56 protein-coding genes (1 of these 56 cut by a window edge) are annotated in these 56,038 nt (G+C 65.2%); 29 read left to right on the top strand and 27 right to left on the bottom strand.

Translation table 11 applies throughout. The features are described from left to right. The 3 genes in view from I6F24_RS00275 to I6F24_RS00265 are tightly spaced (at most 4 nt apart) and all read right to left on the bottom strand, a layout consistent with a single transcriptional unit that may run on beyond the window. Positions 1-774 carry the 5' portion of an amidohydrolase family protein gene (locus tag I6F24_RS00275; protein ID WP_225149771.1) on the bottom strand. The gene continues 591 nt to the left of window position 1, outside the view, so only the first 774 of its 1,365 coding nucleotides appear in the window; the start codon lies at positions 772-774; its stop codon lies off the left edge, out of view. A 4-nt stretch (positions 775-778) separates the two neighbouring features. Continuing rightward, the gene (locus tag I6F24_RS00270) at positions 779-1,858 is read right to left on the bottom strand and encodes a maleylacetate reductase (protein ID WP_036034833.1); all 1,080 of its coding nucleotides are present in this window, start codon (positions 1,856-1,858) and stop codon (positions 779-781) included. Next, on the bottom strand, positions 1,855-2,178 hold the full coding sequence (locus tag I6F24_RS00265) for a Dabb family protein (protein ID WP_036034831.1): 324 nt from the start codon (positions 2,176-2,178) through the stop codon (positions 1,855-1,857). Before I6F24_RS00265 ends, I6F24_RS00270 begins: the two co-directional genes overlap by 4 nt. 107 nt (positions 2,179-2,285) lie before the next feature. On the opposite strand from I6F24_RS00265, the gene I6F24_RS00260 reads away from it, so the two are divergent. From I6F24_RS00260 to I6F24_RS00230, 7 genes are all read left to right on the top strand, one after another. Next, positions 2,286-3,209 carry a LysR family transcriptional regulator gene (locus I6F24_RS00260; RefSeq protein ID WP_036005170.1) on the top strand — a complete coding sequence of 308 codons (924 nt, stop codon included), beginning with the start codon at positions 2,286-2,288 and terminating at the stop codon, positions 3,207-3,209. An 11-nt stretch (positions 3,210-3,220) separates the two neighbouring features. Further along, a complete protein-coding gene (gene xylB, locus I6F24_RS00255; protein WP_109144263.1) occupies positions 3,221-4,666 on the top strand; it encodes a xylulokinase in 1,446 nt (481 codons plus the stop codon). Positions 4,667-4,804: 138 nt separating this feature from the next. Beyond that, positions 4,805-6,328 (top strand): sugar ABC transporter ATP-binding protein, encoded by a 1,524-nt coding sequence (locus I6F24_RS00250; RefSeq protein ID WP_225141424.1) that lies wholly within the window; start codon positions 4,805-4,807, stop codon positions 6,326-6,328. Beyond that, a complete protein-coding gene (locus tag I6F24_RS00245) occupies positions 6,321-7,361 on the top strand; it encodes a ribose ABC transporter permease (protein ID WP_036005162.1) in 1,041 nt (346 codons plus the stop codon). The genes I6F24_RS00250 and I6F24_RS00245 overlap by 8 nt, the downstream gene beginning before the upstream one ends. A 100-nt stretch (positions 7,362-7,461) precedes the next feature. Then, entirely contained in the window at positions 7,462-8,409 is a 948-nt protein-coding gene (locus tag I6F24_RS00240) for an ABC transporter substrate-binding protein (protein WP_036023609.1), read from the top strand. A gap of 150 nt (positions 8,410-8,559) precedes the next feature. Next, entirely contained in the window at positions 8,560-9,027 is a 468-nt protein-coding gene (locus I6F24_RS00235; protein ID WP_036005156.1) for a MarR family transcriptional regulator, read from the top strand. Positions 9,028-9,094: 67 nt separating this feature from the next. After that, positions 9,095-10,801 carry an FAD-dependent oxidoreductase gene (locus I6F24_RS00230; RefSeq protein WP_225149770.1) on the top strand — a complete coding sequence of 569 codons (1,707 nt, stop codon included), beginning with the start codon at positions 9,095-9,097 and terminating at the stop codon, positions 10,799-10,801. Here the strand turns inward: I6F24_RS00230 and I6F24_RS00225 are convergent. The 3 genes from I6F24_RS00225 to I6F24_RS00215 form a co-directional block, all read right to left on the bottom strand. Next, entirely contained in the window at positions 10,766-12,301 is a 1,536-nt protein-coding gene (locus tag I6F24_RS00225) for a hypothetical protein (RefSeq protein WP_225149769.1), read from the bottom strand. The genes I6F24_RS00230 and I6F24_RS00225 overlap by 36 nt on opposite strands. Before the next feature lie 29 nt (positions 12,302-12,330). Further along, positions 12,331-13,506 carry a glycosyltransferase family 4 protein gene (locus I6F24_RS00220; RefSeq protein ID WP_225149768.1) on the bottom strand — a complete coding sequence of 392 codons (1,176 nt, stop codon included), beginning with the start codon at positions 13,504-13,506 and terminating at the stop codon, positions 12,331-12,333. A 207-nt stretch (positions 13,507-13,713) separates the two neighbouring features. Beyond that, positions 13,714-15,060, bottom strand: a complete 1,347-nt coding sequence (locus I6F24_RS00215) for a polysaccharide biosynthesis C-terminal domain-containing protein (RefSeq protein WP_225141429.1) — start codon at positions 15,058-15,060, stop codon at positions 13,714-13,716. Positions 15,061-15,469: 409 nt separating this feature from the next. Here I6F24_RS00215 and I6F24_RS00210 point away from each other — a divergent pair, with 409 nt between their 5' ends. Continuing rightward, positions 15,470-16,687, top strand: coding sequence for an NAD(P)/FAD-dependent oxidoreductase (locus I6F24_RS00210; RefSeq protein WP_036023619.1), 1,218 nt, complete (start codon positions 15,470-15,472; stop codon positions 16,685-16,687). Positions 16,688-16,707: 20 nt separating this feature from the next. Here the strand turns inward: I6F24_RS00210 and I6F24_RS00205 are convergent, their stop codons facing one another. Next, positions 16,708-17,844, bottom strand: a complete 1,137-nt coding sequence (locus I6F24_RS00205; protein ID WP_036023621.1) for a GNAT family N-acetyltransferase — start codon at positions 17,842-17,844, stop codon at positions 16,708-16,710. A gap of 162 nt (positions 17,845-18,006) precedes the next feature. Between I6F24_RS00205 and I6F24_RS00200 the strand changes: the two genes are divergently transcribed. Further along, the gene (locus I6F24_RS00200) at positions 18,007-18,150 is read left to right on the top strand and encodes a hypothetical protein (RefSeq protein ID WP_157785990.1); all 144 of its coding nucleotides are present in this window, start codon (positions 18,007-18,009) and stop codon (positions 18,148-18,150) included. A 6-nt stretch (positions 18,151-18,156) separates the two neighbouring features. Here I6F24_RS00200 and I6F24_RS37525 read toward each other — a convergent pair whose 3' ends face one another. Next, complete coding sequence (locus I6F24_RS37525) at positions 18,157-18,279, bottom strand: hypothetical protein (protein ID WP_260346694.1); 123 nt, start codon at positions 18,277-18,279, stop codon at positions 18,157-18,159. Positions 18,280-18,515: 236 nt separating this feature from the next. Between I6F24_RS37525 and I6F24_RS00195 the strand changes: the two genes are divergently transcribed. Then, entirely contained in the window at positions 18,516-18,776 is a 261-nt protein-coding gene (locus I6F24_RS00195; RefSeq protein ID WP_128262436.1) for a hypothetical protein, read from the top strand. A gap of 166 nt (positions 18,777-18,942) precedes the next feature. Continuing rightward, on the top strand, positions 18,943-20,154 hold the full coding sequence (locus I6F24_RS00190; RefSeq protein WP_162130838.1) for a c-type cytochrome: 1,212 nt from the start codon (positions 18,943-18,945) through the stop codon (positions 20,152-20,154). A 30-nt stretch (positions 20,155-20,184) separates the two neighbouring features. On the opposite strand, the gene I6F24_RS00185 is transcribed toward I6F24_RS00190, so the two are convergent. After that, complete coding sequence (locus tag I6F24_RS00185) at positions 20,185-22,155, bottom strand: 4Fe-4S binding protein (RefSeq protein WP_225149767.1); 1,971 nt, start codon at positions 22,153-22,155, stop codon at positions 20,185-20,187. Positions 22,156-22,319: 164 nt separating this feature from the next. On the opposite strand from I6F24_RS00185, the gene I6F24_RS00180 reads away from it, so the two are divergent. From I6F24_RS00180 to I6F24_RS00135, 10 genes are all read left to right on the top strand, one after another. Beyond that, positions 22,320-23,060, top strand: a complete 741-nt coding sequence (locus I6F24_RS00180; protein WP_036023628.1) for a biotin/lipoate--protein ligase family protein — start codon at positions 22,320-22,322, stop codon at positions 23,058-23,060. Continuing rightward, on the top strand, positions 23,057-23,596 hold the full coding sequence (locus tag I6F24_RS00175; RefSeq protein WP_036005125.1) for a DUF6505 family protein: 540 nt from the start codon (positions 23,057-23,059) through the stop codon (positions 23,594-23,596). The genes I6F24_RS00180 and I6F24_RS00175 overlap by 4 nt, the downstream gene beginning before the upstream one ends. Continuing rightward, positions 23,593-24,600 (top strand): DUF6352 family protein, encoded by a 1,008-nt coding sequence (locus I6F24_RS00170; RefSeq protein ID WP_036023630.1) that lies wholly within the window; start codon positions 23,593-23,595, stop codon positions 24,598-24,600. Before I6F24_RS00175 ends, I6F24_RS00170 begins: the two co-directional genes overlap by 4 nt. Continuing rightward, positions 24,597-25,112 (top strand): DUF3305 domain-containing protein, encoded by a 516-nt coding sequence (locus I6F24_RS00165; protein WP_036023633.1) that lies wholly within the window; start codon positions 24,597-24,599, stop codon positions 25,110-25,112. Before I6F24_RS00170 ends, I6F24_RS00165 begins: the two co-directional genes overlap by 4 nt. Beyond that, a complete protein-coding gene (locus I6F24_RS00160) occupies positions 25,109-25,720 on the top strand; it encodes a DUF3306 domain-containing protein (RefSeq protein WP_036023636.1) in 612 nt (203 codons plus the stop codon). Before I6F24_RS00165 ends, I6F24_RS00160 begins: the two co-directional genes overlap by 4 nt. A gap of 129 nt (positions 25,721-25,849) precedes the next feature. Further along, positions 25,850-26,629: a molecular chaperone TorD family protein gene (locus tag I6F24_RS00155; protein ID WP_225149766.1), complete on the top strand. Its 780-nt coding sequence runs from the start codon at positions 25,850-25,852 to the stop codon at positions 26,627-26,629. A 29-nt stretch (positions 26,630-26,658) separates the two neighbouring features. Next, positions 26,659-26,868: a twin-arginine translocation signal domain-containing protein gene (locus tag I6F24_RS00150; RefSeq protein WP_036023641.1), complete on the top strand. Its 210-nt coding sequence runs from the start codon at positions 26,659-26,661 to the stop codon at positions 26,866-26,868. Between the two features lie 14 nt (positions 26,869-26,882). Next, the gene (locus tag I6F24_RS00145) at positions 26,883-29,825 is read left to right on the top strand and encodes a formate dehydrogenase subunit alpha (RefSeq protein WP_036005108.1); all 2,943 of its coding nucleotides are present in this window, start codon (positions 26,883-26,885) and stop codon (positions 29,823-29,825) included. Between the two features lie 13 nt (positions 29,826-29,838). Then, the gene (gene fdh3B, locus I6F24_RS00140) at positions 29,839-30,435 is read left to right on the top strand and encodes a formate dehydrogenase FDH3 subunit beta (protein ID WP_036005105.1); all 597 of its coding nucleotides are present in this window, start codon (positions 29,839-29,841) and stop codon (positions 30,433-30,435) included. 40 nt (positions 30,436-30,475) lie between these two features. Next, a complete protein-coding gene (locus I6F24_RS00135; RefSeq protein WP_225149765.1) occupies positions 30,476-31,477 on the top strand; it encodes a formate dehydrogenase subunit gamma in 1,002 nt (333 codons plus the stop codon). 15 nt (positions 31,478-31,492) lie between these two features. Here I6F24_RS00135 and I6F24_RS00130 read toward each other — a convergent pair whose 3' ends face one another. Next, positions 31,493-31,693: a hypothetical protein gene (locus tag I6F24_RS00130; RefSeq protein ID WP_036023649.1), complete on the bottom strand. Its 201-nt coding sequence runs from the start codon at positions 31,691-31,693 to the stop codon at positions 31,493-31,495. A 72-nt stretch (positions 31,694-31,765) separates the two neighbouring features. Then, positions 31,766-31,918, bottom strand: a complete 153-nt coding sequence (locus I6F24_RS00125) for a hypothetical protein (protein ID WP_156447252.1) — start codon at positions 31,916-31,918, stop codon at positions 31,766-31,768. A gap of 108 nt (positions 31,919-32,026) precedes the next feature. Here I6F24_RS00125 and I6F24_RS00120 point away from each other — a divergent pair, with 108 nt between their 5' ends. Beyond that, positions 32,027-33,106, top strand: coding sequence for a HoxN/HupN/NixA family nickel/cobalt transporter (locus tag I6F24_RS00120; protein WP_050995897.1), 1,080 nt, complete (start codon positions 32,027-32,029; stop codon positions 33,104-33,106). After that, on the top strand, positions 33,087-35,390 hold the full coding sequence (locus I6F24_RS00115; RefSeq protein ID WP_036023651.1) for a TonB-dependent receptor: 2,304 nt from the start codon (positions 33,087-33,089) through the stop codon (positions 35,388-35,390). Before I6F24_RS00120 ends, I6F24_RS00115 begins: the two co-directional genes overlap by 20 nt. Positions 35,391-35,429: 39 nt before the next feature. Here the strand turns inward: I6F24_RS00115 and I6F24_RS00110 are convergent, their stop codons facing one another. The 15 genes from I6F24_RS00110 to I6F24_RS00040 all read right to left on the bottom strand — a co-directional run bounded on the left by I6F24_RS00110 (position 35,430) and on the right by I6F24_RS00040 (position 51,117). Continuing rightward, positions 35,430-36,494, bottom strand: coding sequence for a UDP-glucuronic acid decarboxylase family protein (locus I6F24_RS00110; RefSeq protein ID WP_036023654.1), 1,065 nt, complete (start codon positions 36,492-36,494; stop codon positions 35,430-35,432). 11 nt (positions 36,495-36,505) lie between these two features. Next, positions 36,506-37,630 (bottom strand): glycosyltransferase, encoded by a 1,125-nt coding sequence (locus I6F24_RS00105; protein WP_036023657.1) that lies wholly within the window; start codon positions 37,628-37,630, stop codon positions 36,506-36,508. Continuing rightward, a complete protein-coding gene (locus I6F24_RS00100) occupies positions 37,627-38,715 on the bottom strand; it encodes a glycosyltransferase (RefSeq protein WP_225149764.1) in 1,089 nt (362 codons plus the stop codon). The genes I6F24_RS00105 and I6F24_RS00100 overlap by 4 nt, the downstream gene beginning before the upstream one ends. Then, complete coding sequence (locus I6F24_RS00095; protein ID WP_225149763.1) at positions 38,712-39,842, bottom strand: glycosyltransferase; 1,131 nt, start codon at positions 39,840-39,842, stop codon at positions 38,712-38,714. The genes I6F24_RS00100 and I6F24_RS00095 overlap by 4 nt, the downstream gene beginning before the upstream one ends. Beyond that, entirely contained in the window at positions 39,839-40,951 is a 1,113-nt protein-coding gene (locus I6F24_RS00090; RefSeq protein WP_225149762.1) for a glycosyltransferase family 4 protein, read from the bottom strand. Before I6F24_RS00090 ends, I6F24_RS00095 begins: the two co-directional genes overlap by 4 nt. Continuing rightward, complete coding sequence (locus I6F24_RS00085) at positions 40,948-42,234, bottom strand: TIGR04295 family B12-binding domain-containing radical SAM protein (protein ID WP_225149761.1); 1,287 nt, start codon at positions 42,232-42,234, stop codon at positions 40,948-40,950. Before I6F24_RS00085 ends, I6F24_RS00090 begins: the two co-directional genes overlap by 4 nt. Beyond that, complete coding sequence (locus I6F24_RS00080) at positions 42,231-43,292, bottom strand: SDR family NAD(P)-dependent oxidoreductase (protein ID WP_057029932.1); 1,062 nt, start codon at positions 43,290-43,292, stop codon at positions 42,231-42,233. Before I6F24_RS00080 ends, I6F24_RS00085 begins: the two co-directional genes overlap by 4 nt. Then, positions 43,292-44,404: an NAD-dependent epimerase/dehydratase family protein gene (locus I6F24_RS00075; protein WP_036023669.1), complete on the bottom strand. Its 1,113-nt coding sequence runs from the start codon at positions 44,402-44,404 to the stop codon at positions 43,292-43,294. Before I6F24_RS00075 ends, I6F24_RS00080 begins: the two co-directional genes overlap by 1 nt. Positions 44,405-44,613: 209 nt before the next feature. After that, entirely contained in the window at positions 44,614-45,819 is a 1,206-nt protein-coding gene (locus I6F24_RS00070; protein ID WP_225128989.1) for a phosphopentomutase, read from the bottom strand. After that, positions 45,807-46,757: a beta-xylosidase gene (locus tag I6F24_RS00065; protein WP_225149760.1), complete on the bottom strand. Its 951-nt coding sequence runs from the start codon at positions 46,755-46,757 to the stop codon at positions 45,807-45,809. The genes I6F24_RS00070 and I6F24_RS00065 overlap by 13 nt, the downstream gene beginning before the upstream one ends. After that, entirely contained in the window at positions 46,754-47,521 is a 768-nt protein-coding gene (locus I6F24_RS00060) for a TIGR04290 family methyltransferase (protein WP_074448197.1), read from the bottom strand. The genes I6F24_RS00065 and I6F24_RS00060 overlap by 4 nt, the downstream gene beginning before the upstream one ends. Further along, entirely contained in the window at positions 47,518-48,318 is an 801-nt protein-coding gene (locus I6F24_RS00055) for a nucleotidyltransferase family protein (RefSeq protein WP_036023674.1), read from the bottom strand. The genes I6F24_RS00060 and I6F24_RS00055 overlap by 4 nt, the downstream gene beginning before the upstream one ends. A 2-nt stretch (positions 48,319-48,320) precedes the next feature. Continuing rightward, a complete protein-coding gene (locus tag I6F24_RS00050) occupies positions 48,321-49,424 on the bottom strand; it encodes a glycosyltransferase (RefSeq protein WP_225149759.1) in 1,104 nt (367 codons plus the stop codon). Next, positions 49,421-50,017, bottom strand: a complete 597-nt coding sequence (locus I6F24_RS00045) for a histidine phosphatase family protein (protein WP_225149758.1) — start codon at positions 50,015-50,017, stop codon at positions 49,421-49,423. Before I6F24_RS00045 ends, I6F24_RS00050 begins: the two co-directional genes overlap by 4 nt. Then, the gene (locus I6F24_RS00040) at positions 50,017-51,117 is read right to left on the bottom strand and encodes an inositol-3-phosphate synthase (protein WP_225149757.1); all 1,101 of its coding nucleotides are present in this window, start codon (positions 51,115-51,117) and stop codon (positions 50,017-50,019) included. The genes I6F24_RS00045 and I6F24_RS00040 overlap by 1 nt, the downstream gene beginning before the upstream one ends. Before the next feature lie 340 nt (positions 51,118-51,457). Between I6F24_RS00040 and I6F24_RS00035 the strand changes: the two genes are divergently transcribed. The 5 genes from I6F24_RS00035 (at position 51,458) to I6F24_RS00015 (ending at position 55,374) form a co-directional block, all read left to right on the top strand. Beyond that, positions 51,458-51,745 (top strand): hypothetical protein, encoded by a 288-nt coding sequence (locus tag I6F24_RS00035; RefSeq protein WP_057029924.1) that lies wholly within the window; start codon positions 51,458-51,460, stop codon positions 51,743-51,745. 12 nt (positions 51,746-51,757) lie between these two features. Beyond that, positions 51,758-52,678, top strand: a complete 921-nt coding sequence (locus I6F24_RS00030) for a hypothetical protein (RefSeq protein ID WP_225149756.1) — start codon at positions 51,758-51,760, stop codon at positions 52,676-52,678. Between the two features lie 87 nt (positions 52,679-52,765). Then, positions 52,766-54,532 carry an SDR family oxidoreductase gene (locus tag I6F24_RS00025; protein ID WP_225149755.1) on the top strand — a complete coding sequence of 589 codons (1,767 nt, stop codon included), beginning with the start codon at positions 52,766-52,768 and terminating at the stop codon, positions 54,530-54,532. A 123-nt stretch (positions 54,533-54,655) separates the two neighbouring features. After that, complete coding sequence (locus I6F24_RS00020; RefSeq protein ID WP_057029921.1) at positions 54,656-54,874, top strand: hypothetical protein; 219 nt, start codon at positions 54,656-54,658, stop codon at positions 54,872-54,874. A gap of 14 nt (positions 54,875-54,888) precedes the next feature. Continuing rightward, positions 54,889-55,374 (top strand): metallophosphoesterase family protein, encoded by a 486-nt coding sequence (locus I6F24_RS00015; protein WP_225149754.1) that lies wholly within the window; start codon positions 54,889-54,891, stop codon positions 55,372-55,374. On the opposite strand, the gene I6F24_RS00010 is transcribed toward I6F24_RS00015, so the two are convergent. Next, a complete protein-coding gene (locus I6F24_RS00010) occupies positions 55,371-55,559 on the bottom strand; it encodes a hypothetical protein (RefSeq protein ID WP_036005037.1) in 189 nt (62 codons plus the stop codon). The genes I6F24_RS00015 and I6F24_RS00010 overlap by 4 nt on opposite strands. Positions 55,560-55,743: 184 nt before the next feature. Here I6F24_RS00010 and I6F24_RS00005 point away from each other — a divergent pair, with 184 nt between their 5' ends. Then, a complete protein-coding gene (locus tag I6F24_RS00005) occupies positions 55,744-55,917 on the top strand; it encodes a hypothetical protein (protein WP_192893250.1) in 174 nt (57 codons plus the stop codon). Positions 55,918-56,038 lie beyond the last annotated feature (121 nt).

Below are 56,038 nucleotides of genomic sequence, written 5' to 3'. Positions count from 1 at the left end.
GGGCAGATCGTTGCCGTGGACGATGTTGATGCCGGGGCCGACGAGGCCGGCCTCGAGCAGCTTCTCCCAGCCGCCTTGCGTCTTGGCCGGACCGCCGCCCTGATGCATCGAGGCGATCAGGTTCAGCTCCCGCGCCAGGCGGAAATCGTGCATGGCGACGTCGAGCGTCGAGTAATGCGGGCCGAGAATGGCGAGCCCGAGCGTGACGAGGCCGTCGCGGTCGGCGAGGGGGCCCGCCAGCAGCCGCTCGACCTCGCGGCGCGGATGCGGCACTTCCGAGAAATGCGGCTCGCCCGGCTTCGGCTCGGGCTTGGGCGAGCCGTGGAAGAACGCGGCGCGGATGCCGCTTTCGATCAGGCCGCGCAAGGCGGCGTCGGTATGGTCCGACGTCGGGTTGTTGTGGCACCAATCGACCAGCGTGGTGACGCCGTGATTGATCTGGTTCAGCGCGCCGACGAGGGTTGCGATGTAGATATCGTCGGGCCGGAACACGGTGGCGAGGCCCGCATGCATGCGGCGGAAATATTCCAGCAGCGTCCAGTTCGCGGCAAAGCCGCGCAAGCCGGTCTGCCAAGTGTGCATATGTGCGTTGATCAGGCCGGGAATGACGATGCGGCCCGTGCCGTCGACGACCGCCGTGTCGGCCGCAGCGTCGATCGACGGGCGCACCTCGGCGATCCGGCTGCCCTCGACCAGCACATCGCCGGTCGAGAGATCGCCGATCGCGTCATCCATGCTGATGACGGTGGCGGATCTGATCAGGGTGCGCCGCATCGCTTCAAGCTGCCGCTTTGATGGCGCCGGGTGGCTCGCCGGTCCAGGCGCGCGCGATCAACTCGCGAATGGCGCCACGCTCGAGCGGGCGCGGATTCCAGTAGGCATTCGTGACTGCGAGGTCAGCCGCCTTGTCGATGCCGCCCTCGGGCATGCCGACATCGCGTAGCGCGACCTTCGCACCCAGCCGCTTCGCAAGTTCGAAAAGCCCCCGAGCTGCATCGGCTGCCCCGATCGCGCGCGCGATCCGCACCATCGCGTCGGGCACGGCCGGCGCGTTGTAGGCCAGCGCATGCGGCAGCACGATGGTGTGCGTTTCGGCGTGCGGCAGGTCGAAAGTGCCGCCGAGCGTGTGACAGAGCTTGTGATGCAGCGCCATGCCGACAGTGCCGAGGCAGACACCGCACAGCCAGGCGCCATAGAGCGCCTCAGTGCGGGCCTCCCGATCGTCGTTCCTGGCGACAATGGCGGGCAGGGCGCGCGCCAGCGCGCGGATGCCTTCTTCGGCCATCAGCGAGGTGACAGGGTTGGCGTCGCGCGCGTAAAGCGCCTCGACGGCATGGGCGATCGCGTTGATGCCGGAGGTTGCGGCGAGGCTCGCCGGCAGCGTCAGCGTCAGGTCGACGTCGTAGATCACGGTCTCCGGCAGCACGGCTGCATCGCGCACCGTGGTCTTCAGCCCGTTCTCGGTCTGGCCGACGATCGGCGTCATCTCCGATCCGGCATAGGTGGTGGGAATGCAGAGCTGGTTTACACCGGTGCGCAAGGCCAAAGCCTTGCCGAGCCCGGTGGTCGAGCCGCCGCCGAGCGAAACGACGCAATCGGCTTCGCATGCCTTCATTGCCGCGAGCGCGCGTTCCGTGACCTCGACCGGCGTGTGCATGGTGGCGCCGGAAAAGATGCCGGCATAGAGCGGGCCGAGCGCGGCTCCCAAGCTCTTGCCTTGTGCCTCCTGCTGCGGCGTCGTCAGCACCAGCGCACGCTTGCCGCCGAGCCGCTCGACCTCGGCCTTGGCTGAGGCAAGCGTGCCGCTGCCGAACACGACGCGGCAGGGCAGGTTTTCGAAGGTGAACGAACCGATCATGCGCCGGTCTCTTTGATGGGATAATCGACCTGGAAGCGCCCGATCCGCAAGTCGCCCAGCGCCTCGCGCACGCGCAGATGCTCCGGGTGGTTGGCATAGGCGGCGAGCGCCGCCTGGTCGGTGAATTCGGAGAACAGCACCACGTCGCAGGCGTAATCGACCGCGCTGACGTCCATGCCGACTTCGATATGCGTGAGGCCGTCGATCCGGCCTTTGAGGCCCTCGAACAGGGTCTTGACCTTGAGCCGGGCGGCGGAGCGCTCCGCGGGCGTCTCCCCGCGCAGTCGCCACATCACGATGTGCCTGATCGGGCCCGACATTTCCTGATTTCCTCGCCTGCAATGGTGCTTTGTTGGCGCCATTTTGCCTTGCAGAAAACGGAAATAAAGGTCAAAATTTGTAAGTCTCTTTTCCTGTTTATGCAAAAATGGACCGGCTGCTTCAACTCGAGGTCTTCTCCAAAACCGCTGAGCTCGGCAGCCTTTCCAAGGCCGCCGAAATCCTGCGGATGTCGAACGCCGCTGCGAGCCGCCATCTCAGCGCGCTGGAGGAGCGGCTTGCGGTCCGGCTGATCGAGCGCAACACGCGCCGGCAATGGCTGACCGAAGCGGGACAGGAACTGCTGCAGCGGTGCAGCACGCTTCTGAACGAGCTCGCCGAAGCCGAGGACGCCGTCTCCGACCGCGCGCTGTCGCCGAAGGGCATGCTGCGCGTGACGAGCTCGCTGTCCTTTGCGATGATCTACCTCGCGCCGATGCTGCCCGCCTTCCGCGCGCTCTATCCCGATCTCAGCGTGCAGATCATCAGCGCGAACCGCTACCTCGACTTCATCGAAGCCGGCATTGACGTTGCGATCCGCACCCGCGAGCACGAGCCGGATTCAAACATCGTCGTCCGCCGCATCGGTCAGATGCACCGCGTGCTCGCGGCCGCTCCGTCCTATCTGGAGAAGCACGGCCGGCCCGAGCATCCCGCCGATCTCGCCCGCCACAACATGCTGATCTACAACCTCGCCAATGATCCCTATTCGCTGCGGCTGAGCCAGGGCAGCACGACGCAGACGATCCGGATCGCGCCGACGCTCGACAGCAACGACGGCCAGATCATCTGTGGTGCGGCGCGCGCGGGGCTCGGCATCCTGATCCAGCCGCTCTATATCGTGCAGGGCGATATCGCGGCTGGCCGGCTGGTGCCTGTCCTGAGTGATTGGCAGCTGCCGTTGCTCACCATGAACATCGCCTATCAGAACCGAGTCAGGCTGCCCGCCAAGATCAGGGTGTTCTCCGACTTCCTCGTCAGCTACATCCGGGAGCATTCAGAGCCGGGGATCTGGATCGACGCGGCGAAGTGAGCGGAAGCAGCATGTATCTCGGCATCGATCTCGGCACGTCGGCGGTCAAGACGGTTCTCGTCGACGATGCCCAGCGCGTGATCGCAAGCGAGAGCCGGTCGCTCGCGACCGTCTCGCCGCAACCGGGCTATTCCGAGCAGGATCCGGCGCAGTGGATCGATGCGACCTTCGCCACGCTGGATGCCCTCAAGGCGTCGCATGCCGATGCGTTGGCGGCGGTCGCAGGCATCGGGCTGTCCGGCCAGATGCATGGCGCCACGCTGCTCGATGCGAGCTCTAGGCCGCTGCGGCCCTGCATCCTCTGGAACGACGGACGCTCTGCGACTGAGTGCCGTGTCCTGGAGCAACGCTGGCCCGCCTTGCGCGAGGTGACGGGCAACAAGGCGATGCCGGGCTTCACCGCGCCAAAACTGCTCTGGATCGCCGCGCACGAGCCCGAGATCTTTGCGGCGACGAAACTCGTTCTTCTGCCAAAGGCCTATCTGCGACTGGTGCTATCGGGCGAGGCCGTCGAGGATGTCTCGGATGCCTCGGGATCCCTGTGGCTCGACGTCGCGCGCCGCGACTGGTCGGACGCAGCGCTGGCAGCGAGCGGCTTGTCGCGCGAGCACATGCCGCGCCTGGTCGAGGGATGCGCGCCCGCAACCACGCTGCGCAGCGAACTCGCGCGGCGCTGGGGGATGATCAGGCAGCCGGTGATCGCGGGTGGGGCCGGCGACAATCCCGCGGGCGCCATCGGCATCGGCGCGATCCGGCCGGGAGCCGCTTTCGTGTCGCTGGGAACCTCGGGTGCGCTCATGGTCCCGACCGACCGGATCGCCGCCAATCCCGACCGTGTCGTGCACACGTTCTGCCACGCCATTCCAGGGATGTGGATTCAGGCCGGCGCGATCCTCTCGGCCGCTTCCTGCCTTGCCTGGCTCGCGCGCCTGTTCGGCGCCGCCGAGGCCGAGCTGCTGGCGCCGCTTGGAGCACGACCGCAGGCGCCGTCGCCCGTGAGCTTCCTGCCTTATCTCGCCGGTGAGCGGACGCCGCACGACGATCCCGTTGTGCGCGGCATGCTGGATGGCCTGAGCCATGGCACCGATCGCGCGGCGATCGTGCGGGCGGTGCTCGAAGGCGTTGCCTTCGCGCTTGCCGATTGCCGCGATGCGCTCGCGGATGCCGGCATCGGGATTGCGGAGGCCGACGTAATTGGCGGCGGTTCACGCTCTACCTTCTGGCTCTCGGTGCTGGCGAACGTGCTGAGCATTCCGATCCATCGCTTTGCCGGAGGTGAAACCGGCGCCGCGTTCGGTGCGGCGAGATTGGGGCGGCTTGCTGTCACGGGTGAGGCAATCGGTGACGTATGCATGCAGCCGCAGCGCATCGAAACATTCGAGCCCGACGCTGCACTGGTCGATGCCTACGCTGAACGGCTTCCCGCCTGGCGCGACCTGTATCGGCCGCGCCACTAGCTGGCCCAATCTGGTTTGCATACTTCGGTATATTCGCCTTCGGTATTGCCCTGCGTCACCCGCTTTTGTTTAATGACCAAACCGCGTTGCCGAGAAACGAGACGCGGGTGGGAAACGCATTGTGCGCCGGGAGGCACGATGAACGATCCGATCCTCGAGATGCGCGGGGTCTCGAAGACCTTCTTCGGCATCAAGGCGCTGCGGGCCGTCGATCTCACCGTCTATCCCGGCGAAATTCACGCCCTGATGGGTGAGAACGGCGCCGGCAAGTCGACGCTGATGAAGATCCTGTCCGGCGCCTACCGGCCCGACCCGGGCGGCGAGATCCGCATCGAGGGCAGGGCGGTGCGGATCGAAGGCCCGCTCGGCGGCCGCGCGGCGGGCATCTCCATCATCTACCAGGAGCTGTCGCTCGCTCCCAATCTCAGCGTTGCCGAGAACATCTATCTGGGACGGGAGATATCGCGGTCAGGCTTGCTGGCGCGCGGCACAATGCGCGAGGGCGTCGGCCCGATCCTGAAGCGCCTGGGCGCGGACTTCCTGCCCTCGACGCTGGTGGCGCATCTGTCCATGGGGCAGCGGCAGCTGGTCGAGATCGCCCGTGCGCTGCACGTCAGATCGAAAATCCTCATCATGGACGAGCCGACCACCTCGTTGTCGGCCGCCGAAAGTGAGCGGCTGTTCGCGTTGATCCGCCAGCTTCGCGCCGAGGGCCTTGCCATCATCTACATCTCGCATCGCATGGACGAGGTCTATGCGCTCGGCGATCGCGTCACCGTGCTGCGCGACGGCCGCCTCGTCGGCTCGCTCGACAAGCCCGAGATCCGCGCCGACACCATCGTGCGCTTGATGGTCGGTCGCGACGTCTCCTCGTTCTACAAGAAGGACCATGATCCGGAGGCGGGGCGGGGGCATCCCGTGCTCGCGGCGATCGACATGGCCGATGGCGGGCGCGTCAAGGGCTGCTCCCTCACCGTGCATGCGGGTGAGGTGGTCGGCCTCGCCGGCCTGATCGGCGCCGGTCGCACCGAGCTTGCGCATCTCATCATCGGCGCGTCGCCAAAAACCTCCGGCCGGCTCGAGCTGGAGGGGCGTCCGGTCGAGATCCGCACGCCGGGCGAGGCGCTCGAGGCCGGCATTGCCTATCTGACCGAAGACAGGAAGGCGCTCGGCCTGTTTCTCGACATGTCGTGCCTGGACAACATCAACCTCGCCGTGCTCGGCCGCGACGCGAAGCTCGGTTGGTTTCTCGACCGCGACAAGGCACGCGAGCGCGCCGACCGCGCCTTTGCCGGCCTCAGCATCCGCGCCGCCAATCCCGGCGTTCCCGCCGGCGGCCTGTCAGGGGGCAACCAGCAGAAGGTGCTGCTGTCGCGACTGCTCGCCATCGCGCCGAAGGTCCTCATTCTCGACGAGCCGACGCGCGGCGTCGATGTCGGTGCCAAGTCGGAAATCTATTCGATCATCGACAATCTCGCCAAGGCCGGCACCGCGATCCTCGTCATCTCGTCCGATCTGCCCGAGATCATCGGCATCTGCGACCGCGTCATCGTGATGCGTGCCGGGCACATTGCCGGCGAGGTCAGCCGCGGTCCGAATTCGCCGCTGGCGCAGGAAGATATCATGGGGCTTGCCACGGGGATGGAGCATCTCGATGCCTGACAATGGTGCTGCGGAAGCAAAGCCGGCATCGACGACGACCAATGGCGCTGCCGCGGAGACAAGACGCCAGCGGATGAGGATGCTGATCAGCGCGCTCGGCATGTTGCCGGTGCTGCTGATCCTCTGCATCGGCTTCAACGTGCTGTCGGAAGGCCGCTTCTTCACCGGACAAAATCTCGGCATCGTATTGCAGCAGGCCGCGGTGAACACCGTGCTCGCCGCCGGCATGACCTTCGTCATCCTCACCGGCGGCATCGACCTGTCGGTCGGCTCGATCCTGGCGGCCTCCGCGATGGCGGGTTTGACGCTCTCCAAGATGCCGGAGCTCGGCTTGCTGTGGCTGCCGGCCGCACTGCTCACCGGCCTCGTCTTCGGCATCGTCAACGGCGCGCTGATTGCGCTGCTGCGCCTGCCGCCCTTCATCGTCACGCTCGGCTCGCTCACCGCAGTGCGCGGCCTGGCGCGGCTGCTCGGGGCTGACACCACCGTGTTCAATCCCTCCATTCCCTATGCCTTCATCGGCAACGGCTCGTTGACGCTCATTCCCGGAGTCGCGTCGATCCCATGGCTCTCGGTAATCGCCTTGCTCGTCATTCTCGTCTCCTGGCTGGTGCTGCGCCGGACCGTGCTCGGCGTGCATATCTATGCCGTGGGCGGAAACGAGAGCGCAGCGCGGCTTGCCGGCATCAAGGTCTGGGCCGTCCTGATCTTCGTCTACGGCATCTCCGGACTTTTCGCCGGGCTCGGCGGCGCCATGCAGGCGGCGCGGCTCTACGCAGCCAACGGACTCCAGCTCGGCCAGTCCTACGAGCTCGATGCAATCACCGCGGTGATCCTCGGCGGTACCTCGTTCGTCGGCGGCATCGGCTCGATCTGGGGCACGCTGGTCGGTGCGCTCATCATCGCCGTGCTCTCGAACGGGCTCATCCTGATCGGTGTCTCCGACATCTGGCAATATGTGATCAAGGGCCTGGTGATCATCGGTGCCGTGGCGCTGGACCGCTACCGGCTGCAAGGCTCCGCGAGAACGTGAAAGGTCTGGCGCGCAGCGGGTGCGCATGGCTTGAGACGAGATTCCGTTGCGGCAACTGGTCTGCCGCGCCGGGGACGAAGACAGACCAGGGAGGAAGTCCATGTTGAAGACGATCATGCTCGCCGGCGCCGCCATGGCGCTTGCCCTCACCACCGCACCATCCTTCGCCAAGGAGCTCAAGTCGATCGGCGTCTCGCTGGGATCGATGGGCAATCCGTTCTTCGTCGCGCTGTCGAAGGGCGCCGAGTTCGAGGCCAAGAAGACCAATCCCAACGTGAAGATCACGACGGTCGGCTTCGAATACGACCTCGGCAAGCAGGTCACCCAGATCGACAATTTCATCGCCGCTGGCGTCGACCTGATCCTGCTCAATCCCGGCGATCCCAAGGCGATCGGGCCGGCCATCAAGAAGGCGCAAGCCGCAGGCATCGTCGTCGTTGCGGTCGACACCGCGGCCGAGGGCGCCGATGCCACCGTGACCACGAACAACGTGCAGGCCGGCGAGATCTCCTGCCAGTACATCGTCGACAAATTGGGCGGCAAGGGTGACGTCATCATCGAGAACGGGCCGCAGGTCTCCGCCGTGATCGACCGTGTGGTCGGCTGCAAGAACGTGTTCGCGAAGAATCCCGGCATCAAGGTGTTGTCGAGCGACCAGGACGGCAAGGGCTCGCGCGAGGGCGGCCTCACCGTCGCGCAGGGCTATCTGACCCGCTTCCCCAAGATCGACGCCATCTTCGCCATCAACGATCCGCAGGCGATCGGCACCGACCTTGCGGCACGCCAGCAGAACCGAACCGGCATGATCATCACCGCCGTCGACGGCGCGCCCGATATCGAGGCCGCGCTGAAAGATCCGCAGTCGCCGCAGATTCAGGCGTCCGCGTCGCAGGATCCGTTCTTCATGGCGCGGCGGGCCGTGCAGGTCGGCGTCGGCATTCTCAACGGCCAGAAGCCGGCTTCGACCGTCGAGCTGCTGCCGTCCAAGCTGGTGACCAGGGACAACGTTGCCGCGTACAAGGGCTGGACCTCGGATCGCTCGCAGTAAGGCATCGGGGCGTTCGAAGCACGAGAGATGGCGGGTGGCGGTTCGATCGCGCCGCCCGCCGCCGATACCTCGCGTGCTCACCAGTAGCACGCAGCAATGCCTGTGCTAGCTTTCCACGATCTCGTTCGGTCGATTCGGAAAGCAGATCCGGTGAAATCCACGACGTCAGGCACCGCGTGGCGGCATGCCAATATCGGCCGCCTGCTCAATAACGCGGTGCGGCGCTTCGAAGGCCGTGTGCTCGAATTGATGACCGAGCGGGGCCACGACGAGACGCGCATCGCCCATGTCAGCCTCACGCGCAATCTCGACGTGGAGGGGACGCGGCTCACCGAGCTCGCCCGCCGCGCCTCCATGAGCAAGCAGGCGATGGGCGAGCTGGTCGACCAATGCGCCGCGCTCGGCCTCGTCGATCGCATCGCCGATCCGACCGACCGGCGCGCGCGCATCGTCGTGTTCACGCCCACGGGGCGCAAATGGCTCGATGCGTTCCGTGATGCCGTCGACATCGCCGAGCGGGAGATGCGGGTCGAGCTCGGCAAGGCCACGATGGATGCAATCCTGAAGGGGCTCGCGGTGTATGGCACGGAATTCGACACGCTCGATGACCCGGATTAGTCAGGCAGCTTGACGAAATAGTCAGGTGTCCTTACCATGTAGGTTGGTGTTGGTAGGGAGAAGCATCTTGGAAATTCGTCTGACGGCCGCGGTGCTCATCGTTGGCGGGGGCCCTTGCGGGCTGATGCTGGCCAACGAGCTCGGCCGCCGCGGCGTGTCCGCGATCCTGGTCGACGAAAAGCCGGGCACGGCCTTCAACCCGCAAGCCAATGCGACGCAGGCGCGCTCGATGGAGCATTATCGGCGGCTGGGCTTTGCCGACGAGATCAGGCGCGAAGGTCTGCCCGCGGACTACCCGACCGATGTCGCATATTTCACGCGCTATACCGGATACGAGCTGGCGCGGTTCGCGCTGCCGTCAGCGTCGCGGGCGGGTGAGCTGATGAAGGGCATGTCAGGCTCCTGGAGCGCGGCGGAGCTGCCGCATCGGGTCTCGCAGAAATTTGTCGAGGCGGTGCTACGCCGCCACGCCGAACGGCTGCCCGGAATCCAGCTCAACTACAGTCACCGGCTGATCGGCTACACGGAAAGTGATGACGGTATCGCCGGCAATATCGAATGTCTCGACGATGGCAGCCGCTTTCGGGTCCGCGCCGACTTCCTGGTCGGGGCCGACGGGCCGCGCTCGATGGTCCGGCAATCGCTCGGGATCGTCTATGGCGGCGAGAGCGGGACGCAGCGCGACTTCATGGGCGGCCGCATGCTGGCGGTCTATCTCCGCTCGCCCGATTTCTACGCGCGCGTTCCCCACGCGAAAGCGTGGATGTACAATTGCTTCAACGGCGACCGCCGCGCCTTCATGGCCTCGGTGAACGGTCGTGATGAGTTTGCATTCCACACCCAGTTGCGACCGGGCGAGGACGAAACTGCGATCACGATCAACCAGGCCAAAGCCGCGTTCCAGCGCGCCTGCGGTGCGCCGATGGATTGCGAAGTTCTGTCCTTCCTGACCTGGACCGCCGGTCACGCATTGGTGGCAAGCGGGATGCAGCGGGGCAGGGTCTTCCTCGGCGGCGACGCGGCGCATCTGTTCACGCCGACCGGCGGGCTCGGCTACAACACCGCCATCGAGGATGCGGTCAATCTCGGCTGGAAGCTCGCAAGCGTCGTCAAGGGCGTGAGCCCGGCGGCACTGCTCAATAGTTACGAGGTCGAGCGGCGTCCGGTGGCGCTCCGCAACACCGATCATGCGCGCCGCTTCGCCGATTCGCTTGGCCTCTTCGCGCCGGCGCCGGAGATCGAGGATGCCACGGAGGCCGGCCACAAGGCGCGGCGAATCGCGGGTGCCTATCTCAATCAGCACGTCCGTGCCGAGTTCAACATCCCCGGCGTCACCTTCGGCGGACGCTACGACGGCTCCCCAATCATCGTCCCCGATGGTAGCGAGCCGCCGCCGGATGCTGCCAACGTCTACGTTCCCACCGCCTCTCCCGGTGGCCGCCCACCGCATGCGTGGCTGGAGGACGGCATGTCGCTGTACGACCAGTTCGGATTCGAATGGACCTTGCTTCAGTTTGGGGACGTCATGTCGGCCCATGCGTCATTCGCTGACACCATTCGCGCGATCGGGGCCGACGTAAAGCTCGTCACGCTACCCAGATCGTTGCGCGATCTCTATGAGGCGGATCTCGCCCTGATACGTCCCGACCAGATCGTGGCTTGGCGCGGCAACGCATCGCAGGCCGGAACGATCGCACGCGTTCTTAGCCGCGTACTCGGGCGCGAAGACGCGCGGCTGCTAGCCGGCGGTGGAGGGATTGGTTCGCGCAGGTGACACGGCCGATGGAATTGCGCTCGTAAAGAGACTGGTCTTGGGCTGGACGCGCGATCCGTCGATCAGCTCGAGCCGCCCGCAGCGATTCAAGGTGTGCAGCTTCCTGCCCGGCCATGCCGGTCCGGGTTTCAGAGTGTGGCGGACGACCTGCTTGAATACCGTCGGCGACAGCTCGACCACTTCCGCCAGGGCAAGCGCTGCGCCGTATCCGTCGGTGCAATCCTGGACCGGTCGCCACAGTTTGTCATCGAGCGTGACGAAGTTTCCTGCCGGCCGCGTGCTGGCGCGGTCGATCAAGACGGGATTGCTGGCGTGGGGAAGCCAAGGCCCCAAGAGCCGATCGGCGTAATAGATTGCCAGCGAATCCGAATAGCCACCCGTTCCGTCGCGCCAGGCGCCAAACAGATAATACAGGCCGTTGTGGCGCGTGATCGTGACGTCGGCCAGCTCGAGGCCGGAAAGGAGCGTTGCGTATCGCTCCCATTTGTCCGGAAACCGAGTGCATTTGTAGAGAGCGACGTCCCCGCGGGTCGAGCTCTCCGGGATCATCCACAGCTCGCCATCGTCCTCGATCAGGAACGGATAGGAGAGGTGACAGGGCTCCTCCAGCACCGGCATCACCTCGCCGATCGGCCCCGCGTCGTTGAACGCGATCGCGGAAATGATACCTTTTCCGACACGGTGATCGAGATCCTCGAAGAAGGCGAAGGTCCGTCCCTGCCACGTGACGGCAAAGGGATCGGCGTAGAAGTGGTTTCCAGGATCTCCCAGAACGTTCCAGCTTGGACCTGACAGGTCTCCGGTCTGCCAGACGCCCGGGCCGTCGTTGAAGCGCCATCCGATATGCCAATGCGGGGCATAGCAGCAGAGGCGATAGATCTCCTTGGCGATCGATACGGCAAGGCCGCGCGCCACGTAGCCAACGGGTCCGCGGTGCGGGACAGTTGAAGCGGGGCGCGGCAGGTGCGGCACGATGCGCGGCCTTCCCGACAGGATCGCCGCCAGCATGGTGAGGGTCCGCGCCATGATCGTTTCGAGCGCACCACTGAGGCCCGCAGCAATCTCACCGGACGGATGGCCGCGGTCGAGGACCGAACCGTCGATCTCGTTGACGATCTCGATCACGGGCAGGTCGCCGGCGAGGATGGCGGCGAGCGCGGCATTTTCGCCTGCGACGCCGTTGAACAGCGGCCGCAGATACAGCCGGGCCGGGCTCGCCGGATCGCGCGGGGCATTCGTGAAATCGACGATTACGTCGGCGGTGCCGATGCTGACCCGTGCTGGTTCGGAGCTGATCGTCAGCCTGTCGGCGGCGCTGTGCTTGCCCTTGTGCAACACGATGCGTTCGAGCTCGAACAGCGCATCGAGACCTGCCGGCCGCGGCTCCGCCGTTGCCGTCCATGCAACTTGCACCGACATGTCCCGGCCGTCGACCGACAGCGTCCTGCGGTCCATCCAGCGCCGCGCATAGTCACGTTCACAGCGAAACTCGATGATCATGTCGAGCCAATCTGTTCCGACGTATCAGGTCAAACGACCCGGTCGAGAATCCGGACGTATTCCTCGACCATGGCATCTACCGAATAGCGCAGCCGCAGGCCTTTGGCGTTTTGTCGCAGCTCGTCACGTAATTGCTTGTCGGTTACCAGCCTGGAGACCGCCGCGGAGAGCTTCGCATGATCGGAGGCATCGACGAAGAGCGCCGTCGGTCTGCCCTCGTAGGACAATACCTCGCGCAGGACGGGAAGATTGGTCACGACGGAGGGAACACCGGCGTTGGCGGCCTCGACCGCGGCCAGACCGAAGGTCTCGGCCTGGGTCGGAAAGACGAACACGTCGAGACAAGCAAGGAAGTCCGCCATCCGGCCAGGAGGAATCTCTCCCAGCAAATGCAGACGGTCCGCGACGTTCAAGTGGTTCGCGAGCTGCCTCAGCCGGGCCTCGTCGGCTCCCTGGCCGGCCAGCGCAAGATGCCAGGACGGTTGATCCGGCAGCAGACCGATCGCCAGATCGAGCCGCTTATGCGGATGCAGCCGTGCCGCGCAACCGAGCAGGACGCGGTCCGGTGGCAGGTTGAATTGACCTCGTGCCGCCTCCTTCGACAGGGTAAGGGCCTTGTCGTCGAAGCCGTGCGGCACATGCACCATGCGCGACCGGTAGGCCGCGGGGTAGCGCGAATATTCGCGCTCCATGTCCTGCGAATTGAGCGTGATGCAGTCGAAGAAGCCGAGGCTGCCCATGGCGATGTCGGCGGTGCGGACCGGCCAGCTCATCGCCAGCGCGGATGAAACCTGATTGGCGACGACGGGTGCACGGCTGACGAGGCGCGTGACGCCGGCGCCGATGACGTTGCCGAAATGCTGGAAGGTCAGGACGGCGTCGGGCCTGGTGGTTCTGATGTGGCGGCCGAGCGTCCACAGCATCCGCAGCAGCGCCAGCGGATTGCCCGGCCGGCTCGGCGCGCAGTAAAGCGTGGCGGGCGGTTCGTCAAAGGAGTCCGATTTGCGGAAGAAGAACAGATTGGTGACCCGGTGACCGCGCGCGGTCAGCCCGGCGCCGAGCAGCCGCGAGATCTCCTGTGCACCGGCGTTCTCGGCCTGGGTTTGCGCAAGAAGCACGTGGAGTTTTCGCCCACTGCCGTTCGGCCGCGCAGGTGCCGTCGCGCTCGTCTCGTCCAGGTCTTTGTTCGGCTGATAATGGAGCACGGATCCCGACCCGCTAAAGCAACGAAATCTTCACCTTCTTAACTCCGTACCTATCATGCGGGCATCCCGCGGACACCGGCTAGCAACAAACGGAGTTAATGCGGCGCGGATGGCGACGGTGTCGTTGGCGCAGCATTTCCGCTGGTTCCCCGCTGGCGCGTTAACCAATCGGTCCTGCGCGTTCACCCCGGCGGCGCGTGCTGACACCTAGTCACGCGAGTCCGCGCTGCGAACGGCATAATTGCCGCGCCTCGATGCTGGGAAGCGCAAGAGCACCAGAACGGAAGGATCCACCCCGCTGCGCCGGCGGCAGAGGACGTTCAGGGCGATGGTCGCGAGCGCGAGCGACACGGTCGTCGAAATCGCCGCGCCAAGCACGCCGAGGAAGGGGACCAGGACGAGAAATCCGACGAGCCGCAGCCCGACGTTGGCAGCGACCACCGGCACATAGATTCGTTCATGACCGGTCAGCTGCAGGATCGCAGCAGCCGGGCCGCCCGCCGCCTGAATGGCGGTTCCGATTGCAAGCACGATCAGGACCGAATGCTGCTCGGCGAAATGAGGTCCGAACAGGTTGAGGAGATAGGGGCCGCCGATCCAGATCGTGGCGAGACCGGCGACGACGCAGAGCCCAGTCACTTCCGCCATCAAGCGCGAGGTCCGCTCGAACTCCCCGTGGTTCTTGCTGAAATAGAGCGACGGGAGCCGGCGCGCACCGAACGTGTAAAGCGCCGCGGACACCATGGCGAAAATGTTGGCGAGGCGCGAGGCGGCAAAGTAGATTCCCGCGGTCGTCGGATCCAGCATCCAGTAGACCAGAATGACGTCGAGATACTGATTGGCGACTTCGAGGATCGATGCGAGCCAGAAGTGCAGGGCACTTGATCGCCAGCGTGACGTCTCCGAGCGCGCCGGCGTACTGCGCAGATCCGGCAGCACGCGCGCGACGGATACGATCTGCGCAACAAGGCCAACCGACATGGCGACCGTCATCGCCGCGAACAGCTCGGCCGGATCGAGTTGGCGATGGGCGAGCAGCATGACGAGCAGGAACACGACGACGAGGGCCCGCCAAAGGAACTCGCGGTTTCCTTCGCCCATGAGAATGCTGACCAGCGAGCGCGCGATTTGGCTGCCGAGCATCAATCCGGCATTGACGGCCGTGTAGGCCGACACCGCAAGGATCAGCAGCCACCAGTCGCCTCTCATGCTCGCGACGATCGCGATCCCGCCGATCACGATCAGCATTGCGACCGAGGCGATCTTCAAGCTCGATTGCAGCACGCCTTTGGTAAGGTCCGGCCTTTCGCCGACCTGATATTCGTTCAGGAATCGCACCAGCAGGGATTCCTGGCCGACCAGTCCCACGACGGCTGCGATCTGCGCGACCGACAGCCAGGTCGCAAAGATGCCGAAGCCGTCAGGCGACATCGTCCGCGCAGCCAGCGAGAACAACGCGAACGCGAGCACGCCGCTGCCGACCTTGAGCAGGATGGTCCCGGCAACGCCGCGCGTGACGTCGCGCCGCATGAACTGGAGAATGGATGCGATCATGGAAGGGTTAAGGGAGCCGCGCTCCCCTGACGAGACATGTTCCGATACCGGCGAGAACCTAGCATGTCGAGCAATCGCGAGTGTTAATGGACGAGTTGGAGGATTTCGGCGATCGCGGTGATACGGGTTGCTTCGTTCTGGAACATCGCTGTCTCCATTGTCCAACATCTGCGAGTTTCAACTCGCGCGACGGACGGCATAACGCCGCATCGACGACTGAGAAGGCGAGATCCGGGGCTCGCGTGCAGAATGGTTTCGGGACAGCAAGACGCGTGCCGCGGCGAGTCGGCGAACTGGGCACCTGCGGTCATTAACCTCAATCTCAGGAAATGTTCGCACCCGGCCCTGCGATGCGACATCAGGCGAGAGAATTGCACTGCAGACGCTGTTAACCGTGGGAGCCGGAGCCATGACGAGAACCGTGACCGAGCCGGTCGACGGGGACGAGACCGCAACCATCGACTCGGACGTCGCCATCGTCGGTGGCGGTCTTGCGGGATCGCTTGCGGCGGCCGTGCTGGCGCGGGCAGGGCGTCGCGTCGCTCTGATCGACAAGCGGGCAGTCCATCCGGATGAGTTTCGGGTCGAGAAGATCGGCGGCCATCAGCTGGAGCTGTTCGGCAAGCTCGGCTTTCTCGATGCGCTCGAAGATGTCGCGTGCCGATATGATCAAGTGCTCAACATCCGTGAGGGCAAGGTGGTCGATGTCAGCGTCGGCAGGGCTTACGGATTTGCCTATGCCGATCTCGTCGCAATGGCGCGTCGCCAGCTTCCGGATCCTTCCAACCTGATCGTCGACGAGGTCACAGCGATTGGCAGCAGCGGCGATGTCCAGCATCTCGAGCTCGCCTCCGGACGGCGCGTGGCGGCGCGCCTCGTCGTTCTGGCCACCGGCATGGCGGGAGCCCTGGGCTACAAGCTCGGCATCAGGCGGCGCGTGCTTGCCGAGCGCCATTCGGTGTCGTTCGGTTTCACGATCGCTCGCCAGGATGGCACCCCGTTCGATTTCGAGGCGTTGACCTGTTACGGCGAACGCACCGCCGATGGCATCGACTATCTCAGCCTGTTTCCCGTCCACGCCGGAATGCGTGCCAATCTCTTCATGTTCCGCGATCCGACCGATCCTGTTATGCGCGAGTTGCGCCGCGAACCGGAGGCGACAATCTTGCGCCTGCTGCCGGGATTGCGGAGCTACCTCGGCGATTTCCGCGTGACCGATCGCGTCCAGAACTGGGTGATGGATCTGACCGTCGTCGAGGGGCATCTCCGGCCCGGAATCGTGCTCATCGGCGATGCGTTCCAGACCAATTGTCCTGCGGCCGGAACGGGTGTCGCCCGCCTGCTCGTGGACGTCGACCGTCTCTGCACCGAATATGTGCCGCGATGGCTCATGACTGCAGGCATGGGCCTGGAGAAGATCTCGCAATTCTATGCCGATCGCGACAAGATCGCGGCGGATCAGCAATCGCTGAAGATGGCACGCTTCCGCCAGGCGCTGACCTCGCGCAACGATATCGGCTGGGACGTGCGGCGACGGTTGCACTTCCTGCGGCGCAGTCTTGCACACCGCGTCGATCAGATGCATCCGGGCTGGCTTGGCCGCGTCCGCGGCGTATTGCGCGCCTGATCTCTGCGACCCCCCGCCGGTCAGCGCGTGGGCCTCGCGGTGTGGGCGGGCTGAACCTTCAAATCGGAGAGCCGCTTGGCCGCCAGCTTGAGCCAGGGCGCCTGCTTCAGCGCGAAGAGGGCGATCGCGCCTACGGCGCTGCCGACCTGCGTGACCTCCCACATCGGTGAAGCCTGTGCGCCGAACGATTTCTTGTATGGCTCGTCGCCGATGGTGAAGTCGAGCATCTGATCTCCGCGCTCAATACAATCTCGCGCCACTTGTTCGAACATCAGCGCGCCGATGGACTGGCTCTTGTAGCCGGCGATGTCGAAGGCGCTCATGATGACGAGGAAGCTGTCGCGGTGGCACAATCCGAGCACGGCGGCGATCACTTCGCCGTCCATCTTCATGGCATAGAGGCGAACGAAGGACCCGAGGCCCCGAAGGGCGACGTCGGAATAGAAGCCGTAATATTCGGGCCGCTGCAGCAGGTCTCCGTCGCCTTGTGCGTGAAAGCGCGGGCCGCGAAACTTCCTCATCACCTCCATCGTCTCGAGCACGGCGGCGCTGTCGCTGCAGCATGAGAAGCTCAGCGCGCCCTTCTTCTGCAGCTGACGATATTTCTTGGCGAGTTCCTTCTGGTAGGAGCGATCCATCGCACTGGCCCGCCATTGCTCGTAAGGCGCGACCAGAACCGTGGCATAAGCATTGGTGTTCATCGAGACACGGCGGGATGTGGCCAGGAGGTCCTCGATCGGAAGCCGTCCGTCGGGCAGCTTGGCCATCCGGAGCAGATCGAAGGGGCGGACAAGGCGCCGAATCTGCGCGCATGCGGCCGCATCATCGAGCAATCGTGAAAACACGTCCGGGCTGCAAACCGGTGCCAGATAATCGGAGACGCGGAGGTCGGCGAACTCGATGGTTCGTATCGGACCGCGCCGGATTCGGAGCAGCGGTAACACCATCGCAAGCGTGCCGGTGTCGCGGTCGCGCACGATGACGACCAGAGCCGTTGCATCCGTTTCCGGCGCGAGCCTGGTGTAGAGGCTATGCAACCAGACCGGATGCTGGAAGGCAGTGGCAGCCGAACGATCGAACAGCTCTGCATATTCCGGAGACAGAAAGTCGAACGACGGCTCGATGGCGATGTCGAACGTGTTGCTGGGCTTATTCATGCGCACAAGGAAACCGGATCATCCGCGAACGTCGTTCGAACCGTAGCTGCGCTTATACCAAGGCCGTTACAGGTCAGACACTGCCGCCGCGCGATTTGCGCCAATGCGTTCAACCATGCTCGTATGGTTACCAAATTCTGAAGCCGGAGGCGGAAATGGCGCATGGAGCGCACCTTGCGCGGCGCCATCGTCTGCATGGCGCAGGCAATGATCTACGATCCTCGGCTGCAGGAAGCTATGGTTCGCAAGGTCGAGCTCGTTCCCTCCGCTCCGATCCTCGGGCCGATCGGGCTCAAGCGCGAGTGAGACTTCTTAGAGCCGCACCCCGGTGGTGGCAAACGCGTGCGCGGCGGGCTCCTGCACGCGATCGAGGATCACCATCCCACCAACCGCGATCACCACGGCCGCGACGCAGCCAAGCAAAAAAGCCTTCATCCTCAGCCTCCCTCGATTGGACCACGCCATCTATACGACAGGGCCTGCGGCGAGCAAGCTCGTCGATCGCATCAGCCATCCGCCCGCTATGGGCTTTTGAACACGGGATCGGCGGAAAGACGCATCGCCCATCGAGCCAAGGGACCGGAGCTCGGCGCTGCTGCGCTGCACGATCCGGAACGGATGCGGGTCTTGCAAGTTTTCTGCAGGCCTGGTGAGCGCATCGGAGGCTTGGCGTGAAATTACCGAGAACGATCCTGTGCTTCGCAGCACTTTGCATTGTCGAGGGCGCCCTGGCCCAGCCGGCGCAAACCAACTCGCCGACGGGGCAAACGCCTCCCGAGGACAAGGGCCAGCTCCAGCCGCAAGGTTGGACGGGTCCGATCAATACCGGCTCGGGTGGTGCGCCGCCCGAAAGCCCCCAGGGCCAGAGTCCGCCCGGAATGCAGCCCGCGCCGGAGGGGTCGTCCAAGACCACGACGGCACCGGCCAAGTAGACTGTTTCAAGTAGACCGTTCCAGGATATTCATTTCCGTTGCCTCTTCTGGCAATCTCGAGCGGGTGAATGTCAGCAGGCGGCCAGGAATGAACAGATCGGCTCTGTGCACGAAGGTGGCCGCATTGCTGTGGACCATCTTTGCCGCATCGACGGTGCATGCCGACATGGTCGGACACGGCGGCCCGATACGGGCTCTCGCCATTTCGCCCGATGACGACAGCCTTCTCTCCGGCAGCTTCGACACCGCCGTCATCCGCTGGTCGCTCAGGACAGATACGGCAGAGCACGTGCTGCGGTATCATGCCGATGGCGTCAACGCCGTCGCCTTTCTCAAAGACGGCCGCATGATCACGGCCGGAGCCGATGCGCGCATTGCGGTGTGGACGGCGGGCCGGCCGGAGCCGGACCGGGTGCTGGAGGGACATGTCGCTCCGATCGCGGCGCTTGCTGTGTCGTCCGATGGGACGCTTCTCGCATCGGCGTCATGGGACCAGACAGTGCGGCTCTGGTCGCTGTCGGACAGCACATCCCGCGTGCTCGAAGGGCATACGCAGAACGTCAATGGGGTCGCTTTCCTGCCGGACGGCAGGCTCGTCAGTGTCGGCTACGATCTTGCGCTGCGCATCTGGCGTTTGCCGGATGGCCAACCTGACATCGTGACTTTGCCGGCGCCGCTGAACGCGGTGGCTGTCGCGCCGGATGGTGAAATCGTCACGGGCGCGGTCGATGGCAGGCTGCGCATGCTGACAACGGACGGCAAGGTCAGCGGCGAGGTCGCGGCCAGTCCGACGCCGGTGGTGGCCTTGGCCATGTCGGCGGACGGTGCGCTGGTCGCTGCGGCCGGGATCGGCGGCACGGTGGCGATCATCGATCGCAAGTCGCGCAACCTGCTGCGCACCCTGGTTGGGCCCGGGCTGCCGGTGTGGGCGGTCGCCTTCCTTGCCGATCGCGAGACACTGATGACGGGTGGTGCGGACGGCAGGATCAGGCGCTGGAATGCCCGCACCGGCAATCCCATCGGTTCAAGCCTGGTCGGCACACCGGCCGACCCGCTTGCGGCCTATGCCGGCGATCACGGCGCCGATGTGTTTCGGGCCTGTGTTGCCTGCCACACGCTCTCGGACAAGGAGGTGCAGCGCGCGGGTCCCACACTTGCGGGACTCTACGGCCGCAAGATCGCTTCGGTGCCGGGATATCGCTTCTCTGATGCACTGAAGACGATGGACATCGTCTGGACGCCGGAAACCGTCGCACGATTGTTCGAAATCGGGCCGAATGCCTACACCCCCGGCACCAAGATGCCGGAGCAGCGCATCGGCTCGGCCGAGGACCGGCGCGCGCTGACCGAATTTCTGGCCCGCGCGACGTCGAGATGATTGCCTTGCGCCGATTCGACCTCGTCCGCTTTAGTCCTTGCCGTTGCGTTCGCGGATGTAATCATCCGTCGTTCGCGGCGGCGTTCGTTCCGGAACGCCCTTGAACGGATCGAATTGCTGTTCGCTCATGACCACGACGCGGCAGTCCGCGCACATCCTGAGCGCCTCGATTCGCTTGTCGCCGGCCGGATACATCCAGTGCCGGCCTTCGAGCTTGGCGGCGATGCGGTCGATCGTGCTCTTGACGCCGAAGGGCGTGCCGCAGCGGACGCAGAGCGCGGGCTCCTCTTCCTTGATGACAACGGCGGGCGCGCGCGCCGCCCGGAAATCGATCTGCGGCTTGAGGCTGATGACCTTTTCCGGACAGGTGCTCTGGCACAGGCCGCACTGCACGCAGGCATCCTCGATGAATTTCAGCACCGGCCGCTCGGGATCGTCGCGCAATGCGCCGGTCGGGCAGGCCGAGACGCAGGATAGGCACAGCGTGCAGCCATCGGCCTCGACGCTGATTGCGCCGACCGGCGCACCTTGCGGCAGCGCGATGATGTCGACCGGCTGCGGCGCCAGCCGATGCAACTCGCTGAGGGCAAACCGCAAGAGGTCGCGCCGCTTGCCGACGGTCTTGAAAGTTGCCGGCGTCGGGACCGCGGCGAGCGTGCCGATATCAGTCAAATGCGCGCCGAGCGCGTCGGGATCGTCGGTTTCGATGGTGGCGAGGCGACGGCCCGCAAATCCAAGGCCGCCGAGGATCGCCTCAGCCATCGCGATCGTCTGCGTCAATCCGGTCACGTCGTGGCGCGGCTTGCCACGGAGCAGGAAGCGCACGGCAGAGACGCCATAGGCAAAGGCGCCGACGATCGCCTCCAGCCCGACCTGCGTGAGCTCGTTGACGGCAAAGGGAAGCACGTTCGCCGGCAGGCCGTCGCCATGCCGCGCGAGGGCGTCGATCAGCGGCGTGCCGTGCGGGCTGTCGTGAAAGAGCAGCACCGCATTCGCGCCGCCGGCCTCGCGGTAGGCGAGCAGCATGGCGCGAACTTTATGGAGCTGCGTATCGGCGGGCGGCAGCGCGTAGGAGACCGCGCTGGTCGGGCAGGCCGCCGCGCATTGGCCGCAGCCCGCGCAGATATTCGGATCGATTGCGATATGATCGCCGACGGGCGTGATTGCCCCGGTCGGGCAAAGATCGAGACAGCGATGGCAGCCCGTACGCTTCGAGCGCGAATGGGCGCAAAGCGCCGGCGCAACCTCGACATATCTGGGCTTGTCGAAGCTGCCGACGAGATCGCGCGCGGTCAGCACCGCGCGCAGCACCGCGGCGGGATCTTTCGTGTCGGCGCGGAGATAGCCGTCGCGCAGGTCGTGGGCGGGAAACATTGGCAGACCGCCGGAAAGATCGAGCACGATATCGCAGCGCGAGGTGACCCCGCTTCGCGGCGAGTCGAGCACGAAGCGATCGCGCGAGGAGGGGCGGGGACGCGCATAGTCGTCGATGACAAGCTCGAACGCGCCGAAATGTCCCTTCGCGGAGCGGATCGTGCCCTTCACGATCGGGAACACCGTGGCAACCGGCGGCACCGTGTCATCGAGCTGCTTCAGCATCACGGTGACGTCGAGGTGATCGGCAAGCAGGCGGCCGGCCTCAATCGCGGCCTCATCGCGCCCGTAGATCAGGATGACGCCCTCGCTCGACAAGGTGACGAGCGGATAGTCCGGGGCGGGGATGGAGGCGGATGCGAGCAGGGCGGCCATTTTTGCGCCGGCGTGCGCGCCGTCGCGGGACCAGCCAGCCGTCTCGCGGATATTGACGAAGCCGATCGCGTCAGGCCGCTCGCCGGCCTCGTCCGAAAACTGCGCCGCCTGCTGCGTGCAGGCGACCGTCAACACGCCTTCTGTCGCGGCCATGTTGCGGAAATGATCGAGCTCCGCCCCGCAGAGGTGGCGGAAGCTCTTGACCTCGCTGTTCGGACATGCGCGCCGGATTGCAGCCACGTCGAGGCGCATCGTGTCTTCGCACGAGCAGATCAGGATGGTCTTCGACGGCTGCTCCAGGTTAACTCCTCCGCCTTTCGGACGACGACGACGGACTCGCGCCGGCCCTTCGCCTCGTATAGACATTATCCATCGGGAAGAAAAGGAAAGCGGAGGACGGTCTGCCGTCGATCCCAGTGAGCCATGTTTCCACGGCGGAACCGATCCACCTGCCGCCGCCGTTCACATTGGTGCGATTGCGCGAGAGCGGCGACGCTTTTGCCCATGCATGCCGCATCGCACCGGAGAGCGGCGCCGGAACGCTCGTCTATGTCGGCCGCTTCGACCTCGCCGAGTTCGCCGTGGTGCTCGAGCCGGCCGAGCCGTTGCGCAGCGCGCGGCGTGCGTTCTACGCAGGCATGGTTGCGCTCACCGACGCGCTTCGCGCCTATGCACCGCCGAGCAAGCCGATCACGATCGGCTGGCCGGATGCGGTCAGGATCGACGGGGGGCTGGTCGGCGGCGGACGGATGGGTTGGTGTTCCGGAGCTGACGAGGAGGCGCCGCCGCCCTGGCTGGTCTTCGGCGCGATGATACGGACGGTTGCCATGAATGATGACGATCCAGGCGTCCACCCGCTGGCCTCGGCGCTTGACCAGGAAGGCTTTGGCGAGGCGGGCGCGGCGCAGATCACGGAAAGCTTCGCCCGGCATCTGATGCTGGCGCTGGACGGCTGGCGGGTCGACGGCTTCGACAGCGTCGCGCGCGACTATCTCACGCGGATGCCGCGTGAAAGGCAGACGATACAGCGCATAGATGATTGCGGCGACCTCCTGACGCGCCGCATCGGGACGGAGACGATCGAACGAAGCGACCTGGTCCGGGCGCTCGCGGTGCCGTCCTGGCTCGATCCGGCCCTCGGAGGACCGCGCCTGTGAAACTCCTGCGCACGATCGCGCTCGATCCCTCGGACACTTTCGTGTTCGACGTGGCGGCAGAGCCGGGCGAATGGGCCGTTTCCGGCGCCTTCCGCTTCTGGGATTGCGATGGCGCGAAGCTCGAGGGCAAGGCCCGCGCGGCGTTTCGCGGTGGGTTCCTCGGGGTGCAATCCTGGGGCTGGTCGACGCTGGCGCAGATCGTTCCGGCGACCGCGGACGATTACCACGGCCTGGTCGATCTGCTGGCGAGGCAATTGGTCGATCGTTTCGGCGCGCCGGATATGGCGGCGGCGAAAACGGCGGCCGAAGAGGAGGTCGCTTTTGCCCAGTCGCTCTGCAGCCATCCCATCAGCTCGCTTATTGCAGTGCACCGCACCTCGAGCGACGGGGAGGTCCGCGAGTCGTTCCGCCGGCTGCAGCTTCGGGAAGGCCAGGGGCATGGCAAGGCGTTCTCGTTCATCGAGATGGAGGACGACGTCGAGCCGGACGGCGATCTCAGGCTTGCGGATCTCGGCCGGGAGCCGACCGTCCGATGAACGATTTCTGGATCTCCTGTGGTCACCACCTGCTCGATCGCGACGAGGGCGGCGGCCTGCGTGTCACGGACGAATTTCTCAAAGCCTATTTTGCCCGTCCCGAGCTGATGCCGCCGGACGACGCGTGCCCGGTCGAACGCCGGCTGCATCGCGATCTGCTCGCCGACCCGCGCCAGGCCGTCGGCGCCGGCGAGATCGCCGCGATTGCCGATGCTGATGCCAGGGAGAATTGGCAGTTCGTGCTGGCGTTCCGCGATCTTCTGCTGCGGCATCCGACGCTCGAAGCGGCCTATCTTGCCTGGCTCCGCTCAGGGGCGAACGATCTGCCGCCGCTGTTCGTCAACCAGCTCGTGCACGTCATCCTGCGCAACGCGCTCGACGGCTGCGACGACCCGTTCGTGCTGCGCGCGGCCGAATTGTTCTTCCGGATCCAGCGCGTTCTCCCACATGAGCACGCTTTGTTGCTGGGAGACGAGGAGGTCGTCGGCGGCCGGAGCCCGACCCCGGTGCTCTCGCTGATGTCGATGCTCGGCGCCACCACCGATGCGGTGGTCGAGGTGTTGGGCGAGGAGAATGCCGAGGCCTATTGGCACCGGAGCGACCAGTTCGACATGGCCCTCGACCTGACCGCCGACGGCCGCGGACCTGTAGCGCTGGCGCAGGCGATGACGCGTTGGGTCTCCCATCTGCTCGGCATCGATGTCGTGATCGAGCCGCTACGGGCGCTGCACGAGGCGAAGCTGAGCTGGTATGTCGGGCTCGATGCCGATGCCACGAGGCTCGGCGACCGTCTGTGGCGCGGCGAAGAGCTCGGCGAGCGCGACGCCGATCGCGTGCTGGCGCTGTTCCGGCTGACGTTTGCGGATTCCAGCCGTGCCCTCGACGATGTCGGGGATGAGCCGGTCTACCTGATCCTGTCGATGACGGCGGATCAGAAGCTGCGGATGAAGCCACAGAATCTGCTGACCGGGTTGCCGGTGAAGCGGCTGGAGATGGCGACGTGAGCCCCGCGGCATTGCCGTCCCTCTCGATTGCCGTCGGCGTCGTAGTCGAGCGGCGCAAGGCCGACTCGCCTTGGGTCGATTTCATCTGGCGCGGAATTGCTGTCCTGCCGGACGAGCCGTCGACCGAGCCATGGACCGTGCTTCGCGAGCAGGACGGCACGACCCTGTTCTATGCCGGAAGTGCGACCATCGATCTCTATCCGTCGGAGACGGCGCGCTATCGCGACAATCTCGCCTCCGGCGGTCCGAGCATCTGGGTCGTGTTGTCGCCTGCGCAAGGCGTCTGGCCCTATGCAGTCACCGCGGTGACCGCCGACCCCGCCGAGGGCGAAGGCTTTACCGAAGCCGCCGACAATCTCGTCGAGGCCGTGCCGATGCCGGAAGTGCTGCGCGAGGCGATTGAAAGCTTCGTGGCCGAGCACCATGTCGAGCGCGAATTCGTCAAACGCAAGCGGCGCCGTGCCGATCCGGAGGCGCTGGCGCGGCGCGAACATGAAGGCGGAAAGGAATGAGTGAGGAGGACTTCCTTGCGCGTTGGTCCCGCCGCAAACAGCAGTCGCGAGCGGAGCCGGCGAAACCTGCCCCGGCGCAGCCGACGCCGCCGTCCGAGGACAAAGAGGACGAGACGGAGTTCGATCTGTCGAGCCTGCCGTCGATCGACGAGATCAATGCTGCCACCGACATCACGGCCTTCCTCGGCAAGGGGATTCCTCGCGAGTTGAGCCTTGCGGCTCTTCGCCGCGCTTGGGCGACCGATCCCGCGATTCGCGACTTCGTCGGGCTCGCGGAGAATGCATGGGACTTCAACGACCCGACGGCGATGCCGGGATTTGGCCCGCTGGATTGTTCCTCGGAGGAGCTGGCCGCACTGGTCGATCGCATTGTCGGCGGCGTGCGCGAGGCGGCCCAGACTCTTGCTGAGGCGTCGATCGAAACGGCGGATTCTCCGGCGGAATCGCATCAAGCCGATGTGGCACTTGTTTCCAATGTCGTCGAGCCGCCCGATGAGACGCAGCACCTGGCAATCCCTGCTGCAGTGCAACCGACAGTGGGTGAAAGACCTGCGGATTCTGCAGAGCCTGTGAGGTCCCGCACGCATGGTGGTGCACTGCCGCGCTGAACCACGACCAAAGACTATAGGTACAGGCTATGGCAGGCGATTGACCGTTGCTGGAACCCGGATTACGCTACCTACTGCTTTGTAACAAAAGCGATAATCAAGCAGACGGGACTGGGATGGGAGGTCCACGTGCGCGATGACGGACTTGATCGAGCGATCGATGCCGCAGGCGGCATCGCTCAGCTTGCACGCAAAATAGGCATCAGCCAGCCCTCCGTCTCGAATTGGACCCGTGTGCCCGCACAACGGGTGGTTGCAGTCGAAACGGCGACCGGCGTCTCCCGAAACGATCTGCGGCCCGATCTTTACGGTGAGCAAGCCGGCTCCGCCGAGCTCGTCGATCCCATCGATGCGGCGCGCGCGCGGGAATACGTCTTGCTCGCGGCGCTGCTGTCTGCGCCTCCGTCGAAGCGCCTGCTCGATCAGCTCGCCGCGCTCAGCGGAGACGCGACGCCGCTCGGTCGTGCGCATGCGGCGCTCGCCGACGCGGCCTCGAGCGCCGTCCCGTCGAAAGTCGAGCGGGAGTATTTCGATTTGTTTGTCGGGCTCGGCCGCGGTGAATTGCTGCCCTATGCTTCCTATTATCTCACGGGCTTTCTCAACGAACGGCCTTTGTCGCGCCTGCGCGGCGACCTGATGACGCTCGGCATCGAGCGTATCGCCAACGATTCCGAACCCGAAGATCACGCTGCCATCCTGTGCGAGATCATGTCGGGCCTTGCCGATGGCCGCTTCGATGCCTCACACGAGGCGCAGCGCGCCTTCTTCGAAAAGCACGTGTCGCCATGGATGGGGCGGTTGTTCGCCGACATCGAGAACGCGGGGACTGCCCGTTTCTATCGCGCAGTCGGCGCGCTCGGCCGCACTTTCATCGAAATCGAGACGGAAGCATTTACATTCGCCAGCTGACCGAGGCGCTTCGGTCCGGGAGAGATGCGATGAGTGACGAGACGAAATCAAAGGTCGGACGCCGCGATTTCCTGCGCAAGGTCGGCTTGGGTACCGCCGGTGCCGGCGCGGCCCTTGCAACACCGTTGGTCGGGTCCGCCCAGGCCGACAGTGAAACCAACGATGAGAAGCGCAAGGCGCGCTACAAGGAATCCGATCACGTGAAGACGTTCTACCGCGTCAATCGTTATCCGGCCTGAGAGGGAGGCTGCCCGTGCTTATCAAGCGAACACACCAGCGTTCCGATCGCCGCGGTTCCGTCGCCGAATCCCTTGCGGGGCAGGGCGGGGGACTTGATCGCCGCACATTCCTGCGCAAATCCGGTTTGGCCGGCGGCGCGCTCGCCGCGCTCGGGGCCATGCCGGTGGGCAACGTGCGAAAGGCGGAGGCGGCCGCCGCCGGCCCGCTCGCGGCCGGCGCCACCGTCAAGAAGAGCATCTGCACGCATTGTGCCGTGGGCTGCACGGTGACGGCGGAAGTCCTCAACGGAGTCTGGATCGGGCAGGAACCGAGCTGGGATTCGCCGATCAACCGTGGCTCGCATTGCGCCAAGGGCGCCTCGGTGCGCGAGCTCGTGCACAGCGATCGCCGCCTGCGCTATCCGATGAAGCTGGTGAACGGGCAGTGGACGCGCGTGTCGTGGGACACGGCGGTGAACGAGATCGGCGACAAGCTGCTGCAGGTTCGCGAGAAGTCGGGCAGCGATTCGGTCTATTGGCTCGGCTCGGCCAAGATGACCAACGAAGGAGCCTACCTGTTCCGCAAGTTGGGCGCGTTCTGGGGCACCAACAACACCGATCACCAGGCGCGGATCTGCCACTCCACCACCGTCACCGGCGTCGCCAATACCTGGGGCTACGGCGCGATGACGAACAGCATCAACGACATGCGCAACTCCAAGACGATGCTGTTTATCGGCAGCAACGCGGCGGAAGCGCATCCGGTCAGCATGCAGCACCTGCTCGAATCCAAGGAGCTCAACAAGGCGAATTTCATCGTCTTCGATCCGCGCCTGACCCGCACCGCGGCACATGCCACCGAATATGTCCGCATCCGTCCCGGCACCGACATTCCCGTGCTCTACGGCATGATGTGGCACATCCTGAAGAACGGCTGGGAGGACAAGGAATTCATCGCCCAGCGCGTCTACGGCTTCGACGACCTGCGCAAGGAGGTCGAGAAATGGAATCCGCAGGAGGTCGAGCGCGTCACCGGTGTGCCCGCCGCGCAGCTCGAGCGTGTCGCCAAGACGTTCGCGACGGTCAAGCCCGCGACCATCATCTGGTGCATGGGCCAGACCCAGCACACGGTCGGCACCGCCAACGTGCGGGCGAGCTGCATCGCGCTGCTGATGACGGGCAACGTCGGCAAGGCCGGGGCCGGCGCCAACATCCTTCGCGGCCATGACAACGTGCAAGGCGCGACCGATGTCGGCCTCGATATCGTGACGTTGCCGTTCTATTACGGCCTCGCGGAGGGCGCCTGGAAGCACTGGTCCCGGGTCTGGGAGGTCGACTACGACTATCTCGTCTCGCGCTTCGACGAGAAGAAGCAGATGGAGACGCCAGGCATCCCGCTGACGCGCTGGTTCGATGCCGCGCTGTTGCCGAAGGCCGACGTCGCACAGAAGGACAACGTCAAGGCCGTGTTCGTGCAAGGCCACGCCAGCAACAGCATTACGCGCATTCCCGAATCGCTGAAGGGCCTGAAGGCGCTGGAGCTGCTGGTGATCGCCGATCCGCACCCGACCACCTGGGCGTCTCTGGCGGTCGAGGCCGGACGCAAGGACGGCGTCTATATCCTGCCCGTGGCGACGCAGTTCGAATGCGCGGGATCGCGCGTCGCCTCCAACCGCTCGATGCAATGGGGCGAGCAGATCGTCAAGCCGATCTTCGAATCCAAGGACGACCTCGAGATCATCTATCTGCTGGCGAAGAAGTTCGGCTTCGCCGACAAGATGTTCAAGAACATCAAGGTCGAGAACAACCTTCCGGTCCCCGAGGACGTGCTGCGCGAGATCAACCGTGGAAGCTGGTCGACCGGTTATTGCGGCCAGTCGCCGGAGCGCATCAAGGCGCACATGAAGAACCAGCACAAGTTCGACCTGGTGACGATGCGCGCCCCCAAGGACGATCCGGAAGTCGGCGGCGATTATTATGGCCTGCCTTGGCCGTGCTGGGGCTCGCCCGAGGTGAAGCATCCCGGCTCGCCGCTGCTCTACAACAACAATCTGCACGTCATGGACGGCGGCGGCGCATTCCGTCCGCGCTTCGGCATCGAGCGCGAGGAGAAGCTGCCCGACGGCACGACGCGGAAGGTGAGCCTGCTCGCCGACAAGTCCTTCTCCAAGGGATCGGAGATCGAGGACGGCTATCCCGAGTTCACGCTGGCGAGCCTGAAGAAGCTCGGTTGGGACACGGATCTCACCGAGGCCGAGATGGCGACCATCCAGCGGGTCAACCCGGCCAATCCGGATGCGGTGTCCTGGGCGCTCGACCTCTCCGGCGGCATCCAGCGCGTCGCGCTGAAGCATGGCTGCGTGCCCTTCGGCAACGGCAAGGCGCGCATGAATGCGTTCGGTCTACCGGATCCGATCCCGGTGCACCGCGAGCCGATCTACACGCCGCGCGTCGACCTCGTCGAGAAGTATCCGACCTTGCCCGATGCCAAGCAGTTCCGTCTGCCCAACATCGGCTTCTCGGTGCAGAAGGCGGCGGTGGAGAAGGGGATCGCCAAGCAGTTCCCGCTGATCCTCTCCTCCGGACGTCTCGTCGAATACGAAGGCGGCGGCGAGGAAACCCGCACAAATCCGTGGCTCGCCGAATTGCAACAGGACATGTTCATCGAGATCAGCCCGGCTGATGCCGCCGATCGCGGCATCAAGGACGGCGGCTGGGTCTGGGTGAGCGGCGCTGAGAACAACTCGCGGGCCAAGATGAAGGCGATGGTGACCGAACGCGTCGGCAAGGGCGTCGCCTGGATGCCGTTCCATTTCGGCGGCTGGCTCGGCGGTAACGACCTGCGCAAGAACTATCCTGCCGGCACCGATCCGATCGTGCTGGGCGAGAGCGCCAACACGATCACGAGCTACGGCTACGATCCTGCAACCGGCATGCAGGAGCCGAAGGTCACGCTTTGTCAGATCGTCGCAGCCTGAGAGGAGCACGCACATGGCTCGGATGAAATTTCTCTGCGACGCTGATCGCTGCATCGAGTGCAACGCCTGCGTCACCGCCTGCAAGAACGAGCACGAGGTGCCCTGGGGCATCAACCGGCGGCGTGTCGTCACCATCAACGACGGCAAGCCGGGCGAGCGCTCGATCTCGATGGCCTGCATGCACTGCACGGACGCGCCCTGCGCGGCGGTCTGTCCGGTGAACTGCTTCTACACCACGGCCGATGCCGTGGTGCTGCACTCCAAGGACCTCTGCATCGGCTGCGGCTATTGCTTCTACGCCTGTCCGTTCGGCGCGCCGCAATATCCAAAGGTCGGAAACTTCGGCTCCCGCGGCAAGATGGACAAATGCACCTATTGCGCCGGCGGCCCGGAGGCCGACGGCAGCAAGGAGGAATACGCGAAATACGGTGCGAACCGGCTGGCCGAAGGCAAGCTGCCGCTCTGCGCGGAAATGTGCTCGACCAAATCCTTGCTTGCGGGCGACGGCGAGATCATCGCGCAGATCTACAAGGAGCGCGTCATGAAGCGCGGCTATGGCTCGGGTGCATGGGGCTGGAAGACCGCTTATCGCGAGGCGATCGAGTCCTGAGGTGGCAACAGAAGGGCGCGCAAATACCGGGGAGGACGTGATGGCGTCATTTGGAAGGTTCATTCGCCTGGCGTTCGGCGTTTGCACGCTGCTTCTCTTGGCGATGGCGGCGCCTGCGAGTGCTCAGCAGGTCAATCCGACTGCAAGCTCGGTCAAGGAGCAGCAGCTTCTGCAGGAGCTGAACCGGATTCAAGGGCGTGTCAGCATTCCGGATCAGCGGTCCGGCGTTCTCGAGCAGCCGCAGGGGCGGGAATGGCGGGAATTCCGCATGGTGACGCTGCCCTGGATCGGCGGCGTTGCCATCATCGGCATGATCGCCCTGATCATGATCTTCTATCTCACCCGCGGCATGGTTCGGCTGGAAAGCGGCCACTCGGGCCGCACCATCGTGCGCTTCAACGGTTTCGAACGTTTCGTGCACTGGATGACGGCAACCTGCTTCATCATCCTGGCGATCTCCGGCCTCAACGTCACCTTTGGCCGGCAACTGCTATTGCCGCTGATCGGTTTCGAGGCCTTTTCCGAATGGTCGCAATGGGCCAAATACGCCCACAATTATCTGAGCTTCCCGTTCACGCTGGGGGTCGTGCTGATCTTCCTGATGTGGATCGGCGGCAATATCCCCAATAAGGTGGATGTCGAATGGGCCAAGCGGGGTGGCGGCCTGATCGGGCATGACCATCCACCGGCCAATCGCTTCAATGGCGGCCAGAAGATGATCTACTGGATCGTCGTGATCGGTGGTGGGCTCGTCGCGGCGAGCGGCTATGCGCTGATGTTCCCGTTCTACGGCACGGGTATCGAAAGCATGCAGATGGCCCAGATCGTCCACTCCATTGTGGCGGTCCTGTTCGTCGCGGCGATGATCGGGCACATCTATATCGGCACCATCGGCATGGAAGGTGCGTTCGCCGCCATGGGCTCGGGCGAAGTCGACGTCAACTGGGCGCGCGAGCACCACAGCCTCTGGCTCGACGAGCAGATGGCGCGAACGGGACCGAACGATGGGCAGCGGCAACCTGCGACCGCAGCGGCCGAATAAAGCGAGCCTGCCGGCCTACCGCAGCTCTTTCGCAAACAAGACGGAGCGGTCCTGCAGCTCCTGCTCGGGAAGCTTGTCGGCCCGTCCCGTCTGCATATCTTGAATGGACGCCATGCCGGGCTGACCGAAATGAGGCACTGGATGCGGCCTGAACACGCTATTGGCCGCACCGGCGAGAAGCATGGCTGCGATTAGCGAGAGCATGAGGAGTTTCATGCGCGTCTCCGTCTGCCATCTCCACCCGGCACGATGAATACATCGGGATCGTCGAATCGGATGTGAGCGGCTTCACAGCAACGGGTTCCAGTTGCGTGGGTCGAGCTCCCCCTGACGACCGTCAACTTCGGCGTCAAACTGGATATCTGCTTGCCAATGCGAGCGCCCATCCCGCATCGGCGCGGTGATCCCGCTGACGCGGAATTCCTCCATCAGGCCCGCCATTTGGCTCGCATTCCGTCGGCTCGTCAGGGGGCAGACCGAAACTGGTCCGGCTCTTGCTCTTGCCAGTATGAGAAATTTTGATAAACGTCATACTGTAAGGGCGAGCGAATGGAACGAGCAGCGATGCGGACTTTGCGGGCGGTCGAGCCCGGAACGGTGGCGCTGCTTGGCGGGCTCGTCGCCGCCAACATCGCCGCATGGGCCTGGGCCTTCACGCTGTTCGGCGACCGGCCGACGGTGATGGCGACGGCCTTGCTGGCCTGGGTGTTCGGCCTGCGTCATGCCGTCGATGCCGATCACATTGCCGCGATCGACAACGTCGTGCGCAAGCTGATGCACGGCGCCGAGACGCCGCGCAGCGTCGGCCTCTATTTCGCGCTCGGCCATTCCACCGTCGTCGTGGTGGCGACCATGCTGCTGGCACTGGGCGTCGTGAGCCTCGGCGGCGACAGCCTGCTCAAGGAGATCGGCGGTCTCATCGGCACCTCAGTCTCGGCCCTGTTCCTGCTTGCGGTTGCCGCGATCAACCTCGTCATTTTCGTCGGCCTGTGGCGGACGTTTCGCGCGGCGCGGGAGCAGGGCGTTCACGATGCTGCGCAACTCGATGCGCTGCTTGCCAGCCGCGGTATTCTGGCCCGGCTGCTCGGCCCGATGTTCCGCCTGGTGACGAAGCCCTGGCACATGTACCCGCTCGGCTTCCTGTTCGGCCTCGGCTTCGACACCGCGACGGAGATCAGCCTGCTCAGCATCTCCGCCAGCGAAGCCGCGCGCGGCGCCTCGCTCGCCGATGTGCTGGTTTTCCCCGCGCTGTTCGCTGCAGGCATGGCGCTGGTCGACACTGCCGATTCCGCGCTGATGGTGAGCGCCTATCGCTGGGCCTTCGTCGATCCCTTGCGCAAGCTCTGGTACAATCTCACGATCACCGGCGCCTCCGTCGCGGTTGCACTGTTCATCGGCGGGATCGAAGCGCTCGGCCTGATCGGCGAGCGGCTCGGTCTCTCCGGCGGCGCATGGGCGCTGATCGAGGACCTCAACGAGTCGCTTGCCAATGTCGGCTTTGTCGTGATCGCGCTGTTTGCGGTCGCATGGCTCGTCTCGGTCGTGCTCTATCGCCGCATGTTCGCAAACGAGCCTCGCCGCGCCGGCACGAAAGTTTTGGAATGCACCGATGCGACCGAGGCGGCCTGAGCACGGTCGTCACGGCGGCGCTTTGACGGCACTCTCGGTCCTGGCGCTGCTCGCGGATGACGGCCGCGCCTTCGCACAGAGCAATGACACCTCACGCGAACTGCCGCCGGTTGAGGTCAGTGGCGGCGCCGCGCCCGGGCGCAAGATGACGGCCGCATCGCGCCGTGCCGCCAGATCGCCCGCGGCCGGTCGCCGCTCTTCCGCGACGGCGCAGGCGTCGGATCCGCGCAGTGCCGGCTCGGGTCCAAGGGCCGCAGCCGGCATGGCCAGCGAGATCACTGTCTCCGGCGACGAGATCAACGCGCGCCCTTTCACACGGCCGGGCGAGGCGCTCGAAGCCGTTCCCGGTCTGATCGTGACGCAGCATTCCGGCGAGGGCAAAGCCAACCAGTATTTCCTGCGCGGGTACAATCTCGACCACGGCACCGATCTGGCGATCATCGTCGACGGCGTCCCCGTCAACATGCGCACCCACGCGCATGGCCAGGGGTATGCCGATCTCAACTGGCTGATCCCGGAAACCATCGCCGCAATGGACGTGCGCAAGGGACCTTACTTCGCCGACGAAGGCGACTTCGCCTCGGTCGGAAGCGTTCACATCGGCCTGATCGACAGCACAAGGCGGCTGGCGCAGGTGAGCGCCGGCAGCTTCGGTTACCGCCGTCTGCTCGGCATGGATTCCGCGAAGGTTGGCGACGGTTCGCTGCTGGTGGCCGGCGAGATCGGTACCTACGACGGCCCGTGGGACAATCCGGACAAATTGCGAAAGCTCAACGGCCTCGTGCGCTATAGCCAGGGCACCGCGACCGACGGCATGTCGCTCACCGGCATGGCCTACGTCAACCAATGGAATGCGACCGACCAGGTGCCGCAGCGCGCCATCACCAGCGGCCTGCTCGGCCGTTATGGTTCGGAAGATCCGAGCGACGGCGGCCATGCCAACCGCTTTGCGCTGTCCGGGCGCATCGCGCAGACCGACGACATCGGTTCATGGAAGGCCAACGCCTATCTGGTGAAGAGCCAGCTCGACCTCTTCAACAATTTCACTTACTTCCTCGACGATCCCGTGCTCGGCGACCAGTTCCACCAGCACGACGACCGCTTGATGGCGGGCGCCAATGTCTCGCGCACGCTGGACGGCTCCTTTGCCGGCCTGCCGATGCAGACCACCTTCGGTCTGCAATCGCGCTATGATGCGATCGACCTCGCGCTCACCAATACGTTCCGGCGCGGCTTCATCGGCAATATCCGCAGCGACAAGGTCGGCGAGGGCAGCGTCGGGGTCTATGCCGAGAACACGGTGCGCTGGACCGACTGGCTCAGGACGACGTTGGGCTGGCGGGGCGATTATTACGCCGCCGACGTCACCTCTCTGTTCAACGCCGCAAATTCCGGTCGCGCCGATGCCGCGCTCGGCAGCCCGAAATTCAGGATGGTGCTTGGTCCGTTCAATCATACGGAATTCTTCCTCGGCGCCGGCTACGGCATGCACTCGAACGATGCCCGCGGTGCGACCACGACGGAGGATCCCACCGATCCCGCGACAAGGCTCACGCCGTCGCCGCTCCTGGTGCGCACCAGAGGCGCGGAGGTCGGGGTTCGCAGCAGGATCATTCCCGGCCTCGACAGCTCTCTCAGCCTCTTCATCCTGGACCAGGATTCCGAGATCCTGTTCGCTGGCGATGCCGGCGACACCTCGGCAACGCGCGCCAGCCGCCGCTACGGCTTCGAGTGGACCAACCACTACCGGCCACGGTCCTGGATCGACATCGACGCGGATCTCGCAATGACGCATGCGCGCTTCCGGGGCTATGACAGCGAGCAGGCCGCGGTCTATGCCTCGCTCGCCGGCTATCCGGAAGCGCAGATCGGCAATGCGCCCGGCAACTACATTCCCAACGCCCCCGCGGTGGTGGCATCGGCCGGAATAACGCTAGGCGAGAAGACCGGCTGGTTCGGCAGCGCGCGCTGGCGCTACATCGGCTCCAGCCCGTTGACGGAGGACAATGCGTTCCGCTCGCGGCCGACCGGCCTCGTCAACGCGCGGCTCGGCTACCGCAGCGAGAACGGCTGGCGCATCCAGTTCGACGTGCTCAATCTCTTCAACAGCAAGGCGAACCAGATCACCTATGCCTATGGCTCGCTGTTGAAGACCGATACGCTCTACAATCTCTGCGCCGCCAATGCCGCACCTGCCGCGGTCTGCGGGAACGGCGTGATGGATTATGTGCTGCACCCGGTCGAGCCGATGGCGTTCCGGGTCACTTTGGCCGGGACGTTTTAGGTTTATCGCGCTGGCGCATTGGGCGACCCGCCAAGGCCTTCACGGTTGCTCGGACATCGTCAGGCGGCCGCGTGCTGAATGGCGCGTCCTGCGCGCGGCGATGGCCGGCACGAGCGTGGGCGATTCCCCGGCGAGACGGAGCGCAAAATAGGCGATGGTCGCTTGAAGGCCGTCCTTCAATGCCACCCTCGGACGCCATCCCAGGATCTTCTCGGCGGCGTCGATCACAGGCTTGCGCCGCCTGGGATCGTCCTTCGGCAGGGGCTCGAAGCGCAGCGGGGACGCAGATTCGGTGCATGCCAGCACCTCACGGGCGATGGCCTCGATCGTGACCTCGTGCGGATTGCCGAGATTGCACGGACCGCTGACCGAGGCGGGGCTCTCCATCAGGAGCTGAAGCCCCCGCACGAGATCGTCGACGAAGCAAAAGCTGCGGGTTTGCGTGCCCTGGCCGTAGATCGTGATCGGCTCGCCACGCAACGCCTGCACGATGAAGTTGGACACGACGCGGCCGTCATTCTCGAGCATGCGCGGCCCGTAGGTGTTGAAGATGCGCGCGACCTTGATCTCGGTCCCGTGCATGCGCCGGTAGTCGAACATCAGCGTCTCCGCGGCGCGCTTGCCTTCGTCGTAACAGGCCCGCGGCCCGATCGGATTGACGTTGCCGAGATAGGATTCCGGCTGCGGATGCACCTCCGGGTCGCCGTAGACCTCGCTGGTGGAGGCCTGAAGAATCCGGGAACCCTTCTGCCGCGCCAGTTCGAGCAGGTTGATCGAGCCGAGCACGCAAGTCTTCATCGTTCCGACCGGATCGACTTGATAATGGCGGGGCGAGGCCGGGCAGGCGAGGCTGTAGATCCGGTCGATCCCGCCCTCGATCTCGATGGAATCGCGTACGTCATGCTCGATGAAGCGGAAGTTCGGATGGTTGAGCAGAGGCCGGATGTTGTCGGTGGTTCCCGTGAACAAATTGTCCAGGCAGATCACCATGCTGCCGCGTTGCAGGAGCGCGTCGCAGAGATGCGATCCGATGAAGCCGGCGCCGCCGGCGACCAGGACCGTCGGCGAGCGGCGGGACGCGTGGATGCGGGTCTGGAGCGTCATGACGTGGCCTTTCAGAGTTGGGCGACCTGCATGGGGCGAACGACGGGGAGTGGCGCCGTCTTGCGGCGGCGCCGCGCGGCTGCCTCGGCGTAATAGGTCTCCAGCTGCCGTGCGCGATGGTCGGGCGTGTGATCGGCGAGAACCCGCCGCCGCGCGTTGTGGGCGATCGTGCGCCGTTGCTCTTCCGGCATGTCGCGCAGGATCTCGACGACCTCGCGCGGGCTGGCTGCCAGCAGGATTTCCTTCGAGGGCGCGAAGATCGTCTCGATCCCGGGCCACCGGTCCGAGATCACGGGCGTGCCGCAGGCGGCGGCCTCGAACAGCCGGACGCTCGGGGAGAAGCCCAGCGCCTTCATGTCGGCGCGGGTGGCGTTCAGCGTGAAACGCTGCGCCGCGTAGAACTCCGGGTGCTGCTTCGGCGAGAGGTGCTCGATCCGCGTAACGTTGGCGGGCCAGGCGATATTGTCCGGATATTGCGCACCGGCGACGACGAATTGATCGCTCGGCAGCGTGCGCGCCGGTGCCAGCAGCAGCTCCTCGAGAACGGGCTGCCGGTCCTCGCTGTAGGTCCCGAGATAGCCGAGCGCCCATTTCGGCGGCGCCTGCTTCGGCGCGTAGATCTCCGCGTCTGCGCTGCAGTAAAGCACACGCGCGAGCGGACTGCCGTAGCTCTGCTCGATCATGCCGGGCACCGGTCCGCCGGTGAACGACAGATAGAGATCGAAGCGCGGGATCATTGCCGCCGAGAGATAGTCGAGGCCTTGCTCGAGCCGCGCCAGAGTGACTGGCGTGTCGATGTCGTAGAACGCGGTGATGCCCCTCGCGTGCGTCGTGGTCCATTCGGCGAGCGCGATCCCGTCAGGAACATAAGAGCCGATGATCACCAGATCGGCATCGCGGATCAGCTTGCCGAACTGGCGCGGAACATCTTTCGAAGAATGGTACAATTCGACAGTCCAGGCAGAGGGCTTGGTCAGGTCGCGGTGATCGCGATACCAGGGCACGTCCCGCTCCAGGAACGTGACGCGGTGACCTCGTCGCGCCAGCGCTTCGATCAGGGCGCGGTAGGTCGTGGCATGACCGTTGCCCCAGGACGAAGTGACCGAAAGACCGATGACGACGATGGAGAGGTTCATTCTGCTGCCTCGATTCGGGAACTGTGGGCGACGAAGAGATCGTTGAACTGGCGGGCGCGCTGCCGGTAGGTGTGCTGGCTGAGAATGCGGGCGCGGGCGCGGCGGGCGATCGACCGGGCCCGCTCGGGATCGAGCGCGGTGAGGTGCTCGGCCACCTCGGCGCCGTCGGCGGCGACCAGCACCTCGCGGCCGGGTTCGAGGAAATGATCGATGCCGGCCCACTCGTCGGTGATCAGGCAGGCACCGGCGCCGATCGCTTCGAACACCCGTGTCGGCGGCGAGAAGCCATAGCGCGCCATGCTGTCGCGATTGACGTTGAGCGTGGCGAGCCCGGAGCCGAAGAACGCGTTGTGATCGGCGGTGCCGACATGGCCGACCTTGCGCAGATTGGCGGAGGCGTCCTTGTCGTCCCAGCCGGAGCCGCCGAGCACGAAGGACTTTCCGGGCAGATGGCGTGCAACGTCGAGGAAGAAATGCTCGACGCGCTTCTCGCGGTCGGGCAGGCGGTTCGCCAGCAGGCTGAGATCGCAGGCAAAGCGCGGATTGGGCGGCGACGGAAAATGCGTGGCCGGATCGAGCGCGTTGTAGATCGGCACGCAGTCCCGCGCGCCCACCGATCGATACGCGGAGACGACGGGCTCGCCGCCGCCATAGGTCAGGACCATGTCGTAGTATGGGATCGCGCGACGCAGATGATGCTGCGGATCGCTTTCCATCGCCTCGAGCGTGGCGGGAGCATCGACGTCCCAATAGATCCGCGTCAGCCGCGAGGGCAGCGCGGCGACGGCGTTCTCCAGCTCGAGATCAAAGACGCCGACGCCGCTGGCCTTGACCAGCATGTCGGCCGATTGTGCGGCTGTGTCGAGCGAGCTGCGCCAGCCGTCGGCGGTCGCGGGATAGACCACCACCCTGGCCCAATCCGGCTCGTCGATGTCGCGATGCGACTGGCGGTCGAAGGCGTCGGGTTCGTAGAAGGTGACCTCGTGGCCGAGCGCCGCGATCTCCTTCAGCATGCCACGGTAGTAGGTGGCAGCGCCGTTCCAGTAGGACGAGACGAGGCTGGATCCGAAGAAGCAGATCTTCATGCGACGGCTCCGATGTCGTGCTGAGGCCGTGCCGAGCGGCTGGAATCCCTGAGGTCGGTGACGATGTCGATGAGCTGCTCGGCGCGGTGGCGGCAGGTATGACGATCCCTGATGACCTTCAGGCCGGTCTCCACCATCGCGGCAGAGAATTCCGGATCGTCGATGACGGACCGAAGCGCATGCTTCATCTGTTGGCCATCGCCAACGCTGAGATAAGCGCCCTCGGGGAACAGGCCTTCCTCATCCGACCAGGGTGCCGAAACCAGGGGAATGCCGCAGGCCAGCGCCTCGAAGACGCGGATGGTCGGGATGCCCGGCAGCAGGGCGACGTAAGGCCCGCGCGGCACATGGATGGTCGCGCGCGCGCCCGCGAAGGCGACGGGGGCCCAATGCGCCGGCAGCCAGCCGCCATAGCGGATGCCTGCGCTCCTGATGGTGCGGAGCGCATCATCCGAATAGCGCACGCCATGGACGCTGGCGCGGAGCTTCATCTCCGCCACGGGCTCGACCAGGAACTCGTTCAGCTCGGCGCTGCGCTCGCCGTCGCCCCAATTGCCGATCCAGACCAGATCGTCGGTCCGCTCGACCTGGGGCAACGGGTGATACAGCGCAACGTCCGCTGCCTCGTGCCATGTGAAGACCCGGTCTGCCCAGCCGAGCTTCAGATAGATCTGCCGAAGCACCTCGCCGAAGGCGAGCACGCCGTCGAATCCGTCGAGATCGAATTGCGCAAGCTCGTCGGGCGCGCTGACCGCACGGTGATGGGTATCGTGAAAGAGCAGGGTGAAGGACCCGCCTTGCACCCGCCTGCGCCCGATCTGCGCGATGAGATCGGGCGAATTCCATTCATGCACGATGACGAGATCCGCGCCATCAAGCGCCCGCTCGAGATCGAGGCTCGTGTCGTAGCGGCGGATGTCGATGCCGGGGAAGAGGGCGGGAATGTCCTCCATCGCATGACTCCCTCCTTCGCGGATGGCGTTCAGGCGGCTCCAGCCGTCGATGGGCTCGAACACGACCACCTCGTGCCCAAGCGCATGGAGCTCGCGTGCATAGCCTCGCAGGAAATGCGCGTTGCCGTTGTTCCAGCAGGAGGTGAAGGCATGATAGAACAGGACGCATTTCATGCGCGCACCTCGATTTGGCTGGCCGCGGCGCTCGTCCGGCGCGATGCGATCAGATCCTGGTAGAGACCGAGATAGGCGCTCGTCATGCGCGTCAGCGAATAGGTCAGGGATTGCTCATAGGCGGCCCGCTGCAGCTTTGCGCGGCCCATCTCGTCAGCGCAAAGATCTGCCAGAGCCCGGTGCAGCGCCTCGCTGTCGGCGGGATCGACGAACAAGGCGGCGCCGCGCCACAATTCCCTGAAGGTCGGGACGTCAGAGAGGACCAGCGCGCAGCCGGCGGCGGCGGCTTCCAGCACCGAGAGACCGAACGGTTCATAGAGTGCGGGGCTGACGAAGATCGCTGCATGCTGCAGGCGCGTCTCCAGCGCCGCGTGCGGCAGCTCTCCGAGCCAGGTGATACCCGCTGGCAGGCGTGCTTCGATAGGACCGGCCACCTCGACCGGCCAATCCAGCCCAGGAGCGGCGGCGGCGAGCGCTTCGATGTTCTTGGCTCGGTCCCACAGCCGTCCTGCCGCGAAAATCAGGTCCTGCTTTCGCCCAGACGGGGCGCGTGGCGAAATTCCGTTCCAGATCACCGCGCCGCGCGATTGCGGCTGGTAGATCGCCGTGATGTCGTCGTGGAAGGCCCGGCTCGGACAGACCCAGGCCTGCGCCGCGTCGAGCGCAGCGGCGACCCGCTCGCTGTAGCGGCGCCATCTGGGCTCGCCAAGCCAGGCGGTATCGCGGCAGGCCAAGGCCCAGGAGTTCACGCAGGAATGCGCCACCAGCACGGTCGGGGCCTGCCATGCAAAGGTCGCCTCGCGAAAGCTGTTGAGATGCACAACGTCGGGCATCAATCTGGCTTCAAGGTTTGCAAGCACGCGCCTTGCGTCGGAAACGTTTTGGCCCTCCGGGTCCTGCCATTCGAGTGCGAGGTCCGTCTCGATCAGGTGAACGCTGGTCTCGTGCAGCATCTGACGCTGATCGACGCGCGCCCGCGGGCCCAGCGTCACCAGCGTGACGTCGGCCCCGGACGCAGCGAGACTTGTGGCGAGGGCGCAGGAATAGGTCCACACGCCGCCAACCGTGTCGGTCGTCATCATGATCCTGATGTCGGCGCCACGGTTCATGAGGCCACCTGGAGTTCGAGGCTGTCGAGCGGCACCGGGCGATCGTTCTGCACGTCGCTGAACTGGTCGAACATCGCGAGATAGTGCCGGTGTGCGCGCTCCCAGGCGACATCGTCGGGCTCGCCCCAGAGCTTGCGGTAGTCGGGAGAGCCGGGATAGGGGTAGAGCGGCACGGGATCGTTGGCCCAGACGCCGGCATCCTGCATGGTGCGGCGCCAGCGCTGCACCACGGGATCGTCGTCCTCGGGCACCTCGATCAAATTGGCCTGCACGAAGGGGACGTGGCGGCGAGCTTCGACCAGCCGGTCGGCGAGCTGATCCGTCGTCATCTTGCAATTCTTGGCGAGGGCCGCGCGCCCTTCCACGGTGAGGCTCTCGATGCCGGCTTCGATCGAGACGCAGCCGGCGCGCCCGAGCAGGGCGAGCATGTCGGGCTTCCAGAGGTCGATCCGCGTCTGCACGCCGAACTTCAGCCCACGCGTCGTCAAACCTTCCAAAAGTTCGCGATTGGGAAGAAAGATCTCGTCGATGAAGTAGACGTACTCGATGCCATGGCGGCGCAGACGATCGATTTCGTCGAGAATGACGGCGGGCGGCCGCTTGCGATAGGCGTTGCGGAAATTCTCCTTGGCGCAGAACGTGCAGTTGTAGGGGCAGCCGCGCGAGGCCTCCACCTCGGCGCCCGGTGCGGTCGGCGCGGCCTCGAAGCGGTGATGGTGGTGATGGTGACGCCTGATCATCTCGTCAGGCCAGTCGAGCGCGGGCTGATCGCTGAACGCGACCGCCTGCGGGCCGCCATTGACCCGGAGCGAAGCACCGTCGGCGAAGCACAGGCCGGGAAAGTCTCGCTCGCCATTGGCGAGACGCAGCAGGGACGCCTCGCACTCGCCCATCACGACGATATCGACGCCAAGCTTCCTCAGGGCGGTCTTCGGCGTACTCGAACCATGCGGGCCGACCGCGATCAGGGTCGGCGCAAGGTCCCGCACCGCGATGGCGAGCTGCTGCGGCACGCGCAGCTCGGGCGGCGCGCAGCGCCAGAACAGATAGGTCGGTGCGGTGGTGAAGACGATCTGGTCGGGATCAAAGGCGCGCAGCTCGGCCTCGATCTCAGCGAGGGAGAGATCGAACATATGCGCATCGAGCAGCAACGTGTCGTGGCCGGCCGCCTTCAGATAGTGCTGGGAGATGCCGAGCTCGAGCGGCAGGTGAGGCGAGCGGCAGCCGAAATAGATGCTGCCCGAAAAATCCCAGTTCGGATTGATGAGGGCGACCCGCGTCATGCCAGGGCCTCGCTTCTATTCTGTGATCCGAAGCGGCTGTCGAGCCAGGTGTGGAGCGAGCGCAGGCCATCGGCGAGAGGCATTTGCGGCGTCCAGCCGAGCGCGGTGGCGAGCGCCCGCGTGTCGGTCACGTACCAGGGCTGATCGCCCGGTCGCCAGTCCGCAAAGCGATAGCTGACCTTGCGGCCCGTCAGCTCTGTGATGCGGTCGATCAACTCGAGCAGGCTGATCGCATTCGCAGGACCGCCGCCGAGATTGAAGACGCGCCCGCGCGCCAGCGCGATGTGGTCGAGCGCCGCGAGCCAGGCGCTCACAGCGTCCGACACGTGCAGCGCGTCGCGGACCTGCTTGCCATCGCCATAGATCGTCAGCGGATTGCCGCTTATGGCGCTGAGCAGGAAGTGTGCGATCCAGCCCTGGTCCTCGGTGCCGAACTGCCGCGGCCCGTAGATGCAGCTCATGCGCATCACCACGGTCTGCAGCCCGAACACCCGGGCATAGTCGTGGACGTATTGATCGGCGGTGCCCTTTGAGCATCCATAGGGACTGTAGAAGTCCAACGGCGCGTTCTCCGAAATGCCGCCGGCGAGCAGATCGTTGACCGGCGTGTAGCGACGGCCGGTGAGCGCGATCTCGCTGTCCTCGATCAGGCGCCCGTAGACCTTGTTGGTCGAGGCGAAGATCACTGGCGCTGAGGCGTTGTGCAGGCGGACGGCTTCGAGCACGTTCAGCGTGCCACGGGCGTTGATCTCGAAATCGGCCGAGGGATCGCTGACGCTGTCGGTGACGGCGACCTGGGCCGCGAGGTGCAGCACGGCGCGTGCCTCGCGCACGGCGTCGATCACCGGAATGGGGTCGCGGATATCGGCCACCGTGATCGCGACGCGGTCGCCATGCCGGGATTTCAGCCATTGCGCGTTCTCGCGCACGCCGGCGCGGGCGAGATTGTCCAGCACCAGCACACGGTCGCCGCGCTCGGCCAGACGGTCGGCGAGATTGCAGCCGATGAAGCCGCAGCCGCCGGTGACCAGGACAGGTCTGTTGTCTTGTTCACTCATCACGCGACCAACCCTCGTTGCAGCAGCTCACGGGTCGCCCGCTCCGCCTGATCGTCGGCGATCTGGTCGGCGAGGTACCCGGCGAGCTCTTCGAGCCCGTCCTTGAACGCGACATGCGGCTCGAAGCCGAGCAGGTCGCGTGATTTGCCGATGTCGGCGAAGCAGTGCCGGATGTCGCCAGCACGGTATTTCCGTGTGATCTCGGCAGCGATTTCGCACCGTCCCATCACCTGGGCAAGATCCTCGGCTACCGACAGAATGGTGCGGCTCTGGCCCGAGCCGACGTTGAAGACGTCCTGGGCGTGGTCGGATTCGAGCGCCATGCGGCAGGCGCGGGCGACATCGTGCACGTGGACGAAGTCGCGCCGCTGCAGGCCGTCTTCGAAGACGAGCGGCGGCCGGCCATTGAGCAGCCGCGCGGCGAAGATGGCCAGCACCCCGGTATAGGGATTCGACAGCGCTTGCCGCGGACCGAACACGTTGAAGAAGCGCAAGCCGACCGTCGGAATGCCGTAGGCCTTGCCCGTGATCAGGCACATCCGCTCCTGCGCATATTTGTTCAGCGCGTAGATCGAGCTCAAAGACGGCTGCTTGGTCTCAGGCGTAGGCACGGGATCGAGCGCATGGCCTGCATGATCCCGCAGTTCCCACTCTCCTTGGCGAAGCTGCCCGATCGGTCGTTCGTCGCAAGCCACGACGTTGCCGACGGCATCACGATACAGGCCCTCGCCGTAGATGCTCATCGAGGACGCCACAACCAGCCGTGCGACCGGTCGCTTCGCCAGCGCCTGCAGCAGCACGGCGGTGCCGAGCTCGTTCGTCCTGACATAGGGCTCGATGTCGTACATGCTCTGGCCGACGCCGACGGCGGAGGCGAGATGCAGGACCATGTCGGCGCCGCGCAAGGCCTGTTCGACGGCGACGCTGTCCGTGACGTCGCCGACCACGAGCTCGGCATCGTCCGCGAGATAAGCGGGCCGCTGACGGTTGCCGCCATGGACCTGCGGAGAGAGATTGTCGAGAAGGCGGACCTCATAGCCAGCCGCAAGCAGCACGTCGGCCGTATGCGAACCGATGAATCCCGCGCCTCCGGTAATCAATACTCGCGTCATTCACCGCTCCGTGCCGCATGGGACCGATCCGTTCGGGACCAGCCGATGATGAGAGTTGAAGCGCGCCTTTGCTTGGTCGGGCGACCTGCGCGCCAGTCACGTCTGGGAGTTAGAAGCGGTGCAAGGAATGTTCGTTCCTGCGAAACCTACAAACGAAAATTTCTCTAACCTGGATCAATAACCCAAGTGAATCCCAGCTAGAATCCCGGCTAGAAATGCGCGCCATGAAGTGGCGCCGGCAGGTCGAGATGTCTTGCAACCGTCGCGCCGATGTCGGCAAAGCCGGCGCGTCGGCCGATCGGAGCCGTTGACTGCGCGGTCCACGCCAGGATCGGGACCTGCTCGCGCGTATGATCGGTGCCGCTCCAGGTCGGATCGCAGCCATGATCGGCGGTGATGATGAGGAGATCGTCGCTTCGCAGCCGGCTCAGCAGCTCGGGGAGGCGGGCGTCGAAAGCTTCGAGCGCCGCTGCGTAGCCGGCGACGTCGCGGCGGTGGCCGTAGAGCGTGTCGAAATCGATGAAGTTGGCGAACAAAAGCCCGCCTTCTGCAAGGCCTCCAAGCCCATCGAGCGTGGCATCGAACAGCGCTGCATTGCCGTCGCCGCGCAGGTTTCTCCCGGTGCCGCGATGAGCGAAGATGTCGTCGATCTTGCCGATCGTGACGATGTCGCGGCCGGCAGTTTCTGCAAGGTCGAGGATGGTTCGCTCGGGCGGCGGAACCGAGAAATCGCGCCGGTGCGAGCTGCGCTTGAAATTGCCTGCGTCCGTTCCGACGAACGGACGCGCGATGACGCGGCCGATGTTCAGGGGATCGACCAGCCGTCTCGCGATCGTGCAAACGTCGTAAAGCCGCTCAAGCCCGAACGTCTCCTCGTGCGCCGCGATCTGGAACACGCTGTCGGCCGAGGTGTAGCAGATCGGCTCGCCGCTGCGCATGTGGCGCTCGCCGAATTCGGCGATGATGTCGGTGCCGGAGGCGTGGCAGTTGCCGAGGATGCCGGGCAGTCCGGCTTGTTCGCACAGCTTTGTTACGAGATCGCGCGGGAAGCAGGGCTGGATCTTTGGAAAATAGCCCCAGTCGAACGCGACAGGCACGCCGGCGATCTCCCAATGGCCGGATGGCGTGTCCTTGCCCCTCGATATCTCGCTGGCGCATCCATGGCGCGCACCCTGAACCCGGCCGTCGAGCCCGGGCGGGACGCGCCCCGTCGCAAGGCGGCAGGCCTCGCCGAGGCCGAGCACCACGAGATTTGGCAGGCACAGCGGCCCCTCCCGCTGCGGACTATTGGCACGCCCGGCCATGCATGCATCCGCAATGTGGCCGATGGTGTCGGCACCTTCGTCGCCGTAATTGGCGGCGTCGGGCGCGGCGCCGATTCCGACGGAATCCATCACCAGGATCAGGGCACGCATGTCGGCTCCCTGATCGGCGGGGAGACGCCACTAGAGGAGGCGAGACCGGTCTTCGTGCAATAGCGCTCGACCATCTGCGCGCAGAAATCGGCGAACTCGTTCACGTCGAGCGGCGGGCTGGTGTGATGCGGTTCGAGACCGCGGTGCTCCGGCGTGAAGCAGAACGTCACAGTGATCTCGAACTCGGCCAGCGCATCCATCTGGCGGTCGAACCAGTCCAGTGCGTTGGGGCGGAAGCTGTCGGCCCATGACAGGCCGGTCCGCAAGTGCCGCACGCCGAACCGTCGCATCCAGCGCACGGCATCATCGAGACGATGGTCCTCGAAATGAAACCACTGGCAGAGGCCCATGTCGGCGGCGTATTGGCCGAACAGCTCCGCCGCGGCTTTCGGCGTTCCATCCTCGCGCAGCAGGCCCATGTGGAAATGCCGGTAATAGGAGGACCCCTCGGCCTCCTTGTGCCGCGTGGTCGCCTCCCAGGCCGAAGGGAGATCATAGAGGCTGTACCAGTGGATGCGCGGCGCGCGGCCGATCAGAAGGTCGGCGGTGCGCGACAGGCCCCAGGCTTGCACCTCCTCGGCGCCGAACGAGGAGACGCCGACCTCGGTCACCCAGACCGGGAGCGAGGTGACGGCCTTGATCTCCTCGATCTTGGCCGGCCATTCTCCGATCTGCCATAAATTCCAGTCGAGCGGAAAGCCGTGCACGGCGACGGCGTCGACGTGGTCGAGCACGCCGCGCGCCTGCATGCTGCGCATGAAGGACGGGTCGATCGGCGAAATGCCGCCGAGCACGCGCGGCAAGGTCGGATGCGCGCTGCGCATAGCCTTTCCCGCCGCGAGGGCAAGATTCGCGAACATCGCCCAGTCCGGGTCGATCAGCAGGTCCCAATGCGACTTGTTGTTGGGCTCGTTCCAGATCTTGGCCGCCTCGATCATCGGCTCGCCTCCCGTGACGGATAAACCGGCCCGTCGACCTGCGGCCGCGTCGTGCGCTTGCACAGATAGACCTCCTCTTCCGGATGGGCCGCGATGGCAAAGCCGGCGCTGCGCAGCATGGCCTCGACGCAGGCGCGATTGGGCACCCACCAATTGGTGGGGTCGTCGGCATATTTGTGCTCGATGAAGTGCAGCTTCGGGTAGCCGGAGGAATCGAACTGATCGGTAGTCCAGAAGTCGTAATTCTTCTCGATCGCATCGACCCGGCTGTCGCCGCGCAGCATCGACTGAAACAGGAGGAGATCGCCGGCGACGTGCTCATGGATCAGGTCCAGCGCCAGCAGCGGGTGTCGCAGATGATAGAGCACGCCCATGAAGATCACGAGGTCGAACTTTTCGCGCAGCTGCCCGACATCATAGGCCGACATCTTGCGGAATTCGATCCTGAGCCCGTTCACCTCGGCCGCGAAGCGGGCCTGGGCCAGATATTCTTCGTCGGTGTCGAGGCCGAGCACGCGTTCGGCGCCGCGCCGCTTCATCTCCATTGCGTAGAAGCCGGCATTGCAGCCGATATCGAGCACGGTCTTGCCTTCGAGCCGGTCCGGAATGATGCCGGAGAAGCGCTGCCACTTCACATTGGGGTAGTCGCCGAGAAAGTGCGACGGCGCTGTCGGCACGCCCTTGAGGTCGAGATTGTGAAACCATGGCCCCAGCGCATCGACGCGCTGGCGGATTTCCTCGCGGGAGAGGGCGCCTCTGGTCATGCAATCGCTCCGTTATTCATTGAGACCGGCCGGGCCCCGTCCGATGAGGCGCGGGTCCGCGACTTGGAACGGCCCTCGACGCCCTCGGCGAGCAGGGCCATTGCCGTGCGATAGCCGTCGATGGTGCCGACATCGACGTAGGATTCGCCGGCCTTGACCCCGATGCCGTTGCCGCCGGCCGAAAGGTACGCATTGACCAGCGTCCCGAAATATTCGTCGCGGCGTTCGCGTGCGTGCCACAGCGCCTGGAGCTGGCGGAAGCCGTGGGCCGACATCTTGAAAGCACCCCAGATCCAGCGCGAGGCTGCATTCGGCTGCTTGACCTGGATCTCCGTCACCTGCTCGCCGTCCAGCACCACCGCATCGAAGAATTCGGGGTGCTCGACCGGGAACAGCAGGAACGAGAGGTCTGCCTCGGGCAGGGATTGCAGGGCCGCCTTGGGAAACCACACCGTGTCGGGCAAGCCGACCATGACGTCTTCGTGCCGCCCGACGACGGTGCTTGCCCTGAACACCGCGTCGCACAGGCCGGAGGCTTCGGGCTGCACCACATAGGCGAGCTCGGCGCTGCCGTAATGGTCGCCGAAATATTCGAGGATGTCGGACTTGCCGGGCGAGATCACGAAGCAGATCTTGTCCGCGCCGCCGAGGATGAGGCGCTCCAGCAGATATTCGGAGACCGCGCAGGGACGGTCGGTACCGTCGTCATGCCGGCTGCCGACCGGCAGCAATTCCTTCGAGAACGCAAGCGGCTGGATACGGCTGCCGCGGCCCGCGGCCGGAACGATGCCCCACATGATCAGGCCTCCTCGATTTGTTGCCGGCTGATGCGGCTCGACGCAATCTGCTCGAGCATCGAGATCAGTTCACGCGCCCGCTTGTCGGATGTGTGCTGGTCCATGGTGCGCTCATAGGCGCGCAGGGCCATGCGCCTGAGCTCGGCATCCGGCATCGCGAGTGCGGCAAGCGCGTCGTGCTCGTCGCGTGCGATCAGGATCTCTTCTCCGGGCGCGAAGAAGTCCGCTATTCCGGGCCAGTCGTCGCTCAGCAGCGGGGCACCGCAGGCCGCGGCCTCGAACAGCCGGCCGGACGGGCACCAGCCCATCTCCGCCATGGCCCGGCGGGTGACGTTGAGGGTCAGCCGCGATGAGGCAAAGAACGGCGCGTGCTCGGACGGCGGCAGGTGCCGCACGAAATAAATGTTGGGCGACCATGGGAAATCGTCCGGGTACTGCGCGCCGCCGATCAGGAAGCGGAGATCCTGGCGCGCCCGCGCGGGCGCAACGAAAAGCGCCTCGAGCGTGTGCTGGCGGTCTTCGGAGTAGGTGCCGAGATAGGACAAATCGGCGCGATAATGCGGCTGCGGCGCGACCGGATGGTGGATGTCTGTGTCGACATGCCCATAAAGCGGCCGCGTGTCGCGCGCGCCGAGCCTGTTGCGGAATTCGTCCGCAACGTGAGGCCCGCCGGTAAAGCTGAGCACCAGCGCGAAGTCCCGCAGGCCGCGCGGGCCGATATAGGGAACGGCCTCGCCGGCGATGAGCCTTGCCAGCGTGACCGGAGTATCGAGGTCGTAGAACACGGGAACGGCACGATCCTCAGCAAGGATCAGCTCGGTCGCGGCGATCGCATCGGGGCAATAGGAGGTCACGATCGCAACGTCGGCGTCACGGACCTCCGCGCTTGCCGCCTGCCGCACATCGTCCCAGTTCGCGAACAGTCGGAGCGCGCCGCCCGGCAGCTCGTAGAGATCCCGGGCACCGGAATAATAGGGCACGTCGCGCTCGAAGAAGACGACGCTGTGTCCCGAACGCGCGAGATGCTTGCAGAGGCCGCGCCACAAGGTGGCGTGACCGTTGCCCCAGGAAGACGAGATTGTCAGGCCGAAGATGACGATCTTCACGCCGGCACCCGCTGGTTGATCCCGGTGATCTTCATGCCCCTTCTGTCGGCGCGGAGCGTGCTGATGCTGGCAGGATCGATCTCGATCGAAAGAAACTGATCGAGCGGCATGCGCGAATAGTGCAGCAGCGCGGCACGGATCGGCTCGGCGTGGCTGACGAGGACGACCGCGTCGAGATTGCGGTCGCCGCGCAGCTGCTCCAGATGAGCGACCATGCGGTTCTGAAGCGACCGCATGCTCTCGCCGCCGGGCGGGCGGCTGGTGCCGCGTCGCCCATTCCAGCGCGACCATCGGGGATCCGGCGCCAGCTCGTCGAACGATCGCCCGGTCCATTCGCCATAATCGAGTTCGTCGAGGGCAGGAACGATCTCGACCGGCAGCCTGAAATGCGCCGCGAGGATGCATGCCGACTGCATACAGCGCCGTTGCGGGCTGGACTGAATGAGCGATGGCCGCGCCGCGATGGTGCCGGCACAGCGCGCCATTTCCTCACAGCCGAGATCGTCGAGCGCGACGCCTTTCATCCGGCCGCACAGGATGCGGCCGAGCAGGGCATGATGACCGTGGCGGACGAGATGGATGATCCCAGCCATCACGCAAACGCCTTGTCGTCGATGAAGGCGCGCGTCCGCCGTCCGGCCTCCTCGTCGGTGAACTGCTGCGGCGGCGATTTCATGAAATAGCTCGAAGGGCCGGTCAGCGCTCCGGCCTGGCCGCGGTCCATGGCGAGCTTGGCACAGCGCACCGCGTCGATCACGACGCCCGCCGAATTCGGGGAGTCCCAGACCTCGAGCTTGACGTCGGCGCTCAGGGGAACGCCGCCAAAGGTCGTTCCCTCCAGGCGGATGAAGGCGAGCTTGCGATCGGTGAGCCACGGCACGTGGTCGCTCGGTCCGACATGGATGTTGTCGGGGTCCATGGGGACGTCGAACTGGCTGGTCACGGCCTGGGTCTTGGAGATCTTCTTCGAGGCCAGCCGCTCCCGCTCGAGCATGTTCTTGAAATCGGTGTTGCCGCCGACATTGAGCTGGTAGGTGCGGTCGAGCCGCACCCCGCGCTCGCGGAACAGGTTAGCGAGCACGCGATGCAGGATGGTGGCACCGACCTGGCTCTTGATGTCGTCGCCGACGATCGGCAGGCCGGCCTCCTCGAAGCGGCGCCGCCATTCGGGATTGGAGGCGATGAAGACCGGAATGCAATTGACGTAGCCGCAGCCGGCCTCGATGGCGCGCGCCGCATACCATTCGCTGGCGCGCTGCGAGCCGACCGGAAGATAGGAGACCAGAACGTCGGTGCGGGACATCGCCAGCACTTCGGACACGTCGGCCTCCGGCACGTCCGCAATCGGAACGTCGTCGGTGAGATAATGCCCGATGCCGTCCAGGACCGGTCCGCGCTGCACGATCACGCCTGTCGGCGCGACGTCGGAGAAACGGTGCGTGTTGTTGGGCGAGGCGAAGATCGCATCGGCGACGTCGCGGCCGACCTTGTTGGCGTTGACGTCGAACGCCGAAGCGATCTGGATATCGCTGATATGGTAACCGCCGAGATCCGCGTTCATTAGCCCCGGGACCGGCTCGTTCGACTTGGCGTTCCGGTAGTAGGTGAGGCCCTGGACGAAGGAGCTCGCGCAATTGCCGACGCCGACGAGTCCGACGCGCACGCGGCGCCTGTGTTGGAGACGAGAATGCATGGAATGAAGCCCTCCGGAAGCATGCGGCGTCGGTGCAAGAGTCGGTGTAAGTACGTCGGCGAACGTGTGGAAGGTATGTTCGTTCCTGGGAAGGAGATGCGAGCGGCACGCCGTGGGCCGATTCATCGCGACAAAATGCGACGCGCTTAACATGGGATAAAGTCCCGTACCGCCAGCTCGGAACGAACGACTTTCATGATGAAGATGAAGAAGATGATGCTCGCCTCACGCGGACCGTTTCGTATCTGCCGCGAAGAACCAATCACTGCGGCCCGCGTTTGTCGGCCAATGGTTCGATGCGGTGCGGCGTTCATCGCCCGCCTAGTGAACGAGGTGTGACATGACATCCAAGGCACAGAACAGCGAAGCCCACGAGACCACCGATCACAACGTCATCCAGAAATGGGCCGAAGAACGCGGCGGGAAGCCGGCGACCGTGAAGGCGACGGAGGAGGGTGGCCACGCCGGAATCCTGCGTATTGATTTCGATCCGCCGGATGAAGCGTTGGATCGCATCAGCTGGGATGCGTTCTTCGAGAAGTTCGATGAAGCCGGCATCGCGTTCCTGCATCAGGATCGAACCAAGGACGGCAAGCTCAGTCGATTCCACAAGTTCGTGCGACATTAGCGACCGCGCGACATGGCGGGCGGCTGGGCGGAAGCGATCAGGGCGGGCGATTTCGCACGCGCCTGGACCATCAACGATGGTGATTTGCTGGAGATCGCGCATCCGCCAAAGCACACTGGCCCGCGTCACCTCCAGCGGATCTGGCGCGGCGAGGAGCTGAGGGATAAGCACGTGCTGGTGCGCTGCTATCACGGACTCGGCGACACCATCCAGTTCCTGCGCTTCATGAAGCCGCTTCGCGCGATTGCGCGCAGCGTCACCCTGTGGTGTCAACCCGAGCTGCTGCCGATGGTCGAGGGCGCAGCAGGCGTCGATCGCGCCATTCCGCTGCATGATGGTGCGCCCGAGAGCGCTTTCGAGGTCGACATCGAGATCATGGAGGTGCCGCACGCCATCAGAGCGCGCCGGGATCAGGTCGAGATGCGCGGTCCTTACCTGGCGCTGCCTACAATTGCTCTTCCGCCGCTTCGGCGAGAACAAGGGCTGGCCGTCGGCCTGGTCTGGAAAGTCGGTGAGTGGGACAAGCGCCGCGAGGTTCCGGCCGTCTTGCTGCGCAATCTCGCTGGACCCGGCGTCGCGCTCCATTCGCTCCAGCGCGGGACGAGCACCGAAGAGCTCGCGGCGATCGGGGCGCGGGACATCAGCACGCCTGACATCGTCGCGCTCGGCCATCACCTGCGGCAGCTCGATCTCGTCATCTGTGTCGACACCATGGTGGCGCACCTTGCGGGCGCGCTCGGATGCGAGGCCTGGGTCTTGCTGCATGCCGATTGCGACTGGCGCTGGCCCCAATCCGGTGCGCGTTCGTTCTGGTACCCGAGCCTGCGGCTGTTTCATCAAACACGGCCGGGCGATTGGGTCGATGTCATCGCCGACGCCCGCAACGCGCTACGGGTGCGGCTCGAAGGAGGTCGAACGACCGCGGCGATGTGATTTCCAGACGTTCTTTCCAAGACATTGATGAGGAACGAGCGCCGCCCACGCGCTTTGGTGCAACGCCCTCGCAATGGAAAGACGCTCATGCAAAATTCCGACGCCGGTGTGTCGACTGCCAGCCTGTCGCAGGTGACCGACGATATCTGGATCGTGAACGACAAGCCGATCAACGCCGCCGGCCTGCAACTGCCCGTGCGGATGACTGTCATCCGCCTGTCGAACGGCGACCTCGTGCTGCATTCGCCGGTGAGATATTCGCCGGCTTTGCGCCAAGAGCTGGAGCGGCTGGGCACGATCAGATACCTGCTGGCGCCGAATATTGCGCACTGGATGTTCCTGCCAGAATGGCAAAGGCAGCTGCCGCAGGCCGCGATCTTTGCTGCGCGCGGCCTTGCGGCGCGCGGGCAGGTGCGGGCGGCCGGCCTCCGCGTCGATCGCGAGCTTGGAGACACGACGCCGGAGGAATGGGCCGCCGACCTCGAAACGGTGTCGGTGAATGCTCCGATGTTCTCGGAGGTCGAGCTGTTCGACAGGCGGAGCCGGACGCTGGTTCTGACGGATATCGTGCAGAACCTCGATCCCCACCACCTCAGCGCCTCGAATACAGCCGCGGCGAGCCTGCTCGGCATTGCCAAGCCGGACGGGAAGGCCCCAATCTATCTGCGGCTGTTGCTGCGCCTCGGCGGCCGCTCAGTGCGGGCTGCGGCCGAGCGGCTCGTGAAGCTGGCTCCGGAACGGGTGATCTTTGCGCATGGCGACTGGTTCGAAACCCAGGCAATGGCGCGGCTGCGGCGATCCCTGCGCTGGCTGCTCCCTACGGACGTCTCCGGACCCGAGCACGGGCAGATGGTCGGCACCCGCGTCGTCATCACCGGCGCCTCCAGTGGAATCGGCAGTGCCGCGGCGCTGGCCTTTGCCCGCAACGGCGCGACCGTGGTCCTCGCTGCGCGTCGCGGCGAGGTCTTGATGCGGCTTGCTGCGGAGTGCGAGGCGCTCGGAGGCCGGGCCCTGGCCGTGCCGACCGACGTCACTGACGCGGAGGCGGTGCAGCGTCTGGCCGGTACGGCGGACAAGGCCTTCGGCGGCATCGACGTCTGGATCAACAACGCCGGCACGGGCGTGTTCGGAGCCTATCAGGACGCGGATATCGCGCTTCATCGCCGGACCATCGAGGTCAATCTGCTCGGCACCATGCATGGCGCGTTCGCGGTGCTTCCGATCTTCCTCCGCCAGAACCGCGGTGTCCTGATCAACAACATCTCGCTCGGCGGCTGGGCGCCGACGCCCTTTGCCGCAGCCTATACCGCCAGCAAGTTCGGCCTGCGTGGCTTCACCGCGAGCTTGCGTCAGGAACTCCGGGCTCATCCGGGCATTCATGTCTGCGGCGTCTTCCCGGCCATCGTCGATACGCCGGGCTTCGTCCACGGCGCCAACGTCTCCGGACGAAGGCTCGATCCCGGTCCGCTCCTGTATCAATCCGAGGACGTGGCCCAGACCTTTGTCAGCCTCGTCCGCGCGCCGCGTGACGAGGTAGCCGTGGGGTGGCCGGCGCGCGCCGGGCAATTGGCCTATGCGATTGCCCCTGAGATCACCGAGAATATCCTAGGAGCTGCATTCCGCTGGCTGCTGTCGCGCGCGCGTCCCGCAGCAAGGAACGAAGGCACCTTGCTCGAAGCGGGTCCGCAGGGCACGTCCGTCGACGGCGGCTGGCTGGTGCGGAAGCAGGTTCCGCCGGCCGCTGTGCTCAGCAAGGGGCTCGTGGTGCTCGGGATCGCTGCCGGCCTGGCATTCGCGGCATCGAGGGCTGGCCGTTCCAGACCCCGCGCGAGGACGCGGCGGCGCCGCGCGTGAGTCCGCGGCAATCTCGCGCCGAGGACAGACGGCGATGCCCGCCCGCCGGACCGCAGATGGCTCCGGCGCCGGAACGAAGCCCTGAGACCGCGCGTTCCTGCGGGAACACCCGAGGACCAGACGTTGCCGCGCTATCATTTTGATTTGGTGGATTCTGAAACCGTAGCCGACGAGGGAGGTGCCGATTTGCCGGACGACATCAAGGCTCTGGATGTCGCCGAAGAGATTGCGCGGCGCCTGCTCGAGGAGCGTCCCGAGCTTAAGGGCCGCCACTTCTCGATCCTCGTCACGAACGAGGATGGTGAGGAAATCGGCCGGATGCCGCTGGATGTAGTGCACTGAAGCCGTGATCTGACATGACGTTCAGGATTGGGGTGATCGCCGACACGCATGGACTGCTGAGGCCCGAGGCGAAGCGCTGCCTCGCCGGCGTCTCGCACATCATCCACGCCGGCGACATCGGCGCCCAGGCGGTGATGGACGGGCTTTGCCGCATCGCACCCGTCACCGCGATCAGGGGAAATGTCGACCGGGGCACGTGGGCTGAACGCTTTCCCGAAACACAAACGCTGCGCCTCGGCGGCCGCAGCTTCCACGTCCTGCACGACCTCAACGAGCTGACGATCGATCCTGCCGAGCTCGGGATCGATGTCGTGGTCTCAGGGCATTCCCACCGCGCGCGGATCGAAACCGTCAACGGCGTGCTCTATCTGAATCCAGGCAGCGCAGGGAAGCGCCGCTTCAAGCTGCCGATTACGCTGGCAACGATGGAACTGCACTCCGGCGGGCCGCTGCGGCCGGTCATTCACGATCTCGACACGCCAGCAGGCCTCCGCTGCTAGTGCGTCTTCGATTTCTGCCACCGCTCCAGATCCAGCGGCGGCCGTTCCGGATCGATCTGTTCCTTCTCGGGATTGCCTTGCCAAGGCTTATCCGTCTGCCGGTGCGTCGGCATATCGGTCTTCCGGCGCGGATCGTCGAGCGGTGTCTCTCGCGGATCGGTTTCAGGTTCAGTCGCCTTTGGCATGTGTTTCCCCGTCGAGAGTTTCCCTGTCGAGCTCGCAGGATGGGCTGCGGCAGCACCCTCTGATCAACCCGGGACGCAGCGCGGTGTTCCCTGTCTCGCGCTGCGGCGATCGGCGCAGGAACGACCCCTGCGACAACTCATTGTTCTATTTCGACATTGCGAACCATCGACACAGGAGCAGCACATGTCAAAGATGCCTCCAGTCCCCGAAGAACAGCGGAGCAACAAGGGACCCGGTTCCGATCCGGCCGTCGAGCCGACAGAACGGGAGCCGGGCCGCGAGAATTTCGATACCCAGGGCCGCCACGGCAACATCAAGCAGAACACGACCAACCAGGGCTACCAGCAGGATCGATGATGCTCGACCTCAACAGATGCACCAAGAGACAGTCGATGAGCAGGACAGGTCTGGTGCTGCTCGCCGTGCTGGCGACCGCCTCCGCCGGAGCGGCATTCGGGCAGGGAGGTGGCGGCGGCGG

The organism is Bradyrhizobium sp. BRP23, assembly GCF_020194135.1.
GTDB classification, from domain to species: domain Bacteria; phylum Pseudomonadota; class Alphaproteobacteria; order Rhizobiales; family Xanthobacteraceae; genus Bradyrhizobium; species Bradyrhizobium yuanmingense.
The sequence above is the reverse complement of the archived record's forward strand: the minus strand, read 5'-3'. Positions and strand labels throughout refer to the sequence as shown.

Excerpts from the sequence above, each read along its gene's own strand:
- I6F24_RS00250 (WP_225141424.1), top strand. The coding sequence starts at position 4,805 with ATGAACGATCCGATCCTCGAGATGCGCGGGGTCTCGAAGACCTTCTTC.
- I6F24_RS00150 (WP_036023641.1), top strand. The coding sequence starts at position 26,659 with ATGAGTGACGAGACGAAATCAAAGGTCGGACGCCGCGATTTCCTGCGC.
- fdh3B (WP_036005105.1), top strand. The coding sequence starts at position 29,839 with ATGGCTCGGATGAAATTTCTCTGCGACGCTGATCGCTGCATCGAGTGC.
- I6F24_RS00160 (WP_036023636.1), top strand. The coding sequence starts at position 25,109 with ATGAGTGAGGAGGACTTCCTTGCGCGTTGGTCCCGCCGCAAACAGCAG.
- I6F24_RS00105 (WP_036023657.1), bottom strand. The coding sequence starts at position 37,630 with ATGAACCTCTCCATCGTCGTCATCGGTCTTTCGGTCACTTCGTCCTGG.
- I6F24_RS00065 (WP_225149760.1), bottom strand. The coding sequence starts at position 46,757 with ATGATCGAGGCGGCCAAGATCTGGAACGAGCCCAACAACAAGTCGCAT.
- I6F24_RS00095 (WP_225149763.1), bottom strand. The coding sequence starts at position 39,842 with ATGAAATGCGTCCTGTTCTATCATGCCTTCACCTCCTGCTGGAACAAC.
- I6F24_RS00080 (WP_057029932.1), bottom strand. The coding sequence starts at position 43,292 with ATGAGTGAACAAGACAACAGACCTGTCCTGGTCACCGGCGGCTGCGGC.
- I6F24_RS00170 (WP_036023630.1), top strand. The coding sequence starts at position 23,593 with ATGAACGATTTCTGGATCTCCTGTGGTCACCACCTGCTCGATCGCGAC.
- I6F24_RS00030 (WP_225149756.1), top strand. The coding sequence starts at position 51,758 with ATGGCGGGCGGCTGGGCGGAAGCGATCAGGGCGGGCGATTTCGCACGC.
- I6F24_RS00040 (WP_225149757.1), bottom strand. The coding sequence starts at position 51,117 with ATGCATTCTCGTCTCCAACACAGGCGCCGCGTGCGCGTCGGACTCGTC.
- I6F24_RS00110 (WP_036023654.1), bottom strand. The coding sequence starts at position 36,494 with ATGACGCTCCAGACCCGCATCCACGCGTCCCGCCGCTCGCCGACGGTC.
- I6F24_RS00240 (WP_036023609.1), top strand. The coding sequence starts at position 7,462 with ATGTTGAAGACGATCATGCTCGCCGGCGCCGCCATGGCGCTTGCCCTC.
- I6F24_RS00270 (WP_036034833.1), bottom strand. The coding sequence starts at position 1,858 with ATGATCGGTTCGTTCACCTTCGAAAACCTGCCCTGCCGCGTCGTGTTC.
- I6F24_RS00210 (WP_036023619.1), top strand. The coding sequence starts at position 15,470 with ATGACGAGAACCGTGACCGAGCCGGTCGACGGGGACGAGACCGCAACC.
- I6F24_RS00205 (WP_036023621.1), bottom strand. The coding sequence starts at position 17,844 with ATGAATAAGCCCAGCAACACGTTCGACATCGCCATCGAGCCGTCGTTC.
- I6F24_RS00025 (WP_225149755.1), top strand. The coding sequence starts at position 52,766 with ATGCAAAATTCCGACGCCGGTGTGTCGACTGCCAGCCTGTCGCAGGTG.
- I6F24_RS00090 (WP_225149762.1), bottom strand. The coding sequence starts at position 40,951 with ATGAACCGTGGCGCCGACATCAGGATCATGATGACGACCGACACGGTT.
- I6F24_RS00265 (WP_036034831.1), bottom strand. The coding sequence starts at position 2,178 with ATGTCGGGCCCGATCAGGCACATCGTGATGTGGCGACTGCGCGGGGAG.
- I6F24_RS00070 (WP_225128989.1), bottom strand. The coding sequence starts at position 45,819 with ATGCGTGCCCTGATCCTGGTGATGGATTCCGTCGGAATCGGCGCCGCG.
- I6F24_RS00060 (WP_074448197.1), bottom strand. The coding sequence starts at position 47,521 with ATGACCAGAGGCGCCCTCTCCCGCGAGGAAATCCGCCAGCGCGTCGAT.
- I6F24_RS37525 (WP_260346694.1), bottom strand. The coding sequence starts at position 18,279 with ATGAAGGCTTTTTTGCTTGGCTGCGTCGCGGCCGTGGTGATCGCGGTT.
- I6F24_RS00190 (WP_162130838.1), top strand. The coding sequence starts at position 18,943 with ATGGTCGGACACGGCGGCCCGATACGGGCTCTCGCCATTTCGCCCGAT.
- I6F24_RS00005 (WP_192893250.1), top strand. The coding sequence starts at position 55,744 with ATGTCAAAGATGCCTCCAGTCCCCGAAGAACAGCGGAGCAACAAGGGA.
- I6F24_RS00015 (WP_225149754.1), top strand. The coding sequence starts at position 54,889 with ATGACGTTCAGGATTGGGGTGATCGCCGACACGCATGGACTGCTGAGG.
- I6F24_RS00260 (WP_036005170.1), top strand. The coding sequence starts at position 2,286 with ATGGACCGGCTGCTTCAACTCGAGGTCTTCTCCAAAACCGCTGAGCTC.
- I6F24_RS00010 (WP_036005037.1), bottom strand. The coding sequence starts at position 55,559 with ATGCCAAAGGCGACTGAACCTGAAACCGATCCGCGAGAGACACCGCTC.
- I6F24_RS00055 (WP_036023674.1), bottom strand. The coding sequence starts at position 48,318 with ATGTGGGGCATCGTTCCGGCCGCGGGCCGCGGCAGCCGTATCCAGCCG.
- I6F24_RS00135 (WP_225149765.1), top strand. The coding sequence starts at position 30,476 with ATGGCGTCATTTGGAAGGTTCATTCGCCTGGCGTTCGGCGTTTGCACG.
- I6F24_RS00075 (WP_036023669.1), bottom strand. The coding sequence starts at position 44,404 with ATGACGCGAGTATTGATTACCGGAGGCGCGGGATTCATCGGTTCGCAT.
- I6F24_RS00245 (WP_036005162.1), top strand. The coding sequence starts at position 6,321 with ATGCCTGACAATGGTGCTGCGGAAGCAAAGCCGGCATCGACGACGACC.
- I6F24_RS00035 (WP_057029924.1), top strand. The coding sequence starts at position 51,458 with ATGACATCCAAGGCACAGAACAGCGAAGCCCACGAGACCACCGATCAC.
- I6F24_RS00100 (WP_225149764.1), bottom strand. The coding sequence starts at position 38,715 with ATGAAGATCTGCTTCTTCGGATCCAGCCTCGTCTCGTCCTACTGGAAC.
- I6F24_RS00125 (WP_156447252.1), bottom strand. The coding sequence starts at position 31,918 with ATGGCGGGCCTGATGGAGGAATTCCGCGTCAGCGGGATCACCGCGCCG.
- I6F24_RS00085 (WP_225149761.1), bottom strand. The coding sequence starts at position 42,234 with ATGACGCGGGTCGCCCTCATCAATCCGAACTGGGATTTTTCGGGCAGC.
- I6F24_RS00120 (WP_050995897.1), top strand. The coding sequence starts at position 32,027 with ATGGAACGAGCAGCGATGCGGACTTTGCGGGCGGTCGAGCCCGGAACG.
- xylB (WP_109144263.1), top strand. The coding sequence starts at position 3,221 with ATGTATCTCGGCATCGATCTCGGCACGTCGGCGGTCAAGACGGTTCTC.
- I6F24_RS00045 (WP_225149758.1), bottom strand. The coding sequence starts at position 50,017 with ATGGCTGGGATCATCCATCTCGTCCGCCACGGTCATCATGCCCTGCTC.
- I6F24_RS00200 (WP_157785990.1), top strand. The coding sequence starts at position 18,007 with ATGGAGCGCACCTTGCGCGGCGCCATCGTCTGCATGGCGCAGGCAATG.
- I6F24_RS00185 (WP_225149767.1), bottom strand. The coding sequence starts at position 22,155 with ATGCGCCTCGACGTGGCTGCAATCCGGCGCGCATGTCCGAACAGCGAG.
- I6F24_RS00130 (WP_036023649.1), bottom strand. The coding sequence starts at position 31,693 with ATGAAACTCCTCATGCTCTCGCTAATCGCAGCCATGCTTCTCGCCGGT.
- I6F24_RS00215 (WP_225141429.1), bottom strand. The coding sequence starts at position 15,060 with ATGATCGCATCCATTCTCCAGTTCATGCGGCGCGACGTCACGCGCGGC.
- I6F24_RS00225 (WP_225149769.1), bottom strand. The coding sequence starts at position 12,301 with ATGATCATCGAGTTTCGCTGTGAACGTGACTATGCGCGGCGCTGGATG.
- I6F24_RS00115 (WP_036023651.1), top strand. The coding sequence starts at position 33,087 with ATGCGACCGAGGCGGCCTGAGCACGGTCGTCACGGCGGCGCTTTGACG.